Origin of the sequence: Fluoribacter dumoffii NY 23 (assembly GCF_000236165.1) — a bacterium.
Lineage (GTDB): Bacteria > Pseudomonadota > Gammaproteobacteria > Legionellales > Legionellaceae > Legionella > Legionella dumoffii.
The window spans coordinates 3,018,712-3,076,382 of record NZ_CM001373.1 but is presented as its reverse complement, the minus strand read 5'-3'; the positions used below and the strand labels follow the sequence as shown (position 1 = coordinate 3,076,382).

The following is a 57,671-nucleotide window of genomic DNA, read 5'->3' as shown; positions in this document are numbered from 1 at the left end:
ATTGGCTCCAATTTTCAGGAGTCGTTACAAAAAGCAATTCGTGGTTTGGAGATCGGGCGCTGTGGCTTGCATTCTTTATTCAAAAAAGGTGATCTTGCGCGGTTAAGAGGGCATTTACGCGAACCAACTCCCGATCGATTGTGGTATATCGCCGATGCCTTTAGAAACAATATGTCTCTTGAAGAAATTCATCAAGAAAGCCGAGTTGATCCCTGGTTTTTGGCTCAAATCGAAGAATTGGTAGCCCTGGAGCGTTCCATATCCGATAAAAAATTGTCTGATGTCGATGCGACTACCTTGCGCTTGCTAAAAAAACGGGGTTTTGCTGATGCTTATTTGGCTAAAATCTGGTTGTGCACTGAGGAGCAAGTACGTTCGCGTCGTAAAGAATTGGGAATCCTTCCTGTTTATAAGCGGATAGACTCCTGTGCCGGTGAATTCCCCAGTGATACTGCCTATATGTATTCGTGTTACGAAACACGTTGCGAAGCACGTCCCGATACCGACAAGAAAAAAATAATGATTCTTGGCGGCGGCCCTAATCGTATCGGCCAGGGGATTGAGTTCGATTATTGCTGTGTGCATGCGGCTATGGCTCTTAAAGAAGCCGGCTGCCAGACCATCATGGTTAATTGTAATCCTGAAACAGTGTCTACTGATTTTGATACCTCCGATCGCCTGTATTTTGAACCCGTGACTCTGGAGGATGTTTTGGGCATTGTCGACGTTGAGAAACCCGAGGGGGTCATTGTCCATTATGGCGGACAAACTCCTTTAAAATTAGCACGTGCCCTGGAAGCAAATGGAGTTAAAATCATTGGAACCTCGCCTGATGCCATCGATAGGGCCGAAGACAGGGACCGATTCCAAAAATTAGTGGCCGAACTGAATTTACACCAGCCTGATAATGGAACAGTGCGTAGTGAGGCCGAGGCCGTCGCTTTAGCAAATAATATTGGTTATCCATTAGTTGTTAGACCTTCCTATGTTCTCGGAGGCCGGGCAATGGAAGTCGTCTACCAGGAAGAGGACTTGCGCCATTATCTTTCGCATGCAGTGGCGGTTTCTAATGATTCGCCCGTATTGCTGGATAAATTTTTAAATGATGCCATTGAAGTAGATATCGATGCTGTTTGTGATGGAAAGGAAGTATTTATTGGTGCGGTGATGGAGCATATTGAGCAGGCTGGGATTCATTCAGGGGATTCCGCATGTACCTTACCCCCATTTAGCCTCAGTGTCGTGGTGCAACAAGATTTAATGGAACAGATGCGCCAGATGGCGTTAAAGTTAGGGGTGGTGGGCTTGATTAATGCACAGTTTGCGATTCAAGCAGATGATATTTATGTTTTAGAGGTCAATCCGCGAGCTTCGAGGACAGTTCCTTTTGTTTCCAAAGCTACAGGATATCCTTTGGCTAAAATTGCTGCGTTATGCAAGTTGGGTGTTAGTCTGAAAGAGCAAGGTTTAAGCCAGAATCACCATATGCCCTCGTTTTATTCCATTAAACTTCCCGTGTTTCCCTTTATTAAATTTTCAGGGGTTGATTCTATTCTTGGCCCAGAAATGAAATCAACTGGTGAAGTCATGGGTATTGCCAGACGTTTTGGGCAAGCTTATGCTAAAGCCCAATTGGGCGCTGGTTGCAATATACCCAAGCGTCGGCGGGCTTTTGTTTCTGTCCGCGATGCAGATAAAACCCGGGTGGGAGAAATTGCAAAGCGCTTGATTGAATTGGGTTTTGAAATTATTGCTACCCGTGGTACTGCTTTGGCTTTACAAGCAGCTGGCGTTGATTGCCGTAGGGTATTTAAAGTAAATGAAGGTAGGCCACACGTTCTTGACTTTATAAAAAACAATGAAATTGATTTTATTGTAAATACCACAGAAGGCAAGCAAGCAATTGCTGACTCTTTTGCAATGAGGCGCAATGCTTTACAACACAAGGTTAGTTATACTACAACCTTGTCAGGTGCCGAAGCAGCTTGTTTGGCTATGAAATATGAGGACAGAGAGACTGTAACGCGCTTACAGGATTTACATTAATAAAAATGTAACAGGTTATCGTCAGTCGCGGCCTAGGCCGCGCTGTAACGGGATACATTTTTTTAGCTAACGCGATAAGCTTTTTTTCTTGTTGTTTTGGAGAAAAGGCAGAATTACCAGGGAATTTTTTATTAGAGGTAGATATGAGTAAACATCCCATGACAGTTGAAGGTGCAGAAGCACTGAAAGAAGAATTACAACGTTTAAAATTTGTTGACAGACCTCGCATTGTCGAAGCGATTGCTACGGCAAGAGCTCATGGTGATTTGAAAGAAAATGCCGAATATCATGCTGCTCGAGAACAACAAAGCTTTAATGAGGGTCGCATTCAGGAATTGGAAGCGAAATTATCTCATGCCCAAATTATTGATATCAGTAAATTGCCTAATAATGGCAAGGTGGTTTTTGGTTCAACGGTCACTGTTTGTCATATAGCAACCGATGCCAAGGTAACTTATAAAATAGTTGGTGAAGATGAAGCCGACATTAAACACAATAAAATCTCCTACAGTTCTCCAATGGGTCGGGCCTTAATCGGTAAAGAACTGGATGATACTGTAACTGTCAATACACCTGGCGGTATAGTGGAATACGAAATTATTGAGGTGGAGTACGTATAGAGATTTTTTTGTTTCATCCATTCATATTAGCGCAGTAGGGCTTGAGTGAAGGCAGTTGGAACCCCGGAGTTTGCAGCTATTCCCTATCCTTTGTCCTCAGTTTTTTACTGCGCTCGCTTTGCCTACCCCAACATTTTTAATTCAGATCGCCTCATGCGGTGTAAAAGAAATCTGAATTTAAAAAGTAAAGGTCTATACTTATAAAAAGGATGTTGGAAACGAGGTATACCCTTTAATTAACTCGCTGTTTACTATTACAGGACGTGATAATGAGCACTTTTTCTGAGTGGTTTCAAACAACGTCAATACCGGCTGAGAGAGTAACAGGTTATTATGACTTGAAGCTCGTGATCTTATCTTATCTAATCGCAGTTTTTGCATCGTATGTCGCATTAAATCTGGTTGGCAGACTTCGGGCTACCAAAAATAAACAGGATCGGATTTATTGGCTTGCGGGCGGCGCTTTTGCCATGGGAGCAGGGATATGGTCAATGCATTTTGTTGGCATGTTAGCTTTCATCATGCCTATGCCCATGGAATATGAATACAGTTGGACTGCTGCTTCATTATTTATTGCCATATTGGCCTCCGCCTCAGCGTTATTCATATTACAAAAAAAGGATTACTCCACGCTGCAATTTGTATTAGGTGGGATGATTGTGGGCCTTGCTATATCTCTAATGCATTACATGGGGATGGAAGGAATGAAAGTGCATGTCACTATTCATTATTTACCGGGATTGTTTTTTCTCTCTATTGCCATTGGTATTGCTGCCGCAGAAATTGCAATTTGGTTAGCATTAAAAAGCAATCAAGGTTCCAGTAAAAGACAATTTAATTTAAAAATAATTAGCTCTTTAATCATGGGGTTCGCTATTTGCGGAATGCATTATACAGGGATGTCCGCTGCAGTTTTTACCCCTAATTTATCTCATATGATGCTCGGTGAAAAGGCAGCGATTCAAACCAATTTTTTGGCTTTTTTTATTGCAGGAATCAGCGGGCTGATTTTTGCCATTGCCCTTACTGCATCGGGGTATTACAAAAAAATGCTGACGGCAATCGCGAATGAGAAAAAATTCCTCAATGCCATGCTCGATAATTTGGAGGATGGGATTATTGCATGTAATGCAGAGGGAAAAATTACCGTTTTGAACCATACGATTCAAAAATACATTGATTCTGACAAATCCAATAAAACCATTCATAATATTGGAGATTTTTTTAAACTGTTCACTCTCAATAACAAGCCCATTAAACAAGGAGCTTTCCCCCTGAATCGTGCTTTAGATGGCGAGCGCATACGCGGTGTGGAATTTATAATGCATGCCAAAAGTGAAGTGCGCAATGTCGTCATTGATGGTCAGAAAATTATTAACTCTAATGGCGACAACCTTGGCGCAGTTATTGTAATTCATGATATCACGGAGCGGAAACAAACTGAGAAACTAAAAAATGAATTCGTTTCCATAGTGAGTCATGAATTAAGGACCCCACTTACATCGATTCGAGGTTCATTAGGCATCTTGTTAAGCGAAATCATGGGTAAATTTCCCCCAAAAGTAAAAAAATTTCTTGAAATAGCAAATAACAACTGCGAGCGTTTGTTGTTGTTAATTAATGATATTTTAGATATTGAAAAAATCGAAGCCGGAAAAATGGATTTTGAGTTGAAGGTATCTGATTTAAACAAAATTGTTCATGAAGCCATTGAAAATAATAAAATGTATGCGCAAAAGTTTGGCGTAAACATTGAGTTAATAAACCACAATAATGAGCAATATCAGGTGAGGGTCGATGCCGAGCGTTTAATGCAAGTTTTAGCTAATCTGATTTCAAATGCATGCAAATTTTCTTATGAACATGAAAAAGTTATTGTGAGAATTGAGCAAATTAATTCATCAGTCCGTGTCTCGATTACCAACAAAGGTGATGGGATCTCCCCGGAATTTCAAACGCGTATTTTTCAAAAATTTTCCCAGGGAGACGCCTCAACTACTCGGGGAAAAGGAGGCACTGGCTTAGGATTAAACATTAGTAAAACCATTATGGAGAAGATGAATGGGCTACTCAGTTTTGAAAGTAAACCCCATGATGTCACTACCTTTTATTTTGAGTTACCCCTAGCCCAGCAATTGCCGGTTATTCAGGAAAAAAATGAAAGAAGACTTCAGGAAGCAAAAAAAAGGTTACTGATTTGTGAGGATGATAGCGAACAAGCAAATTACATCAAATTGCTTCTGGAGTCAGCAGGTTTTATCGTGGAAACAGCTCAAACGGCTAATGAGGCACGCAAATTGTTGGCAAATAGTGAATTTCATGCCCTTTTGCTGGATTTGATTTTGCCTGACCAAGATGGAGTTTCATTTATCAGAGAATTACGTAAAAATAAAAAAACAAAGAACTTACCCATTATCGTCCTTTCAGTTATTGCTGAAACGGGAAAAGAACTATCAAATGGCGATGCGGTTTCAATTGTGGATTGGTTAGATAAGCCCATCGATTTTAATAAGCTCCTGTTCAGTATCAATAAAATCCAAAAAGATAATTCCAAACCGCATATCTTGCATATTGAAGACAATAAAGACACCCAGGAAATCATAAGAACTCTTTTGGAGAAATATGCGCGGGTTTCAACCGCGAATAATTTAAATGAAGCGCAGGAGATGCTTAAAAAAGACAAATATAATTTAATTATTCTGGATCTATTTTTACCGGATGGGAATGGTGCAGATATTTTACCTTTGATATCGAAATATCATGCTCCGGTTTTGGTATTTTCTGATACAAAAATAAATGAAGATTGTTCCAAGTATGTGAGTCAGGCTTTGCTGAAGTCGAACTCTTCCAATGAAATTTTAGTAAATACTATTCAAAACCTTCTCTAAAAGGAGGAAAAAATATGTCTCATAAAGAACTTAAAACAATTTTGTATGCCGAAGACGAAGAAGACATAAGGATGATTGCCGAAGTTGCCCTGGAAAATATAGGCGGATTTTCGGTTAAATATTGTTCTAACGGCAAGAAAGCTCTTGAAGCAGCCAAAGAGTACGTTCCTGATTTGCTTTTACTGGATGTCATGATGCCTGAAATGGATGGGCCGACGGCTTTAAAAGAATTGCGTAAAAATCCTGATTTTATAAAAGTTCCCGCGATATTTATGACGGCCAAGATACAGAATAATGAAATAGAGGATTACAAATCAATTGGAGCAATTGATGTAATTAAAAAGCCTTTTGATCCTTTGACCCTTGCCGAGTCAATAAAAAATGCATGGATGAAATATAATGGATGAGAATATTCAGAAAAAATTACATGATCTTTTTGTGCACTACAGTAAGCATCTGCCCGAAAAGATTCATAATATAGAGATGCAATGGCATGCTCAGCTTAAGCATTGGGATTTAACCGGGTTTCAGAATTTTCATCGGGATGTGCACAGTTTATGTGGTTCAGCTGGAACTTATGGTTATATTGAATTAAGTCAGACGGCGCGCCAAATGGAAATATTATTAAAAGAGATTCTCGCTAAAGGTACATTAACTGAAAATGATAAAGAGAAAATTAATAATTTTTTCTCCCAATTAAAAAGCGTATTGACTCACGAAGCTCCAAAAAAGCCATTAATTTTTGCAGATGAAACGAAACAGACAGATAACAAATTAGTCTATCTCCTGGAACAGGATTCGCATTTGGCGAGAGAGCTTGGTGAAAGCCTGAAACAAGCAGGTTATCACGCCCATATTATAAAAAATATGAGCTCTTTATTAAATTCCATCGAGAAAGAACATCCTATTGCAATAATAATTGATACGGATTTTTTCAAGAAGCCTGCTTTGGAACAATTTGTTGCTATCCAAAAACAACAAAAAACACCCATTCATTTATTTTGTATTGTCCCTAATAATGAATTAATTCCACGCCTTACGGCAATACGTGCTGGTTGTGTAGCATATTTCCAAAAACCCCTTGATGTATCCTATCTGGTCCAGGAATTGAATATTAATTGCAGTTCATCGGTGAATGAGGCCTATCGAATTTTAATCCTGGATGACTCCAAATCATTAGCCGAGTATTACTCTTTAATTTTAAAACAGGCAGACATGATTACCCGTACCATTACCAATCCCTTAGATTTATTAAAAGAGCTTGAATCATTTCAACCTGATTTGCTGTTAATGGATGTTTATATGCCTGAGTGCTCGGGTCTGGAACTCGCTGCTTTATTGCGTAAGGATAGAAGATATACCAAGATTCCTATTATTTTCCTCTCCACCGAGGATGATAAAAATAAAAAATTAACGGCAATAAGTCTGGGAGGCGATGATTTTCTTACCAAACCGATTTCGCCAAATGATTTAGTTTCTGCTGTACGCTCCCGGTCAAATCGTGCAAGTATTCTAAACTATTACATGACAACAGACAGCCTTACAGGTTTATTAAATCATTCGAGTATTTTGAACCGCTTAAATATCGAAGTTGCGCGCGCCAAACAACAGGAGTCCCCCTTGTCTTTTATCATGATTGATATTGATCATTTTAAACTGATTAATGACACCTACGGGCATCCATTTGGCGATCTTGTTATTAAAAAGCTGGCATCTTTATTTATGCTCAGTTTACGCAATCGAGATATCATTGGACGATACGGGGGGGAAGAATTTGCGCTCATACTGCCTGGTGCAGATCTGCAAAGCAGCGCAAAGATTTGTAATGATCTACGCCTTCAATTTGCGCAAAATTATTTTACTGTGAATGAACAAAAGGTGCATGTGACGATTAGCGTTGGAATCTCGGCATATAAAGGAAATAACGACATCAACAGCATTGTGATTCAGGCAGATCAAGCGTTGTATAAAGCAAAAGAAAATGGACGAAATCAAGTTGTTGTGTTTGATGATTCTCTTATTGTGAATTAATTGCGGGGGGATGTTTCTAGTAGAAATTAAAAGAAACCCGGGGTGTTTCTGCCCCCGGGCTCTATTCATGGATTAAGGTTGAAACACTTCTTGCTGAATTCCACCAACAACCCATTGGGAACTGTTTGGGAACTGACGAAAATGCCAGATTTCGTCCAGTTGGGTAATAGGCTCATCGTTTTCTTTAATCGATCCGGTAAATCGAACGCTGGCGATTAAGGAGTTGGATTGTCTTGAAACATCAAGTAGTTCAGCATGTAACGTGATTACCTCAGTTTTATTGGAAGCATCCCCACCCTCATCTAATTGCATTTTGATTTCTGCGAATACCTCGGGTGCGGTGAATTCACCCAAATCCTGAAGATTTTTTTGATCATAGGCTGCTTGCAATCGATTAAATGTGACCTTTGCTTCCCGAATAAATGCCTCGGGTGCAAAACCTGCAGGATATTCAGAAACATTCGCTGTAGAACTACCGCCCATACTGCTATTGAATGATTGGGTAAAATTATTGAAACTGCTTTGGTTAAAGGAGCTGGATTGTCCAGGTCCAGTTTGATATCCCGGTTGCATTCTTTTACGGAAAAAGCCCACAAGAAAGAAGATGATTGCTCCCATAATCAGCCAGGACAGGATACCGCTGGCAAAACCATGCCCCATAAATAAGCTGGTAAGTAAGCCGCCAATTAACAAACCACTGAGTACTCCTCCCCACCGGCTGGGGTTTTTAGCGCTTTGTCCCATAACTCCGGATTTCTGTACTTTATTTTGCGAAAAAAGGGCGCTTTGTGAACGTTGTATGCCAAAGCTTCTGCCCGCACCAAAACGTTTTGCAGAGGCTTCATTAATCAACAGTCCAAAGCTTAATAATGCAATGAGTAAATAGGAAATAAACGTACGCATAGTATCGACCTTTCTTTTTCAATAGAGATAAAGATTATATATGAATTTGGGTGAATCTGCCTCATTGGTGTTAAAAATTTAACTATAATAAGAAAATTGGATGCATTTAAAATCAATCCATTTAAATACGGTTGGTCAAACTCATTAATGGCTACAATATTATCTATAGGGATTATAGGGGACTTATTATGGCGGAGCATCATAAAACGGAATTTGATGTTACTTTCTTTACCTCTTCAAAAAACCTGCAAAAAAATAATCCGGAAGCAGAAAAAATAGAGGTTCAACTTCAGGATTTGATAAAACGTATTGAAGATGAAATAACCTGTTGTCAGAAGCAAAAGGAAGAGCATCCAAGGCTTCAACACTATTCTGATTTGCTACCCGTATTAAATGCTACCCGAAACTATCTTTGCGGGAATATAGGGCTAAATATTTTGGAGGAGTATATGCAGGTTTATTCTAAATGGAATAAACCCCTGGGCTTCACGAATACCGAAGCACTTATTAGCGAAGCAATCGCTTTTAAAGATTGTTCAGACCAATCCTCTTCGTTAAAACTGAAATGAGGTCTTTAATTAAACTACAGATTCGCGCAATGTGAATCCATTTAAAATTCCAGGAGTGAACGGGTTGACCTGATTATTGGTTTTTAATAAATAGCGTCCTGAATTACTGTTGATTTCAAAGAGAATTTGTAAACTGGAGCTGTCTTGCTCATCAACCAAAACATTGACTTTTTCAAGCAGCTTAAACAAAGCCCAAATCCCTTGTTCGGCCAATTCATAATGGTTTCCTTCAATGGAGTTCAGGGCGAGTTTGGCATTAGGTTGAGGCCAGGTAAAACGAATTACCGAGTCGCTTCCCTGGTTATCATTTAATTTGGTTCCGCCGATATCAAGTTCCAGATTGGCAACTACAGGATCCAGACTGATTTTTTGCAAACTGAAATCAATTTTGCTTTCTTCTCCATGATCAGGGAAAAACATGTTGGTAATAATATTGGCTCGGATCAGTGCATCCAAAGTTTCTGAGGCAATGGGTAATACAGAATCATTAACCGCTTTCGGTTTCCACTCGGCACTGGAAATATCCAGGAAAGGTTTTACAAAGTTTTCAATAAAATTGTTCAATGCCCCATGAGTAGCAAAGAAGTGATTAAAATCATTTATGGCTATTTCTTCTTGTTGGGATGCATCAAAAGGATAGCGTTTGGCAATAGTCGTTTGAAATTCCTTGAAAACGGTTTGCTGCCATTGCTGATTAATATACTGACGGCTGTCTTTTATGAGGATACTCCAGGTATCGCTGGCGAGCTGTTTTACCCAGGTGCCCAAGGGTTCGGGTAACTGCCGCCCCTGATTGAAAAGCAAACTTACCGGGTCAGAGGCCATTTCACTGGCAAAACGTGTTTTGGTAATATTAAAAGCAGTTTTTCCACCATCATTGATCATGGATAATGTGGAAATAAAACGTTCCAGGTCAATAATTTTCAAACTAAGTTCTTTGGTAGTGGTATGACTCATCAAATTTAAATCAGTAAATTGATTGGCAATTGCTTGATTAAACGGAGATGAGTTATCGGTGAGATCCGCTTTTGTCTCTTGTTGAATCAACCCAACCATTTTACTCAGTGCATGAGATTGTTCCAGGTTTTTAACTACTTGCCGCCCGGCTTGGTAATCCTGATAATGCAGGGGTTGAGATTTACGCATGAACATTTGCCACCAGGTAACATAATCAAAACAGTAGGCTTGAGTTATCATTTCCTGTAACTGGACTAAATCATTGCGAGCCAAAACCCAGCTTTCTTTTTGCAGGTTCTGGGTAATCTCTGGAATTTTTTGCATGATTTCATTAAAACCTGCCCGGGTAAAATACACGGGGAGTTCGTTGGTAGCCAACACAAAACCATTAATTTCAATTTTTTGCTTTGCAGTGGGGAAAAGCTCTTTAGCAATGGAGTAATAAAGATAACTTGACGGTAACGCATTTAAATAGTTTCTGGCATCGCTAATTATTTGTGGTTTCACCACAATATTTTTAGGTGGTTTGCTTAACAGGAGTTTGAGTAACGCCAATTGTTTCTTAACTGCAGTTGCAGGCTGATTTTTCCATTGAGCCGCGAACCAATCATGTATTTTCTGGGTTGAAAAATGTTCAGGTTGCGCGAACATTAAGTAAATTTTTAAGGCATTGTAGCGAACAAGAGGCGTATTGCCGGAATTGCTGATTACTTCTTCTAATTCATTGATTAAGGAGAATAAAAACTCACCGTGGAGACGATTTTCGGCATTATGGTGCAAATTCAATTTTAATTGATGTACTGTAGGAAGCGACAAAGAATTACTGGAAATACTTCCCATTGTTTTTGCAGCATTGGACAGATGATAAAGAGCCTGCTTTTCCTTATTTTTTTGACTGTTCAGAATATCGTAAGCGAGTAATTCTTTGCTTGCTTCGTCTAACAGATGCGCTGCTTTGTAATGGTTATAGCTTAATAGCAGCAAACTCAGGCCTGCAATACCTGCAGTAAGTGCAATTATGGGTTTTTGGGAAAATCTTCGCATCTGGGGTACTTGACTGCAATGTTCCTGAATCGTTCTTAAGGCGCCTTCAATAAAATAGGCTCTGAAATTGGTTGCCTGGGGAAAGGTATCTTGTACAATTAATGCATACTCATGCTGAATCTTCTTGTTCAAACGGTCAATGCTTACCCCGCCTTGCTCCGCACTCGTAAAATATATGGAATGTAAATTAAAGAGTTTGGGGGAAATCCCATGAATTAGCGCCTGAATAGGAGAACGTAGGCTGGCTACTTGTAATGGAAATTCGCGGATTAAACTGCGGCGCATCGTCGAACGGGCCGGATGCATTTTATTAATGACCTGTTGACCAATTTGTTCTGTGAGCTGATTAAATTGTAACGAATAGGCTTCTATTTTTTTCTTTAATTCATTCCTGCAATCCAGTGAAAATCCCAGGGGCTTCGACAGATCAGTTGCATGATCAGCCTGGTAAAATTCAGTGAAACCAGCAAGCGTATCCATTTTGGTAAATATCAGCGCAAGATTAACAGAATAACCCAGATTGGCTCCAAAACGCTCCAATAATTGCACGTGTGCTTTCTTATGTTCGGCAAATTGCGCGGGATCGGCAATGAGTAATTCATTTACATCAACGCATAAAACAAGGCCGGTAATTTTTAGATAAGCATTACACCGATTTAATTGCTTTAAAGTAGCTTGCAACAATGTTTTGCTGTGAGTTAGCCAACTTTCACCCAGCTCAATGATGATCCCTTTCTGATTAAAATAAATTTTGGCGTGTTGTTCGCTAAAGACAGGGATTTCTTCCATATTGCCCTGCTTTAAAAGAGCCGATTTCCCTTGGGCATTTCTTCCCGTAATCACTATGAAAGACAGTGGATTGCTTTGGGGTTTTAATTGAGAAAGTATTTTTTTTATCGCATCACATAACGCGCGTAAAGAATTGTCCATTAGCTATCCAGAAGAGCAAGTTGGGTGTGTCCAAACAAAACAGTTTTTGCTTTATTTTCCAATAAATATTGGCTTGTAAAAAAAGCCAGGGCTACTATCGTAACCGCAGAAATCACCGAGATGATGACTGCTTTATAATTTTTTTTGACAGTCGCCGGTATGGGGTTTTCATTGAATAAACGACGGGGTTGATTAAACCGGTTTTGCTGGATGATTTGATACAGATCTTCAATGTAATTATCCAGGACCTGCCGTCCCTCGGCCTTGAGATGGTAATGACCTTCAAAGCCAACAATTAAAAGAAAATAAACCAGCTCAATAAGATCAAGATATTGAGTGGGACGCTCCTTGATGTAATTCAAAATTTCAAAAAAACGATATTGCGGCTGCGCATCATCACTGGTCAGCGGTGTAAATGCTTTAAATTCGGCATTAATTTGATAAACACGCATGTAGTTTTTGCCAATTAATTCATCTATGGTGGCTGACATTAAATAATGAGCAATGGCAGCAAAGTCTGCCGGGTATTTGGAGGCATCCATTTTGCTCTGGAAAGCAAGCAATTCATGATCAATGTTGTCTCTGATATTTTCAATGGGGGGGAGGGAAGGGCTAAGACAGAGACGTTCCAATAAGGACAAAAGAGGACCTGCTGCTGCGACTAGAGCATTGGTAGAAAAAGGAGCAATAAATAATTTTGAGCGATAATAACCTTGTGGAACAAGCATAGTTCCCGACTTATTCAGATGACTACTGACCAGAGAGGCAGGATAATGCGCAACTGTCATGGCCTTGCTCCTAATGGATATCGATTCAAGCATGTAACCGTAGTGCAAACGCTCTAATGTTTAAAAAGAAGATGATACGTTATATAACGCGCATTGTTCAAGTGAGTCAAGCTTTCTGATTGGGGTTTGTGTTATAATAACGGAGGTGAGGCCTGACAGGATACGGAAAATCAAGGTTTTCCCTAATCCCTGGGCGCTGCTTCCTGAGCCCGGAGGGGCATCCAATTTATTGAATATTTTATTTGCATCATTACTTAACAATAAGGTACTATTCGTGTTTACCAGATATAGAACTATTTTGGTACTATATTTATAGTGTAAACAAATTTTATTTAAACCGGGTTTTTGTCTCTAATTAAGACTTATTTAGTACTAGATTATTCGCTTTTGAGGTGTTATGCTGCGCATCAGCAAGTTGGCCGATTATGGAACAGTTGTGATGGTTTATCTCGCCAGACACGCGCACGTTTTATGTAATGCTCGTGATATTGCATTACATACTCATCTGACTGTACCTACGGTAAGTAAAATTTTAAAACGTTTGACTAGTGCGGGTTTGTTAACTTCGGTGCGTGGAGTAACTGGAGGATACCGGTTGAGGCGACCTGCAACTGAAATTTCAGTGTCGCAAATAATTTTTGCATTGGAAGAACATCGTGGGTTCACAGAGTGCAGTTTGCAGCCTAATGATTGTTCATTACAAGGTGTTTGTACTATTCAGGGTAATTGGCGCCTGATTAGCCAGGCAATTGAAACAGCCCTGGATAGTGTCAGTTTAGCCACTTTGGCGAAACCCACCTTGCAAGCACATGATGTGGAACGAGTTCGACAATTGGCAAGTGGAGTTAATCGTGGCTAAAAGCAGTGAGCAAATTAATTCTCTGCTCGATAGAGAATATCAACATGGGTTTACAACCGACATTGAAGTGGATACTTTCGAGCCTGGGCTGAACGAAGACGTTATTCGTCGTTTATCAGCGATTAAAGGTGAGCCGGAGTTTTTGCTTGAGTGGCGTTTAAAAGCCTACAGGCATTGGCTAACGATGTCGCCTCCTTTATGGTCCAGTGTGCATTACCCTCCCGTGGATTATCAGGCTATTTCTTATTATTCAGCGCCTAAAAAGAAAAAAGACGCTCCTAAAAGCCTGGATGAAGTTGACCCGGAATTATTAAGAACCTATGAAAAACTGGGCATTCCTTTAAGGGAGCAGGAAATGTTGGCGGGCGTGGCTGTAGATGCCGTTTTTGACAGCGTTTCCGTAGCAACTACCTTTAAAGCAAAACTCGCTGAAAAAGGGGTCATTTTTTGCCCTGTTTCTGAAGCAGTACACACTCATCCCGAGTTACTGATGCAATATTTGGGATCAGTAGTGCCTTATCGGGACAATTTTTATGCGGCTTTAAATTCGGCTGTTTTTAGTGACGGTTCTTTTGTCTACATACCCAAAGGCGTACGGTGCCCCATGGAACTATCCACTTATTTCCGGATTAATGCGGCGTCTACCGGACAATTTGAGCGTACCTTAATTATCGCCGATGTGGACAGTTATGTTTCTTATCTTGAGGGCTGTACAGCACCCATGCGCGATGAAAACCAACTGCATGCGGCAGTAGTAGAACTAGTAGCCCTGGATGGAGCACAAATTAAATATTCCACTGTGCAAAACTGGTATCCTGGTGATAAGGATGGTAAAGGGGGTATTTATAATTTTGTGACCAAACGTGGAGCATGCCGCGGGAAACGTTCCAAAATTTCCTGGACCCAAATCGAAACAGGTTCTGCAATTACCTGGAAATATCCAAGTGTGATTTTACAAGGGGATGACTCTGTTGGAGAGTTTTATTCCGTTGCTTTAACCAATAATTATCAACAAGCCGATACAGGCACTAAAATGATTCATATTGGAAAAAACACCCGCTCTACTATTATTTCCAAAGGAATTAGTGCAGGACGTGCACATAATGCATATCGTGGTTTGGTTCGTATTGCACCAACCGCGACCAATGCACGCAATTATACTCAATGTGACTCCATGCTTATGGGCTCTGAATGCTCTGCTCATACTTTTCCCTATATAGAGGTCAAGAATCCTACAGCACAAGTAGAGCATGAAGCAACGACTTCAAAAATCAGTGAAGAGCAATTGTTTTATTGTCAGCAGCGAGGAATTGATACAGAGGATGCTGTTTCAATGATTGTAAATGGTTTTTGTAAACAGGTACTAAAAGAATTACCTATGGAATTTGCGGTGGAAGCGACTAAATTGCTAGGTCTGAGTTTAGAAGGGGCAGTAGGCTAATATGTTAGAAATAAAAGACTTAAATGTTGAAGTAAATGATCAAGCCATTTTAAAAGGGATTAATCTTCAGGTAAATCCTGGAGAAGTACATGCCATTATGGGACCTAATGGTTCGGGCAAAAGTACTCTGTCCAAAGTATTGGCGGGCCATCCTTCTTATCATATGACTGACGGGGAAATAAACTATCTGGGTATGGACTTGGCGCCTTTATCTCCAGAAGAAAGAGCACGTGCCGGAATTTTTTTATCTTTCCAGTATCCTGTGGAAATACCTGGTGTTACAAACGTTAATTTTCTCAAAGCTTCAGTTAATGCAGTACGAAAGGGCCAGGGAAAAAACACCCTTGATGCAATTGAATTTTTGTCTTTTATCCGGGAAAAATGCCAATTACTGGAAATGGATGAAAGTTTTTTATACCGCAGCATTAATGAGGGCTTTTCTGGTGGTGAAAAAAAACGCAATGAAATTTTGCAAATGGCAGCCCTAGAGCCTAAGCTTGCGATTCTCGACGAGACTGATTCGGGTCTGGATATTGACGCCTTGCGTATTATTTCTCATGGGGTTAATGCGATGCGTTCACCTGAGCGCTCTATTATTTTAGTAACGCATTATCAACGCTTGCTTGATTATATTGAGCCAGATTTTATCCATGTGTTGGTGAATGGCCGTATTATTATGTCCGGCGATAAATCACTGGCGCTTGAATTAGAGAAAAAAGGATACAGCTGGCTTGAGGAAACGGTGTAGTGATGAGCGAGATTTTGGATTTTTACCAACAACAGGCAAAAGCGATTTGTTCTGCATTGCCCTGGCTTGCCCAAATGCAAACCAAAGCATTAATGGATTTGCACCAGCATGGTTTTCCCACACACCATGATGAAAACTGGAAATATACTCGTGTTGATGCTTTGTTCAAGCAAACTTTTAAGCCTTCTGTAGAGGCTGAGAGTTCTAAAGAAAGCGCATCCACAAGAGCTGATGAAAAATCATATGCTGATTTGCCAGTTAAACATAAGGTGTTGATTCAGAATGGGACCATTTTGGGAGTGGAGCAACTCGCCAAAGCGCTGCCGGAGGGAGTATTAATCCTTCCTTTGTCAGTAGCGTTAATCCGGCACCCTGAATTGTTAAAACCTTATTTGGGAACTATCCTCAAACAAGAGCATGGCTTTCATTATTTAAATACTGCCATGATCCACTGTGGGGTTTTTATTTACATCCCAGCAGGAACCCTAATTGAGGAACCTATTGCTTTATCCCACGTGCAAAACCAAATGCAGCAAGCAGTATATCTGCGGCACCTGATTATTGCTGAGGCAAACAGCCAGGCTACCATTATTGAGGATTATCAAGGTTCGGCAGATTGTTGCTATTTGACCAACAAAGTAACAGAGGTGATGGTTGGAACCGGTGCGAAATTAACCCATTGCACCATTCAAAGAGAGAGTAAAGCCGCTTTTCACCTGGGGCATTTGTCTGTGAAGCAATTGGCGCACAGCGAGTTTGCGAATCATTCTTTAAGTTTAGGTGGACATTTGGTGCGCTCTGATATCAGCTTGTATTTACAAGAGGAAAAAGCGCATTCTTTAATGAACGGGATTTATGCTCCTGCAGAAGGACAGCATGTGGACCATCATACTACAGTGCACCATATGGTAGCTGATTGCAGCAGTGAACAGGATTATAAAGGAGTTCTTACTGGACGTTCACGTGCAGTATTTAATGGCAAGGTGATTGTTGCTAAAGACGCGCAACATACCAATGCAAAGCAACAAAATAAAAATTTATTACTTTCAGCAAATGCAGAAGTGGACACCAAACCGCAACTGGAAATTTTTGCTGATGATGTTTTGTGTTCTCATGGCGCCACGGTTGGACAATTGGATGAGGAAGCATTATTTTATTTAGCTACCCGTGGAATTGGTCGGCTTGAAGCATCACACTATTTAATCCATGCTTTTGCCAGTGACAATCTGCGGCTCATTCCCCACAGGGAATTGGCCGAGTACATGGGGCATTTATTAACACAACAGTTAGGGTAAGTGAAATGGACACTTTGGATATTCATGCGATTCGTAAAGAGTTCCCTGTACTTAATCAAAAAATAAACGATTTTGATTTAATTTACTTTGATAATGCAGCAACGACGCACAAGCCTAAAGCAGTCATTGAGGCCATTTCCCATTACTACGAGCATGATAACTCTAATATTCATCGCGGTGTACATACCCTAAGCGTCAGGGCAACGGAACATTTTGAAGCAGCCCGCTCCAAAGTAAAGCGTTTTATTAATGCCAACTCCCCTAATGAGTGTATTTTTGTCCGGGGCACAACGGAAGCTATTAATCTGGTAGCGCAAAGTTTGGTTGCACCCCGTATCCTACCTGATGAAGAAATTTTAATTACCCATATGGAACATCATTCCAATATTGTTCCTTGGCAGATGGTGTGTAAAAAAACAGGCGCAAAACTGCAAGTTGCCCCTATTTCTCTGGATGGAGAGATTTTATTGGAAGAGTTTGCCAGTAAACTGAATAAAAACACCAAATTCGTGGCAATTACCCATGCATCCAATGCATTAGGAACCATTAATCCAGTAAAAGAAATGATAAAAATGGCCCATGAGTATGGAGCTGAAGTCCTCCTGGATGGAGCACAAGCCTCTCCGCATTTGCCTGTAGATGTACAAGATTTGGGATGCGATTTTTATGCATTCTCCGGTCATAAATTATATGGTCCTACAGGTATTGGTATCTTATGGGGTAAGGAAGAGCTTTTAAACGCCATGTCTCCTTATCAGGGAGGTGGCGAAATGATTAATTATGTGACTTTGGAGTCAGCAGAATACGCTCCGCTTCCGCATAAATTTGAAGCGGGCACACCGAATATTGCAGGTGTAATTGGTCTGGGTGTCGCTATCGATTATTTGGAATCCCTGGATAGGGAGGCAGTAATTCACTATGAGACAGAATTACTCGAATATGCAACTGCGGGGATTCGCTCTGTAGGTGGATTTAATATTATAGGTACCGCCAAAAACAAAGTACCGGTTGTTTCTTTTGTACATGGGACCATTCATGCCCATGATATTGGTACTATTTTGGATAGTGAAGGAATTGCTATTCGCAGCGGTCATCATTGCGCCATGCCGTTGATGGATTTTTATAATGTTGCGGCAACGTCACGGATTTCACTGTCATTTTATAATACCAAAGAAGAAATCGACTTGTGTATTAAGGCGTTACATCGCGTTAAAGAGGTATTTGCATGAGTGCTGAACTGCGTGAGCTTTATCAGGAAATCATTATCGATCATAACCGCAATCCCCGTCATCATTATGAGATGAATGATGCTACGGTTCAGGCGAATGGTTTCAATCCTTTATGTGGCGATAAATTAACGGTTTATGCCAAAATTGAAGGAGATTTGATTACTGAATTAAGCTTTTTAGGATGCGGTTGTGCCATATCCCAAGCTTCAGCTTCCTTGATGACGGATTCCATAAAAGGCAAAACGATAGAAGAAGCACATGAAATGTTTCATCGTTTTCATCATATGCTGACTCAAAATGAGGAAGGCCAGTTGCGGTATATGGACAAGTTGACAGTACTTGCAGGAGTAAAGGCTTATCCAGCCCGGGTAAAATGTGCTACTTTGGCATGGCATACATTGGAAGCCGCATTAAATAAAGACAGCAATGTGGTAAAAACAGAATAGGGTCCTTTTCCATCTATAGTCTGGACAAACTGTTCTGATTTTCTGTTACCGATGCGCACATACTGGATGTATGCAGCACTTCGGGAACTCTAAAATCAGAGTCATTTTGGCCTGAAGCTGGTGAAATGGAAAAGACCCGAGAAAAGGTACGTTTATGTTTGGTTTTAAGAAAAAACAGGATGCGGAACTATTAAAAGAAGCCATTGTTAATGCGCTCAGGGAAATTTATGATCCCGAAATTCCTGTTAATATTTATGACTTGGGATTGATTTATGATATATCCATTGATGATGAATCCCATGTGACCATCCAAATGACCTTAACTACCCCAGGTTGCCCGGTGGCCCAAACTTTTCCGGGAACTGTAGAACAAGCAGTCAACAAAGTGGAAGGGGTTTGTGATTGTACTGTGGAGCTAGTCTGGGAGCCGCCCTGGTCTCAGGAAAGAATGACTGAAGCAGCACGCCTTGAATTGGGAATGTTTTATTAAAATGTGGCAACCTTCAGCATCTATTGAATTTTTGCGCTATCGTGCGGAATTATTAGCAACAATTAGGCAATTCTTCCTGGAACGGGGTTATTTGGAAGTAGAAACTCCAATTATGGCCCGTTATGGCACAACTGATGTCTATCTCAGTAATATCAGAGCAACTTTTCGTAATGGAACCTACTGTCTGCAAACCTCGCCAGAATATCACATGAAGCGTTTACTCGCTGCAGGAAGTGGTCCTATTTTTCAGATGGCACGGGTATTTCGCGATGATGAATTAGGCCGTTGGCATAACCCGGAATTCACCTTATTGGAATGGTATCAATTAGATATCGATCATCATGGGTTAATGGATGAGATGGATCTTTTTTTGCAAAAGGTGTTGCAATCTAACCCTATGATCCGGAAAACCTATCAACAGGTTTTCCTTGAAGCTTGTGAAATTGATCCTTTATCAGCAACAATTCCGCAACTTCGCAAAGTTTTGGAACATTTTGAATTAGATTATGTTTTACCCTCTCAGGAGAATGATAGGGATCAGTTTCTCTTCCTGCTAATGAGCCATGTTGTAGAGCCATTTTTGGCGAATGAAAAAGAACCGGTGGCTGTGTATCATTTTCCGGCATCTCAAGCCTCTTTAGCAAAAACCAGGAATGGGGTAGCAGAACGTTTTGAGGTTTATTATCAAGGAGTGGAGTTAGCTAACGGCTTTCACGAATTGACTGACGCGGATGCCCAGGCAAAACGTTTCGCCCAGGATCAGCAATTAAGAAGAGAAAAAGGCCTTCCATCCATGGAGGCAGACCAATATCTGTTACATGCTTTAGAGCATGGACTGCCTGCATGCAGCGGCGTGGCTTTAGGAATTGACCGTTTACTGGCTTTAGCCTTAAAGCAATCAGAAATTGCCAAGATTATTGCTTTTGATTTTGCCAGAGCTTAACCATTAGCCCCCATCGCTCATCTAAGATTTAAATCCATCCGACTTTCTGGAAAATACTTGCTGGCTTTTTTGTTGGCACATTTCTCTCTGACGAGAAGCATTGCTTTTAAAATCAGTGTATGGCCGAGAAAAATCACCGTTCAATTAATGGTCTATTATTAATCATATAGTGTTGTTTTTGGTGGTGGCTCATGATTCGGAGCGAAGATGTCTTTAAGTCAGATTTTAAAGGCCCCATAGTATTGCATATGATTGATCAAGAAGGCTATGGTGATGTGTCCCTGGCAATGAAAGTTGCTAAATTTCTTATGAAAAAATATCCAGAGGCTCCTGTTTATGTTCTTGGTGTACCCAGCGCAATCCAAAAAGTTCATGACATCGAACCAGGGTTACAAGAGCAGTATCCCAAAATTCACATGGTAAATACAAAGTCTGAACTGGAAAAAGTAGAACAACTCTGTAAAAGCGCCAAACTTGCAGTAGAAACTGCAATTTTTGATAGCTCATTGAAATCACAGTATTACCAGGGAAATGATTGTCCTAAAATTTTTATAGGGGAATATGGACTTTACAATCAAAAGGAATATGATCCCCCCATAGTGTGTTTAAGCGGAAATGTAGGCGTAGGTGAGAATTTTCCCGGTATTTTAATTGAACCCGATTTGAAAAATTTTTCCCGTTTGCCTCCTGAGAAGAAACTTGAAGCACGGGCACATATCCTCAGTGAACTTGATCCGCTTTTAAAAAAACAGGTTGTAGGTGAGGCAGCTCAAGATCCTTCCTTTGTCAGAAAGAATGGTTTTGCCTTTTCTTACTACAATTTTCCCAAATCCTACAAAAGAGCTGCTGCAGTATTTGCTGCGAGTAATGGCCTAGAAAAGCATGCCAATTTTTTCGTGAGTGCTTCAACCAAGAATGACAAAGACAAAACAGTTTTATCCATGCTTACAGAACAAGATTTTCAGGAAAAGTTAAAAGGATTGGGGTATAGCAAGCTTGTACTTTTTACCGGAGATTCAGAAAACCCGTATAAAGAGATCATTTTGGATAAGTCAAATCCCAATGCCAGAGAATTCAGGGTGATCCAAAGATCTCGATTTACCCATGATACAACCCTTGATTTGATGCGCTTGTCAGATGTATGTGGTGTGGCTGGAGATCAATCCTTAACCGAGGCCCATTCATTGGGAGCAGTACCCATCCCGGAAGAATGGTATTGCCAGCTTAAAATAGTAGAGCAGATTGCTACTACTTATTACAATCAAACGGTTATGGGCTCTGTTTTTAACAATACCTGGGGGCATGAAACTACCCTTGATAAGTGGGTCCAGGCGGGGGAGCAATTACGCTCTAATCGCTCAAACGTAGCAACGGTGCTTACCAAATTTCAAGAAGAAGCCAATCTGTACAATGCACTAGACCATAGGCTGAATTTAGCACTTGATAAGCCGCATCAAATGAAAATTTCCGAATACAATAAAGGATTTATCGAGGCTTTGGAAAAACACCAAAAAGATCTGAAAAAAGATAAAGCCCAGGCGTTTCACATAGCTACTGAAATTGCCCGTTACTATGCACAATGGCAACCAGCAGAGCCGCTAACCATGAATAAAATACTTGAGACGATGCGTGCCTATGAAGGGAAAAGAATCACTCATATGGATAAAATCGATTTTTATGTCATTCAAAAGAAAGATCTTGAATTGGTCAGCAGTGAGCGCAGTGGCAGTTTAATAAAACGATTTATTACTCATAAGCCTTCACATAATGAGCAATTATTTACTCATCTTCGATCGTTGCATGCATCGCATTTTCTTCCAGTGGCTGAAAGGAGCTTGCAAGCAAAAAGTAATGCAATAAAAGAGAGGCTGTCGTGTATATGCCATCCTGAGCAAGCGCTCACAGAGGAAGATTTGCATCGGGCAATAACCTATTTGACCAACCTTGATAAAAAAACACTGGCCAAGGAAATTGACTTTAGTGGCCAACATCCGGGAAAGATGCTCAATGAATCCTATAATGTGGTTGAGCAAATAAATCTGACGGAACAAGAAAAGCCAATAAATGAAAATAAGCAGTTTACCATTTGCCTGGAAACTCATTATGCCTCGGACCCACCCTATGTCATTACCCTATCTAAAGAACAAGTACGAGAATTTTCAGAAAAACAAAAAGAATACCAGGAGGGTCAAACCTTCAGCTGCTGAAACGCATTTACTCCTCCATGTGTTTCGAAATTAAAGCACAGATATTTTCTCAGAGAAATGGTGCTTTTCGTTTTGAAACTGGATGTAATTCTGTTTTTCCTTTTCTGTGAAAGAGCGAAATTCAGAAATTTTCGCGGTGATTCTTCCTTTAAGAATTTGTTTATATTCTGGATAATCCGCAACAGAGGCCACATAATCTTTGGGGTTATTATAAATATAACGAATTTCGTTTAATTGCTCCTGGATTGGTGCAGGTAGGTTAATTTTGGGGCAAAAAAAACTTTTAACAAGTAAGATTAAATCAGAGGTAATAATATTTTGTAACTCTTGGGCAACTAAATTAAATTGCTCAGCTTGGTTTACGGGAATGCTATCCAATTCTTCATTAATCAACTGAACATAATCTGCTTTTAATTTGGAAGAAAAGCTCATGGTAGAACTCATAGATGGTATTAATTGCCCGCATTATATAAAATTTGCCCATCAGATATCAATAGAATGATTTTTTGATAAAAATCAGTCCACTTGTGCCTTATCAGGGCTTGAAATTAATTTCCAAATACTCAGGATCTGCATGGATATACTGATTCTTCTCAGCAGTTAATTTTATGATTAAATTTTTACACTCCTGTTCCGAGATACAAAGTTTCAAGTGTAAAGAACATAAACCAGGTTTTAGTTCATCAGCAGGTAGGACGCTGCAAAAGCCGCCCCGGGTTTTTATTACATCAGGATTTTTAACTGAAAATAAGGGCGTATAATTTTGGCAATCGGTGCTTGTTTCTACGCTGGAAGAATAAAGGGCAGTTTTATGGGTGTGAATTTTGATTACAGAAATTATGTCCCCTTGTTTTGCATACAAACTGTCTAAAGCCTGTTGGCAATAGTCGGTTTCAGTAGAAACTGCAGTGACTGCAAATGAAAAGAGTACGATAAAAATAAGTTTGAACATTTAGTATTTCCGATTCAATGAGTATTTTTGATTATAGGACCGATCAATAAATTTTTGGTATTTTAACGGTTCCCCTTGAGATGAGTTATTCATTCGTGGCATATGGATTTGTTTTCACCCAGGATGGAATAAACTTCATTGTCGCCAATAACGATATGATCAAGCAAACGGGCATCAACGAGCTCCAGTGCTTCACGAATGCGCTCGGTTACAACGACATCTTGATAGCTGGCATCGGATAATCCTGATGGATGATTATGGGCAAGAATAAGTGCTGCGGCATTGAGTTGAAGAACACGTTGTATGATGGGTCTTGGATGAATCGTTGCCGTATTTATTGTACCCGAGAAGAGTTCTTCGTAAGCGATTATCCGATGTTGATTATCGAGAAACAAAGCAGCGAAGGTTTCATTTTTGTAGTCGCGCAAACGTTTTTTTAAATAAGCGTAGGTCTGTTTACTGTTTGTGATTTGGATTTCTTTTTGCAACTGGATGAAGTCACTTCGTCGACACATTTCCTTGACTGCTTGCAACTGAGCATAACGGACTTCACCTAAGCCTTTTATTTTTTTGAAGCTTTGCTTATCCGCGTTAAGGATGGCTCGTAAATCACCTAAATGTTTCAGGAGATCGAATGCTAATTGCACACAAGATTTTTTACTGGTGCCCGAGCTGATAAAAATAGCAAGTAATTCGGTATCTGAAAGATTTTGCGCACCAAAAGTGAGCAGTTTTTCGCGCAGATCTAACTGCCTTGTTGATTCGACAACCGTCATTTTCCTATTCCTTTATTGCGAAGTTTATGCTTTGATCGGAGCTATTCTTATCAAAAAAGACCTATCATGCAAGATTTCGTTGGGAAAAAAATACTTCTTGGCGTTTGTGGGGGTGTTGCTGCATATAAATCAGCTTACCTGATTCGGGAATTAACTCGTGCTGGGGCTGAGGTAAATGTCGTGATGACGCAATCCGCCAAGGAATTTGTCAGTCCATTGCTAATGCAAGCTTTATCAGGCAACAGTACTCGTACCGACCTGTTTGATGCCCAGGCAGAGCGTGCGATGGGGCACATTGAGTTGGCGCGATGGGCGGATTATCTGGTTATTGCGCCTGCTTCTGCAAACATCCTTGCCAAAATGGCTCAAGGTATTGCCGATGATTTACTTTCTACTTTATACCTCGTTGCCGAAGTTCCCGTAATGGTTTGTCCCGCGATGAATCGCAGTATGTGGGCACATCCTGCAACCCAGGCCAATTGCAAGCTCTTGCGGGATAGAGGGGTAATTTTTGTCGGCCCGGAAGAAGGTTCCCAAGCTTGCGGGGAGCAAGGTTTGGGGCGAGTGAGTGAAGCAGAACAAATCCTAAGTGCATTAAGATTGCACGATGTGCACCAGATATTGCAGGATAAAAAAGTTCTCGTCACGGCCGGGCCTACGCGGGAACCTTTAGATCCAGTCCGGTATATCAGCAATTACAGTTCCGGAAAAATGGGGTACGCTATGGCAGAAGCTGCTGCTATGGCTGGGGCGCAGGTTACCCTAGTAAGCGGGCCGACTTCGTTACAAACCTTATCCGGAATTAAGCGGATTCAGGTTGAGTCAGCACAAGAGATGCTTGCTGCAGTAATGCAGGAAATGCCTGAGGGTGGTATATTTATAGGAACAGCCGCTGTTGCAGATTATCGGGTTGAATCAGTGGCGTCTGAGAAAATGAAGAAAAAAAATCTAGAAGAAATGACGCTTAAGCTGGTTAAAAATCCCGATATCTTAAGCCGTGTAGTTCAGTCAGGTCGAGCTTCTTGTGTGGTTGGATTTGCTGCCGAAACTACGGATGTTGTGCACTATGCCACGGAAAAATTACAACACAAGCAATTGGATATGATTGTGGCTAATACTGTAGGCAAAGGACTAGGATTTGATAGTGACATGAATCAGGTCACTGTCATTACAAAAAACAAGCAAATCGAATTGCCCTTTAACCATAAGACCCGGTTAGCAGGACAAATTATTGCAATCATTGCGGCAACTCTGCAAAATGTTGTGCCTTGAGATGAATAGGAAAAATTATGACCCAAGCGATTCAGTTAAAAATTCTAGATTCACGAATAGGAGATACAATCCCCTTACCCACTTATGCCACTCATGGCGCAGCCGGATTAGACTTGCGGGTGTGTATTGATGAGCCAATGCAAATTGCCCCCCAAGAAACGGTTTTATTGCCTACCGGACTATCCATTTATATCGCAGATCCTCAATTGGCTGCAGTGATTCTGCCTCGTTCAGGTTTGGGACATAAGCACGGTATTGTTTTGGGTAATTTAGTGGGGCTTATCGATTCTGATTATCAAGGCGAGCTGAAGATTTCTTGCTGGAATAGAGGTGTTGAGCATTTCACAGTGAATCCTGGAGAGCGCATTGCGCAATTGGTTTTTATCCCAGTGGTGCAAGCTGCTTTTGAAATAGTTGATTCATTTACCGAGACCTCCAGAGGTGAAGGTGGTTTTGGAAGTTCAGGGAGACATTAATGAAATATCAACAAAAACAAGTATCTCGCTCAGTATTTCGCGCCTATGATATTCGAGGCATCATTGGCAAAGAATTGGATGAAAATGCTTTTTACAGTATTGGTCTTGCCCTTGCTTGCCATTTAAGCGATTTAAAACGACAGCAAATTTTTTTGGCGCGTGACGGTCGTCTTACCAGCTTTGCAATGGCTGCTGCTTTAAAGCAAGGACTTTTGGACAGTGGCATTGATGTATTGGATCTCGGTGCCGTCCCTACACCGGTTATGTATTATGCAATTCATACACAGGGCCTTGATTGCGGATTGATGGTTACAGGAAGCCATAACCCCGCAAACTACAACGGCATCAAGATGGTATTAATGGGAAAAACCTTGATGCAAGAAGATATAGATATCTTATATAACCTGGTCCTTGAAGGAAAGCGGCTCTTTGGTCAAGGTAAAGAAGAACAATGTGATGTATTACCCAGTTACAAACAGCGCATTCTCAGTGACATAAAAATAAAACGCCCGCTAAAAGTAGTGGTCGACTGTGGAAATGGAATCGCTGGACCGATTATACCTGAAGTACTTCATGAATTAGGTTGTGAGGTTATCCCCTTGTTTTGCGAGGTAGATGGCCACTTCCCCAATCATCATCCAGACCCAACCATCGAAGCTAATTTAGCGGATTTAAAAGCCGCCGTAGCCCGGCATCAAGCGGACTTGGGGTTGGCTTTTGATGGAGATGCGGATCGGTTGGGTTTAATTACCAATAAAGGGGAGATGATTTGGCCTGATCGGTTAATGATTCTTTATGTTCGTGAATTATTAACCCGTCTTCCCGGAGCTACCATTGTATTTGATGTGAAATGCTCCAGTCATCTGGAGTCGGTTATTCTGGAAGCCGGCGGATTACCTAAAATGTGTCCCACAGGTCATTCCATAGTCAAGCACGTGATGAAAAAAGAAGGGGCGGCTCTTGCCGGTGAAATGAGCGGGCATTTGTTTTTCAAAGATCGTTGGTATGGATTTGATGATGCCCTGTACAGTGCTTGTCGTTTACTTGAAATCGTCAGTGCATCGAATTTAACCGTAAGTGAACAATTTGAAGCGATCCCAAATAGTGTTAATACTCCTGAATTAAAAATTGCCATAGCTGATGAAGAGAAATTCCAATTCATGAAGCGCTTTAATGAAATGGCAAAATTTCCGCAGGCCCGAGTTATTACTATTGATGGTTTACGCGTAGAGTTTGATAAGGGTTGGGGCCTATTGCGTGCTTCCAATACAACCCCTTGCCTCGTTGCCCGTTTTGAAGCAGAAGATTCGGATAATTTAGAGCAAATCCAGCAATTGTTTAAGAAACAATTACGTTTAGTAAATGATAAATTGGAGTTGCCGTTCTAATAAAACATATCCTCGGTTAAGACGCAGTCTTGACCCAGGATTACAGGGGCTGTAAATAAAAATTTAGTTATTGAAAAGTCTAATAAAAGAGAACACACTAAGTCAGCTCGTAATGATTTTTACTTGATAAATGGAGTTTGCGCTTGGAACATCTTAATTCGTTCACTATCCCCCAAGCATTCAGTGCTGAAGATGTGAGTAAAACAGATTTACCTGTTATAACCATCGGGCATGGTTGCCAATTAACTATTGCATCTTCCCAGGCATTGGCACGCTATTCTTCCCCGGTCGCCTTACCGCTGCAGGCGATGGAGGCAGTTGAAGCCTCCTACCAATTTCTGAAAATTCATGTTGATTCGCGAGTCCCTATTTATGGGGTAAATACAAATTTTGGCGATCAAGTCCGCTATATCGATGCTGCCCTCAAGGAGACTAATACCTTTGAGTACTATGATGCCATTAAAGAGCGGCAAGAAAATATCATCCGTTCCCTTTCCTGCGGGCTAGGCGAACTGGTTGCACCGCAAACGGTCCGTCTGACAATGATGCTGCGTGCTCATTGCCTGGCTCAAGGATATTCAGGCGTGCATCCGGAATTGATTAATTCACTTTTAGATTTTATCAATGCCGGAATTACTCCTGTGGTTCGCTGCTATGGTTCTATTGGCGCCAGCGGTGATCTTATTCCACTGTCAATGATTGCTGCAGCACTCATTGGCGAGCCAGTCGCTGTGACTTATCAAGGAAAAATGATGTTGGCGCCCGAAGCAATTCACCTGGCAGGCCTTAAAGCTTATAAACCGGTAATGCGTGATGGACTTGCCTTGATTAATGGCACCTCATTTATGACGGCAATTTCCAGTTTGGCCGTATATGATTTGCACCACTTATTTAAATACATGTTGGCAGCTGTGGCGATGTCCCTGGAGGCTTTACTGGTAATTAACAGCGCCTATCATCCAATGGTACATCAACTCAAAAATCAAAAAGGTGAAATGGAAATCAACCAATTTTTTCTTGATTTTTGGGAAGGCAGTCAACTATTGACTGATTTAGATGAATTAAGAATAAAAGATTATGCCTATAAGCCGGTGCAGGATTATTACTCGATTCGTTCCGTGCCTCAAGGTTTTGGCCCATTCCAGGAGAATTTGACACGGGCTATCCAGTGGATAGAAAATGAAATGAATTCGGTTAATGATAATCCTGTCATTGATGCCGCCGCAAATAACATCCATCACAGTGCCAATTTTATGGGCTATTATATAACCGATGCATGTGATCTTTTAAAAATGAATATCGCCCAGGCTTCAACCTGGATCCATGCATTGCTCGCAAATTTGGTTCACCCGCGTAAAAATCATAATTTACCAGTGAATTTGGTACCTAATCCGGAAAAACATAACGGTTTTCGTTCCATGCAGCTGCTTTCTGCGGCACTTGCAGTACAAAATCGCAAGTTGGCCCAGTCGCATCAATCGTTTACCTTGCCCACTGAAGGCGATAATCAGGATGTAAACAGCTTGGGGACCCACGCTGCTTTTGATTTGCAAGAGTCAGTTGCCAATTTGGAACGTTTAACAACCATTTTACTGCTTGCCGCAACCCAGGCCCTGGAATTTCGCGGTATAGAAAAGGCCAGTAAAAAAGCTCAATCTTTTTATCACTCGGTGCGGCAATATTCTCCAAAAATAGAAAATTGCAGGCCTATGTCAGAGGAGATTGAGATGATGATTCACTTGATAAAGGATGGCAAAATATAAAGGAGCAAAACGTGCGTCAATTGTCTCATTTACCCTTAGCAATTTCTGCATTCTGGCTTGCTTCACCAGTTTCGGCAGCATCTGACTTTAGTTTACCTTTCGTAAATACAGCCGGATTGGGAGTGGCTTATGCCGATTGGGCATCAGCTGCCAGTGATGCAAGTACGGCCTATACGAATCCTGCAGGTTTAGTTAAGCTTCCCCATCAACAAATTGTAGGTAATGCTTTAGGTATCGCCGGCACTGCCCGGTTTAGAGGCACGGCAGTTACTCCCCCCTTCCCCTTTCCTTTCACCGTAGTGCAATCAGGAGAGACCCATAGCCAAATTAAAGCATTTCTGCCGTCATTCTACTATTCAGCTCCGCTTAACAAGCGGGTTGCGGTTGGTCTTGGTTTAACGACTCCTTTTGGGTTAGGTACAAACTATGGTTCTTCACCCTCATCCCTTGCACGCTATGTCTCTACCCGTTCCCAGGTCGTGGGAATTGACGTAGGTCCAAGTTTGGGCGTAAAGATAACCGATCGTTTTTCCGTGGGGGCTGGGTTTGATGCCCTGCATTTGGCATTTACTCTCAATAGCATGTATGGACCCCCCGTTTCTTTTCCTTTCGATTCAAGACTTGAAAATCATTTAAGCGGCTGGGGTTATGGTTGGCATGGAGGCGTGTTGTTTGACTTTTCTCCTGAAACGCGAATTGGTTTGAGTTACAATTCGAAAATTTCGATTACTACAACCGGACATAGTACTGTTCATGTCCCTTTAGTAGGGATCTTCAGAACCAATCAGCAGGAAACGAAAGCTGCATTGCCTGCCCGCGCCCAATTAAGCGTGCAGCATGATTTCACGCAACGATGGACGGGCATGGCCACTGTGTTTTATACCCATTGGAGTACCTTTAAGCAAATAACTATGGAGCATACTGAAACCCCTGCGGGAATCACAATACCTGTAACGATTCCTTTTAATTACCGCAATTGCTTTGATTATGCAGTGGGGGCCTCGTTTAAGGCTACGCCAAAAATGCATTTGCGAGGCGGTATTCAATTCATGAGCACTCCTTCCAACGATAAGGACCGTGGTATTGCCGACCCGGTAGGCAGTGCAACGATTGTAGCTGTCGGTGCGCATTTTCAACCCGCTGAAAATTTAGGCTATGATGTAGGGGTTGGCCATTCTTTTTTCAATCAAATGCCGGTGAACCTGGTTACTCCTCTATCTTCACTTAAGGGACATACCAATACCCAAACTACAGCAATAGGCGGGCAAATTACCTGGAGCTTTGCATAATTTTTAAGATACTTGGAGAACTCATTCTTCATGATGTAAAGCCATTAGGAATGGATTTCTAATTTTGCCTTAATTTTTGCTTGTTACAATGACACCCTATATTTTTACTTCCTGGAACATCACTATGATTGAAGCATTAAAAAAAGCTCTTTTGGAAAACGAGGAAAAATTCAGGCAAGAAATTAAGTCAAGTAATGTGAATTTCAATGAAGTGGATGAGCAAGGGAATACGCTTTTGCATTTTGCGGCAGATAAGGGTTTTTTAAATAGCGTTAAATTTTTGCTTGCTCAGGGTGCTGACCTTGCTGTGCAAAACAAGGACGGTAACAGTGCGTTACATCTCGCAGTGCAACAGGGCTATATCAATATTGCGGAGGAAATGCTTGGTATATCGGATACGGCCAAAATCAGGAAAAAAAAGGCAGAACGCACAGACAAAGACCGGAGTACCAAATTAGCGGTATTGGAGGCTTCCCAAAAGAAAGCAGTTCATCTGCTTATTGTTCCCAACAATAAAGGAGAAATACCCCTTATTCTCGCAGCTGGCTTGCAGGATGATTCTCTTTATAAAACTTTGTTGCTTAAATTCCAACCTGGGTATGCAAAAAATCATATTGATGCCGCTTTAAACTTAAGGCAAAAACATATAGGAAGTTTGAAAAATAAAAGCTTTTGGTCCGCTTTGTTTGAAACATTTTGCCCTTCTGCTTCAATTCCTGAATTAACAGAATCCTTTGCATATACCGGGTTATTTGCCGGGGCTAGTGCTGCAGTAGCGTTAGGCATAAATATTGCGTTTGCTGTTGTCTCTATTCTGGGTTTTACCCTCATTATGTTTGCTAATTATAAGAAAAATCAAAGCGAAAAAAATGCAGTTTTTGAGCTGGAGGAACTGCAAGCAGAGCTTGCTTTTTTGCAGAGCATCAGAAAAAGGATGAAACAACTTTCATCACAAGCAAAATTATCTCCTCAAGAAAAAAATGAACTCCATTTGATGCAGGAAGAGTTAAAGAAAAGCTTCCAAAAACCGGTGTTTATAAAAGGAAATGAAAAAAGTGCTGCCGATTATATTACTGGAAAAGAAAAAATGCTGGTGGCATTAAGTTCAGCGGGCAGTTTTTTATGCAGTTATTCGGGGGCACTGGGTCTTATTGGTTTGGGTTTGGCTGTAACTGCTGGAATCATGGGGACCAGCTTAACCGCGCTCATCATTTCTGCGGGCCCAATTGGTATAGGTGTTGCTATGGGAGTAGGGTTATTACTAGCAGGAGCGCTTGCTTTTTATCATTATAATGTCAGAAAACAAAATTATATGATTTTTGGGGAATCCAGGTTATCTATCAATAATTTGAAATATCGTATTTACAATACCCAAAAAGATTTGCTCTATGCCCGGGATAAAATACCTAATCAAATTGACAGATTGTCGCAAGGGTTGCCCGATAAAGAGCACGCCGTTGAAGCCGATGTTATACCCGAGACAAGCTCCCCAACTTTAGCTGATAGATACAACCATGGGCACAAACCCGGCGAAATGTGCTCCCAAGAAAAGAAACAACTGAGCAGCAATGGGTTCATGGGACAATCGCACAGTGTAGCGAATACGCCAACACGTATTGATTGGAACCTGAATGATTCCCAGCAACACACGTTCAACTAAGACGGCTTTGAGAAGGTGCACGGGAGCTCATCCTCCCACGCACTCTTCGATTTCTGCGCTACTTAAATGGAGAAGGTTCTCTGTAATTTTTTTTATTATTTGTGTTCTTGTTTCTTTTTCCCTAACAAAAAGATGTCCGCCGTCAAACTGTTGAAATTCACAGGATTTTGAAAAATGATCGGCCCAACCCCAATGATCTTCTGGAGAAACCCAAGCATCGTATTTGCCCAAAAATACAGTTGCGTTTTGTGCTAAAGGCAATTCATCATGATAGGTATAGCTCTTAACGATGTTCATATCGCCGATAAAAATCGGTAACAGTACTTTGATAATGCTCTTATTCATGCGTTCATCGCTGTAATCCACAATTCCATTTTCCTGAAACACAAGAGATAAGGCCGTTAATTGCTCATCATTTAAATCACCGAGGCGTTCGGAGCTTAAATCAAATAAATTAATTTTCATTTGCTGCAGTTTTGCCAGCAGGTTATGCAAACTTTTGGAAGGCACACGCGGGTCAGGATATGCAGAAACAAAAAGATGGGCAGGGGTTGGCAAATGGTGCCGACGTAAGAACCGGCTCAACTCAAATCCAATCAGGGAGCCAAAACTATGGCCAAAAAAGGCAAAGGGTAAATCAAATTGGGGTTTGAGTTGATACGCTAATAAAGAGACTAAAGCATCAAGTTGCTCCAAAGGTTGTTCTTCCATCCGATTTTCCCTGCCAGGTAACTGTACCGGACATACCTCAATAAAATCGGGAAATTCCTGCTGCCATTCACGATATATGGAAGCGCCCCCGCCCCCATAGGGAAAGCAAAATAAACGAACTTGTGCATTCTCCTGAATTTTTCGATTAGCAATCCAGACAGTCTCCAACGGGGACTTTGATGCAGGAGGATTGGGTTTGGGTCCCACCCATTGGCTCGATAATACATACTCGGCGATCTCATTAATTGAAGGACCTTGCATCATCAAAGGCAAAGAATAAGTAACATGCAGATTTGTTTCGATGATCCGGATTACAGCTAAAGCCATTAGGGAGTCCATACCTAAATCATGCAAGGATTTAAACGGATTGATATCATCTTGGGGCATTGAGAAAATCATCCCCAGTTGTTCTGACAAATAATGGATCAATTTATTTTTACAGGTCTCATAAGGCAAAGATAAATCAAGCTGAAACTGGGACTGAATCGCCATAATCTGATTAATTTGTAGCGTGTCATTAAGCAAAGTCAGCCGCAAACCATGACATTGGGCGATCAAATTATAGTTTTTATCCAGCAGGTACCAATCGCCAATAATGTGCTTTCCTTCGGGATGGAGTTCTTTTAATACCGCATAGATATACCTTTGTTCCTCCGCTGAGCCATAAAACTCAAGGGTATCTATGTGGGAGGCGATATAAGGTTTGGAAAAATGTTCCGGTAGTAATAAAAAGAAGGTTTGAATGCAGGCATCAATGATTCCCGGATGCATTTGAGTTACAAACTGTTTTCCCCGTTCTGAGGCTTTGGGTGCACGTAGTTCACAAAACAATTCATTGCTATTGGTCCAATAATGATTTGCCCAGCGAATGGTATCTCCCGCAGGCATGCCCATGGCGGTGATCCGTTTATAAAATGTTTCCATGGTGCCTGATACAGGAAGTCGTCCCCTCAATGTATTTTGTGCATCAATGCGACTGCAGAGGTAAGTACTCAGGCCTAAAATTCCAGTTGCATGTTCTATCCACTTGCCATTTCCATCATTGCTGAAAAATCGAAACGCCAAACTATTTTGTGCCTTTTTTTCGATGATTAAGTGCGTTAAGACAGAATTTCCCTCCAGAACCAATATTGGGGATAAAAAGTTAAGCTCCAGCACACGAAACGCAGTGGAAGGGTGTAATTGTTTTGTGGCATACGCCAACATTTCCAGATAAAAACCCGCATGCAACACATTGAATGTATCCTGGACTTCGGGCAGGGTTTTGGTATCGAAACGAAACTCGAATTGTTGTGTTGCTAAAGGCGAGGAAAGAAGTTTACCCCGCATGGGATAGCCGATGGAGGCCGCTTCCTGGGTTTCATGACCGAAGGTTGGCCAGTAGGCTTTGTGTTGCCAGGGATAAAAAGGCATATCCATGTGCTTATAGATTCGGTTTGCTTCAACTCTTTTCCAGTCGATAGTGGCATGGTGTACGTATTTTTGTGCCAGCAACAACAAATCCCCCATTTCCTCCTCGGATACTTGCGGAGGTTTGCCTGTTTTAGGTATTTCATGATTGAGGAATATCCCTTCATTTTTAGCTTGAGGGTTTGTCTTTAGGGTTTCCAGTTTTTGATAAAGATCGGCAACTGAGTCGGTAATAATAGCTAAGCGATGGAGATAATGAGAGCGTCGGCTATGGAGGTTATAGCAGAGTTGAGCCAGGTTGGTGTCCGGATTGTTTTTTAAAAAGTCACTCCATCGACCAATCAAAGCGGATAAAGCTGAAGTATCTTTGGCTGAAATGGTAAATAATTCTTTATCCTGAGGTGGGTTATTCGCTGCAGCAGGGAATTGCTCGTTTGAAGAAATTTCCCGTAGTATGAGATGGGCATTGGCCCCGCCAAAACCAAAACCACTCACCCCTGCAATGCACCTATCGCCATACCGGGGTAATTGCTCCACTTGCTGGGGAATGCGCAAAGAATAGCGTTCCAAGGCAAGATGGGGATTAGCCTGGGAAAAATTCAGATGGGGGGGAAGGCAACCATTTTTTAAAGCTAATGCTACCTTGATTACACTCATGATACCTGCAGCAGGCTCCAGGTGTCCTATATTGGTTTTTACGGAGCTAATCCAGCAGGGTTTATCGGCATCGCGGTTTTTACCAATAACCTCCCCCAGAGCCTGAATCTCTATAGGATCACCCAGAAAAGTTCCTGTACCATGGCATTCGATATAGGAAACAAGAGCCGGATTTATTTTTGCTGTCCGATAAGCAGAGCGCAATAACTGTTCTTGTTGCAGGCCATTAGGCGCGGTCAAACCATTTGTTTTACCATCTTGATTTATTGCCCCGCCCATTATCACTGCGTAGATTTTGTCGTGATCCTTTAAGGCCTTGGAAAGGGGTTTCAAAATAATTGAGCCTGCGCCTTCCCCCTGCACGTAACCATCTGCTTTCGCATCAAAAGTATGGCATTGTCCGGTAGGAGAGAGCATTGTTGCCTTGGCCAATACAGAATGAATGGAAGGCAATAAATTGAGGTTCACCGCACTGACGAGGGCGGTATCGCATAATTGGGCTTGCAGGTTGAGACAAGCTAACTGGATGGCTATCAATGAAGAGGAGCAAGCAGTATCCAAAACCAAACTGGGCCCCCGTAAATCAAATAAATAGGACAACCGATTTGCTGCAATACTGATGGCGCTTCCTGTAGGAATAAACAACGCATCCATCTCGGAGTCCAGAGTTTGCAAATGGCTGAACTGACTTGCATACAAGCTTGCGAAAACGCCCATTTGGGATCCCGCTAACGCCTCCACTGTCAAACCCGCATCCTCAATAGACTCATAAGCTACTTCCAATAAGAGTCGTTGTTGGGGATCCATGCGCATGGCTTCACGTGGGCTGATGCCAAAAAAATAGGCATCAAATGCGGCAATTTCCGATAAGTAACCTCCCCAATAAGGCAAACGGGTATCCCGTTGTCCTGGTTCGCGCGTTCCTTTTAATAATTCCCACCGTTCTTCAGGCATGGAAGAAATAATATTTTTCCCTTTGCATAATAATTCCCAAAATTCCTTAGGATTATCTGCATCAGGTATGCGGCAACTCATCCCAATAATGGCCACCGGATCAAATATTTTTTCATTGTGTTCTTGTAAACGCTTTTTCAGCTTTTGAATCATTAACAATGATTTTTTTAAGGTCGTGGTATCATTCATAAGCCAGCTCTAACTCTTTTAATTCCAATTCCAGCAGTTCATTGAGTTGGGCTTCGGTTAATTGGTCCAAATCAATATCTTCTGCGCTTAAAAGTGGGGAGGACGTGGGTCCACAGTTCACTTGTACTCGTTGCATGATGTACTCAGTCAGTTGCTTTAGGGTGGGATAGCGGTATAAATCCATCGGGGCGACCACGTCAGGAAAGTGTTTCCCTAATTCTTCCGCATAATCAATGCCACTAATAGAATCCATACCGTATTGTTGGAAGGGTATTTCCCTGTCAATTTCGGCTTCTTCCAATCCTAATACCGAGGCGAATAGCTTCAGCACTAATGGGACAATTTCTTCCGGAGTTAACAAAGAAACGACTGTTGTTGGGGTGTTGGCAGCATATTCAGCAACAAAATAATCAAAGAAATCGAGCTGTTTGGCGGTAGGATTCACCTGTAAAAACTTGTTCCATTGGATATTACACACCGTAATTTCAGCAGGATTGAGGCTTAAAAGAGCATGAAATAGTGCAATTCCTTTTTTAATGCTGACAGAGGCCATACCCACTGCATCTAAAAATGCATCATGGTTATGTCTGTGGCTCATGCCTTTTTCCGACCAGGCAACCCAGTTAATACTGGATGCAGGTAACTGCTGGCTGCGTCGGTATAAAGCAAGCCCATTCATGAACTCATTAGCTACGGCATAGGCACTAAGTCCCGCCATCCCAAAATGGGGTACGGCTGCAATTGATGAAAACAAAACGAAACGCGACAATGGAGTATGTAAAAAGAGCTCATGCAATACCAGCGAGCCCTGGATTTTTACGCGTAACACTTCATCCCATAATGCTTCACTCATATCGGCAAGGGGCACATTATCCGTAGTTATCCCCGCTAAATGGAAAACTCCATCAATGCATTGTTGCCACTCTTTTTCCACCTTCAGGATGACCTGTTGCATTTGCTCTTTATCCGCCACATCGACTGCTGCGTAGTGCACTTGTGCCCCTTGAGTTTCTAACTGCTTGAGCCAGGTATTTTTCTCCAAAGTATGCACCGAAAGTTGTGTCGTTCCAGTGAGTAAAATAAAGCGGGTCCCCTGGGCTATCAGAAACTCTGCCAGTTCATAACCTAATGCCCCCAGGCCACCGGTAATTAATGCTGCCACCGGAGCAGTGGGAGAGGGGTGTGGCTTATGATGTTCCGGCAACGGATAAGGCATAAATCGAACGGTATAACGTTCAGTTCCCCGGTAAGCAATATGATTTTGTCCAGGCTGGTATCGCGCCAGCTCTTTGGCTAAAATTTTACCCTGCTGCGTGCGCGTTCCATGCACATCCAAATCAAGCAGCAACACTTGGTATCTTGCCTGTTCGGCAGCAAAAATACGGGTCATAGACCAAAGATGGTGTTGCCACATGTTTACCGTATCAGTGGAATTCACTTGTTGGGCGGATTGGGAGGCCAGACAAAAGAGTAATTGCTGGTTCCAGGTATACCCTATGATGGATTGAAACAGGTATAGTAAGGTCCGCGCGGGATCTTCCTGATTTTCTACAGCTAGATTTTCCGAGCATAAATAGATAACGCCCGTTAAATATTCTTGATGTGCAGCATGGATCGCCGCAAATAATCGTTCATAATCTGTTTTTTGAGAAGGATTGATGGAATATTCATCCTTATGGATGCAAGAAAATTGCTCGTCTGCAAAACAAAAAATAGCACTTTTTATACCCAACTCTTGCTTTAGGGCAGCTACAGAATCCTGGTCACAGAAAATAAGCCATTTACCTTCATTGTTTATCAATGCAGATTGAGTTCCATGAGGTTTTTTCTCCCAGTGGGTCATGTAAAGCCATTCCTGGACCTCCATTGCTTGCAAAGGGGACACAGTTGCAGGGGGATTCAGCGGTTGCCCCTGGGGTAATGGCTGTGTGTCCATTTCCTTGACAGGGATCCAGCAACGGCGTTTTGCAAACGGGTAATTAGGTAAAGAAATGATATCAGGAAGAGGCCGTTGGTATAATTGTTCCCAATCTACTTTTGCTCCGTTTACCCAATGATGGATTAATTCTTCATAATGTCCATTACTCATTAATTCAGCTAAATGAGAGGGGGGCTGGATAGCGTTTGGTACCTGATACTGGACCCAAAGTTTAGGCTTTGTACCGTGAGGATAATTCGCAAGAGCGGCCAGCAATTCTTTTTTGTTGGTCACCATCACTGCCAATCGTGCAGGCATATGCTCACGCCCGGTTTGTAAAGTAAAGCAGGCATTCCTGAGCCATTCTTTGTTTTCGGTATGAGGGGATTGTTGCAAATAACGGTGCATTTGATGCACTTGTGCTGCCAGACGCTCCTCATTTAATGCAGATAATAAGAAGATGTAAGGGCCGTGTGCTGCAGGTTGTTGTTTTTTCTTAGGTAGGTATTCTTCAATGAGCATATGCACATTGGCACCACCAGCCCCGAAAGAGCTTATTCCTGCTCGACGTGGCGCATTAGGGGCAGGTTGCCAGTCGGTAAGTTCTTGCTGAACGTAAAAAGGTGAGTTTTTAAAGTCAATAAAAGGATTCAGTTGGGTACTATGCAAGGTAGGTACTAATTTTTGATGGTGCATCTGCAAGAGCACCTTGGCCAGTTGCGATATCCCTGCTGCGGATTCCAAATGGCCAATGTTGGATTTGACTGAGCCAATCGCACAAAATTGCCTGTCTTCCGTATACTGTTCAAAAGCATCTTGCAAACCGCGGATTTCGATGGGGTCTCCCAAGGCTGTTCCTGTCCCATGAGCTTCGATGTAGGAAACCGTGCGGGCATCAATATTTGCCTTTTTCAGAGTCTGGAGAATGACTGCAGCCTGGGCATTGGGATTAGGGACAGTATAGCCGCTGGTTTTCCCGCCATGGTTCATACTGCTTCCCTTAATTACCCCGTAAATCCTGTCATTATCAGCAATGGCCGCAGCCAAAGGTTTTAAAAGTACAGAGCCGACGCCTTCAGAGGGCACATAACCTGTTCCACCTTCTGCAAAACTGGCGCAACGTCCCTGCGTGGACATAAAATTGAAGCTGCCCAGGAAATGGTATTTGCTCGGGTGTAGGGACAGATTAACCCCTCCTGCTATTGCCATTTTGCAATCACCTCGCAAAATGCTGTCGCATGCCAGATGTATCGCTGCCAGGGAGGATGAGCAGGCTGTATCGACAACAAAACTTGGTCCATGCACATCCAGGAAGTAGGAAATCCGGTTTGCTACTGAAAACGATTGGATGTCCAGCGGAACGCGATTGCCTTTTTGCCACTCCTCAGCGATAAATAAAGGATAGAAGTTATAGGTTACCCCGGCAAATACGCCGACTGAGTTGTCTGTTTTGCGTTTTAATTTGTCGCGTGTATAACCTGCGTCTTCCAAAGTAGACCACACAGATTGCATGAATAAACGTTCTTGCGGATCCATGAGTCCCGCATCGCGGGGCGAAATATTGAAAAATAAGGGATCGAATTTATCGACGTCGGGAATAAAGCCCCCATGGGGGAAATAATGTTCTTCGTTGCCGACCACTACAGGATAGTCTTTATAATTCCACCGCTCTGCAGGTACCTCAGTGACACAGTCACGTCCTGAGCTTAGATTAAGCCAAAATTCATCCAGGGAGTTTGCCTGTGGAAAGGTGCCGTTCAAGCCAATAATTGCAATATCACAGGAGGGCTGAACCTCGGGTTTCACTTCAGAGGTTACAGGTTTAATCTCTTCCCTCTCCAGAGGTGCTGCTGTGGGGACGACCTGGAATGGAGAAATTAAGGGGGGTAATTTTTCATGATGATTTTTGATAAAGTAGTTGGCCAAATCCTTCAAACGATTGCGTTCATAAAGCAGGGTTTTAGGCAAGGTGCCGAAATCTTTCTCCAAGCGATTGGTAATTTCCAAACCAATTAAGGAGTCCACCCCATATACTTCATAGGTTTCCTCTACTTGAATGCTTTCGGGTACAGTGCGTAACTTTTCTGCGAATACCTGCTGTAAATAGGTTAACACCTGACCTGACAGATTGGTTGCAATCGGCAGAACTTGGTGAACCGCTGTGCCTTGCGCATCGGATCCATGGATGGCCTCAGCTTCAAGGTCATACCAATAGCGTTGTTTCATAAAAGGATAAGCAGGTACACTACCAAGCTTGGTTATTCTTTCTCCCCCATACAAATCATTCCAGTTAATGGAATAATGCTTTGTATACAAATCAGCCAGAATATACAACTTGTGGCGGTAGTGTTCTGGATTTTCCGGCAAGTACAGTGCTTTGATTGCTGCTTGATATACCTCATCAAATGCCGGCCCCTGAATCGTCCAGGATTGCCCCTCATTGAGCATGCAAAATTCGGGGATTTCATTGTGAATCAGCAACTCCAATGCATGGCATAATCCCTCAATGGAATCCACTACCAGCGCGCAACGGTACACAAAATGGGCGCGGCCTGCATTTAACGTATAACTCAGTGAAGGCAGGGAAACAGTTTCTTTATTGTTATTGAGCCATTGGTACAAATCGTCCAGTTTTTGTTGCAAACTTTGCTGGTGTTTGCCAGAAAGGGCGATTAAATAATAGGGTTTCACTTGAGGAGTTTTCACGTTTTGATAGGGGCGGCCTTCCTCAAGAACAACATGGGCATTGGTCCCCCCAAATCCAAAAGAACTTACTCCAGCACGCAAGGGAATCTCATTACCGTTTTCATCTTTAAGGCGTTGCCAGGTTTGAGTCTCTTTGGCGATGTAAAAAGGGGTGTCGGTTAAATTAATATAGGGGTTTATTTCGTTTAAATGCAGAATACCTGGGATGGTTTCATGATGCATAGCCAGAAGCAACTTGATGACCCCAGCGATTCCTGATGCAGGTTCCAGGTGGCCGATGTTGGTTTTTACCGACCCCAGGGCAATTGAGTTGAGCTTTACTTCAGAATTAATTAAAACATTAAATGCCTGCTTCAATCCTTCTATCTCTACAGGATCTCCTAAAGCGGTTCCCGTGCCGTGGGTTTCAATGAAAGTCACGGTGTCGGGACTGAAATTGGCTTGGCTATAGGCACGCATCAATAATTCACTTTGAGCGGCAGCATTGGGGGCAGTCAATGATTGTGCTTTACCTCCATGGTTTACTGCGGAGGCTTTAATGACCCCATAGATGTAATCCCCATCTGCTTGCGCCTGTTTTAAGGGTTTCAATAAAATAGCTGCCACGCCTTCCCCCTTCACATAGCCGTTTGCAGTTTTATCAAAAGTTTTGCAGCGCCCATCTGCAGACAAAGCACCTAATTGGCTGGTGACTATCAAGGTATCTGGACTTAAAATGAGACTTACACCTCCGGCAATTGCTAAATTGCACTCCCCATGGCGAATGGCCTGTACGGCACGGTGAATGGCAACGAGGGAGCTGGAACATGCCGTATCTATGGACTCGCTTGGACCTTGAAAATTGAAAAAATAGGAGACGCGATTCGCAATCATGCTATGGGAATTTCCGGTAGCAACAAATCCATGATGTTCCTTTTGGTGTTTGGCAATTAAGGTTTGGTATTCGCTAAACTCAACGCCTGCAAAAACTCCGATGTTCTGTGAGGATAAGGCAAAAGGATCGTACCCGGCATCTTCAATGGTTTTCCAGGCGATTTCCAAAAAGAGCCGTTGTTGCGGATCCATAAGATTCGCTTCACGGGCAGAAATATTAAAAAAGCCTGCATCGAATTGATCGAAGCTATTGATAAAAGCACCCCATCTGGAGCTGCTTTGATTTGCTTCTTTACCGTAATGCATTCGCCAATCCCAGCGCTCCGAGGGAATTTCAGTCACCAAATCATGGCCTTCGACTAAATGGTGCCAAAATGCATCCAGGTCTTCTGAAAGAGGAAAAATTCCATGCATTCCAATAATAGCCACCGCATCAACCTCAGCAGGGACACTATGCTTGGGGATTACCGGACGAGCTGCAACGGGCAGCGGGGTCGTTTGCTGGTGCTTTTGCGCCACCGCATCCTCAAATTGATTTATCAGGTAATGACTAATTGATAAAATGCTGCTGTGGGTAAAAAATAGGGCCGGGGTAAATTCTACCCCATATTGTTCTGTAATTGTTTTCGCCAACTCAATAAAATGAACCGAATCCATCCCATATTCACCCAGATTTTTTTCCAGTGCAAGTCGGTGGGGTGTCATGTTCAATATTTGGCTTACTTGCCGAACCAGAACCGAGCTTACCTTGTCGATCAGGGAATTTTGCGGGGATGCCCCCTTGTTTGGCTCCGGGGAAAAGGTGGGTTGTTCCGCATCAGAATACCAATAATGTTCTTTGGCAAAAGGATAAGTAGGCAAAGAGATTTTTTTCCTGGATTCACCCCTATGGATTTGCTCCCAATCCAGATCCTGGCCTTCTACATAAATTTTTGCCAGGGCCAGCAAAGTCTCTTTGTATTGAGAGGGCTGGGATAACTGGTGCATGAGCAGCGGCAATAGGGTGGAGTTAAGCACACTGTTTTCACTTTTACTCGCTGCACTGTGCTGAATGAAAAGATGTGCGGAAGATTGTTGTGCTTTAAATTGTTGGATTAAATGTACCACTTGAGCAAGCGAGCTTGCTACCAGGGAACAACGCCATTCAAAATGAGTTCTGCCAGCATTTAAGGTATAACTCACCTGCTCCAGCGGTACTGACGGATTTTTTTCTAGCCAAACCAATAAATCATCCAGGCGTTGGTTTAACGCCACTTCTGTTTTCGCAGATAAAGTAAGCAAATAATGGGTTTTATTTGCGGTTAGGCGGGTGGATACCTTTGGTGCTTCCGCAAGAATCAAATGCGCATTGGAGCCTCCAGCACCGAAAGAACTGATTCCGGCCATACGCGCTATATAAGGGGCAGGGGGAAGCCAGTCACTAACGCTTTGCTGCACGCGAAAAGGAGTGGATGACCAGTCGATATTAGGATTCAAGTCTGCAGAATGCAGCGAAGGAACCAGGGTGTGATGCTTTAATTGCAAGACCACTTTGGTCACGGCAGCAATTCCTGCAGCTGATTCACAATGCCCTATATTGGATTTTACAGAACCAATAGGACAACGGTGTGGTAAATGTTTGCCAAACACTTTATTCAATGCGGCAATTTCAATGGGATCGCCAAGAGAAGTTCCAGTTCCGTGTGCTTCGATATAACTGACATGTGCGGGGTCGACATTGGCTTTTTGATAGGTTTCTGCAAGTAACTCCGCCTGGGCATTGGGATTGGGGACTGTGTAACCATTGGTTTTTCCACCATGGTTAAGATGGCTGCCTTTGATTACTGCATAAATGAGATCACCATCTTCCACGGCTTTCTCCAAACGCTTCAACAATACCGCACCGACGCCTTCACCTGGCACATAACCATCACCTCCCTCACCAAAACTGCGGCAATGTCCATCGCTTGCCAAAAACTTCCCATGGCTTAGTAACAGATATTTATTGGGATGCAGGGTCAGATTGACTCCTCCGGCAAGTGCCAGGTCGCATTCACCCTCCCTGATGCTTTGGCAGGCTAAATGAATTGCCGTAAGCGAAGACGAACACATGGTATCCAGGGCCATGCTTGGTCCATGAAAGTCAAAAAAATACGATACCCGATTGGCAATAGAGGCGAATACTGAATTGGTGGGGACAAATTGCCGGGAATCCGCTTGCTGATCAAACAATTGATAATGGCCATACATCACCCCTATATAAACGCCAACCTTGCTTCCTGCTAAGGTCTCGCGTGCATAGCCGGCATCTTCTATGGTTTTCCAGGCTGTTTCTAAAAATAAGCGTTCCTGTGGGTCCATTAAGGCCGCTTCGCGCGGTGAAATATTAAAAAAGAGGGGATCAAAGCGATCGACATCTGCTAAAAATCCACCCCATTTACTGTACATTTTCCCCAGATGATCCTGAGTGGCTTCATAATAATCCGGAAAAGCCCACCTTTCTTGGGGAATTTCTGTAATGCTGTCTTTCCCTGCAGATAAATTGTGCCAAAACTCGGTTAAATCGTTAGCTTGGGGATAACGGCCGCTAATGCCGATAATCGCAATATCTTCTGATTTTGCGGTTTTTTTGCTGACCCCAAGGGAGCGCGGCGCTGCAATTAAATTTGCAAACGGGGTTATTCCCGAACGAGCGGGATTCCACTGTGGAACTTGCATTGGAGACAATGGCGCAGCATGAGATAAAAGGGGTACCAATTCATTGGAAAAATGTTCGGTGAAGTACTGGGTTAAAGCAGCCAGGTTCTGGCATTCAAAAAATAATGTTTTCGGTAATGCAGTGAACTCCCTGGCCAATCGTTGATTGAGCTGAATAATCATCAGAGAGTCAATGCCATAATTTTCAAAGGGTAAATCCCTTTTTATTTTTTCGGGCGCACACTTTAATGTTTCAGCAAGTATTTTTCTCAAAAAATCTTCGGTTTCTCTCTGCAAATTGGTGTTTCCCTCTTTGCTAAAAGAAATGGCTGGATTCAATAGAGCATTTTTTTGTAATGCAATTACCAGTTTTTGCTGATAGCCTGGAAGCACAACGTATTGCGGCAGCTTATGCTGTAATGCCTGCATGAATTCGATGAATCCTTGGTGGGTAGATAAACTGATGATCCCTAAATTGTTCTCAAGCTCTTGCTGATACGAGGAAGCAATTTGCAGACCCCCTTCTTCCCAAAGGGGCCAATTAATGGATAAGGTATGGCCAAAACACTGTCCCTGGACTCGTTGTTGTTCCCGTTCGCAGGCAAATTCGTCGAGGAAGCAATTTGCATAGGCATAATCACTTTGTCCCACATTTCCAAAAACTGCGGCTACGGATGAAAACAGAATGAAGAAATCCAAAGGTTCTTTAAGCGTTGCTGCATGTAAATTGCAGGCACCATAAATTTTGGGTGCTATTACAGTCTCAATTTCACTTTGGGTTTTATGTACAATTAATTTATCCTGAGTGAGTCCTGCTGCATGAATAATGCCGTTAAGGGTGCCAAAACGTTCTTTAGTATCATGAATAAGGGTTTGGACTTGCTCATAGGAGGAAACATCCGCCATCAGGTAAGCTACTGAACCTCCTTTCCTTTCAAGTTCTGCTATTTTTTCCTGATATGATGCAGACAATGGCGAACGGCCCGTTAAAACGATTTTAGCCTGGTAATGTTCTGCCAAATAAGATGCAAATAAATACCCCAGTCCGCCCATACCTCCAGTAATTAAATAAGTACCTGATTTTTTTATGGTTTGGGTTATGTCTTTTAAGGGAGGTAAGGGTTTATAGTGTTTGATGTAACGCTGATTGCGTTCATTATAGCGTACATAAATTTCCTCTTGCGTTAATTCATCGGCAAGCAGGTGCAAATCATCTAATTCAATAATACGGTAGGAAATAGTGGATTGTTCCTGGTGAAGACATTTTATATATCCTTCCAGGGCGCGAGAAAAAATGGAGTGCTTTGGCGCAAGACTAATTAATTGTACCGGATGTTTGGGTTTTAGTTTGTTTATTTGTGTTACTAGATTGTGCACCCCATAATAGGTGTGGTGCAGATTTTTTTGAATTTCTGCAGGCGAGAGGAAGTCGACTTGCAATGCTCCCAAAGCAATAATAATCCATTCGTCATGCAGTGCAGCAAAGGTTTCCTTGGTATGAGAAGCATGGTCTAAAAGCTGATAGGAAACAGTGCAGCCTTCAAGCTGCGCCCCTACTGCCTGCATGTATTGTTCATTATTACCTAAAATGAGAAAGGAGCCTGGATGTTTTCTTATTGATGCACGCACCGCGAGAGGAACCCACGTGGGCGTATAAGAAGCAACAGTGGGTTCAGAGGGGGCAATCTGAGCCACAGCACAAAGAGTAAATCCGGTGATGACCAATAACAGCGCTCCTGCAGCATCGGTTACCTGAATATTAAATGCCGGCATATCCAGATTATCCTCTGAGGAAGCCAGGCTTGCATAGACATAGCATTTATTTGTCAAAGGATGGTAAATGTCTAATTGCGCTATAGAAAAAGGCAGGTAGAGTCCTTCGCGCTTTTTAAGCAATACATGCGTGGTGTGCAAGATCCCATCCAACAAACAGGGATGCAACACAAAATCAGCATGCTGATTGGCTCGTTCTGCAGGTAAAGCAATTTCAGCCATCAGATTATCCGCATCATAGTAGAGGGCTTGAATCACTTGAAAACTGGGGCCATAGGTTATTCCTGCCTCCTTAAAACGAGTATAAATATCCTTGGGATCCTGGGCATAAGGCAAGGCATTTTTTAATTCCGGTATGCTAATTGCCTTATGCGGGACATCAGAAACGTTGTTATCACTATAATGAATCAATCCTTGTACATAGGAAGTTTCTTCATTTTGTGGGGTTATTGAAAAGGAGACAGCATCCGTTTCAGGTAATAAGCGGATGCATAATGGGTTGGCCAAGTCCTTATTTTTGATTGGTTTTTTCCAAATGACATGACTTAGAGAGGTTACTTGCTGATTATTGGAAGCTGTATGGGCGGCAACGCGAACCATCTCCAAACACAATGCCCCGGGTAAAACCTGTTCGTTATTAACCAGATGCTCGCGCAAATAAAATTCGTTTCCAGTAAATTGTTTCTGGAAAGCAGATCCGGAAAATGTAGAACTATTCCCATCAATTAATGCATGCATGCTGCCGGGGGTTTTTTTGCTCTCCACCCAATGGGATTCCTGGGCAAAGGGATAGCCAGGAAGCGATATTCTTTCCTGAAAATTGCCATAGATTGTCTGCCAGTCAAGCGTTTTTCCCTGTAGATAATTTTGCGCAAGCTGCTTTAAATCTAAGGAGGCGTCGAGTGTTACCAATTCTGCGGCAAACAGTTGCTGCTCTCTTTCATTAGAGGCTAGTGCAACTCTTAGCTGTGTTTTTAATTCAGCAACAGTAGGCACAAGGACGCAAATCCGCTTACTGAAATGTTGGCGTCCTGCGTTTAAAGTGTAGCTAAGTGCAGCCAGGCTTGGGGAGGTATTTTGTTTCTCCAGCCAGTGAAGCAAATCAGTAACCCGTTGGTGCAAAGCCGAAGAGGTCATGGCTGAAATGCAAATAAGATAGGAAGATTGGTTGGGGAAGGGGATGGAGGTTTGCTCAGGAGGCTCTTCAAGAATAATATGGGCGTTTGCACCACCAAAACCAAATGAACTTACCCCAGCTCTTCGGGGGTTGCCTGAAACTTTTGGCCAGGTAGTGGGTTTATCCACCAGATAAAAAGGACTATTTTCGAGCTCAATATAAGGGTTTAATTCGTTTAAATGTAAATTAGCAGGTATTAGTTCATGGTGCATGGATAACAGGGTTTTGATGATTCCTGCAATTCCGGCTGCCGATTCCAGATGCCCAATCTGGGTTTTAACTGCACCTAATCCACAATAGTGGTTGGGTAAGGATTGCAGGTGTTGTGCTGAAGCCAAATGGTAAAAGGCTTTTTTCAAGCCATTGATTTCAATAGGATCTCCAAGCGGGGTGCCGGTTCCATGCGTTTCAATGTATTGAAGGGTGTCGATGGGAATACGGGCGCGTTGGCATGCTGAAATGATTACTTCTGCTTGGGCATTGGGATTTGGAGCTGTTAAAGTATTAACATGTCCTCCATGATTCACTGCACTTCCTTTAATTACACCATAGATATGGTCGCCATCGTGTAATGCCTGGGATAATTTTTTCAATAAAATGGCGCCTGCACCCTCCCCACGAACATAACCATTAGCGTTTTTATCAAAAGTTTTGCAGCGTCCATCCTCACTTAACATTCCCGCTTGATAAGCCGTGATAAATGAGGTTGGGGTAATTAATGCATTTACTCCACCTGCAAGTGCCATATCGCAATCACCGTGCAAAATGGCATGAACTGCCTGGTGAATGGCTACTAAAGAACTCGAACATGCGGTATCAATTGCTTCACTGGGTCCCCGCAAGTTTAAAATGTAGGAAATACGATTGGCGATCATGCTGTTCATGGTACCGGTCGTGAGGTAGGCATCCATAACCTCATTTTGTTGCAACAATTCAGCATAATCATGATTAAAAACTCCCACAAACAAGCCGGTTTTCAATGCAGCAAGTTGAGAGGGGGTATATCCGGCATCTTCAATCGTTTTCCAGGCTGTTTGTAGGAATAAACGTTGTTGCGGGTCAATAAGTTCTGCTTCATGGGGGGAAATATTAAAAAAACCTGCATCAAACTGATCCACATGATCAATAAAACCACCCCAGCGTACAGTTAAATTACGCCAGTTCCAACGGTTTAAGGGCACCTCACTGATGCAATCCTTGTGCTGAGATAAATTTTCCCAAAAGGTATCGACATCAGGTGCCTGGGGGAAAATGCCGCTCATGCCGATGATGGCAATGTCATTGGCTTCAGTGGAAGAAAGCCCTTTGTCTGTAGGTACTCTCTCAACAGGGTCTTTCTCTAGCAAATCCCTACAAAACTCTGCAAGGGTTGCGTATTCATACAAAGTAGCAGGAGACAAGCTGAGACCGTAGGCATCATTGAGTAGATTGGTGAGCTGAATAATAGTGATCGAATCAAACGAATAACGGCTTAAAGGCGCATGCAAATCAATTTCTTTCTCCTCAATTTGCAACACTTTTGCGACCAGTTTTGTAAGCTGAGTGCTGATGGTGTTTTTATTGTTATCTGCTGTGGTAATGGATAAATCGAGGTTTAGTGTTTCAAGCCTTTGTTGATGAAATAATAATTGAGCTTTTTTGCGTTGTAATTTGCCACTGCCTGTTTTGGGTATTGCCCCTTTAGGACTCAAAACGACTTCGTAAACATCTACTCCATGATGTTTGGTAATGGCATGACGGATGGTGCCCTTGAGTTCGGTACATAATAGCGGGGGTGTTTCTGCGGCTAATTCCTGAATAACGATAATTTTTTCTTTACCGGCAATCTCGGTGGAAAAAACTACTTGCGGTAATTTAACCTGGTAGGCGGACACTGCCTTGGCGACCGTGATTTCCAGGTCCAGAGGATAATACTTTTTGCCATAAATAACGATGACCTCTTTTAATCTACCGGTTAAATAAATTTCATTATCCAGGATAAATCCAAGGTCTCCGCTTTTGAAATAGTGAAGAGTGCTGCCGGGCACTGTCGCTTGAAATACCTCCCGGTTTTCATCAGGGCGCTGCCAGTAACCATGGGCCAGTGATTTTCCTGATAACCAGATTTCACCAATTTCTCCCGAGCTAACAGGATGTCCTGTTGCAGGATCCACAGCAATTGCCGCAAGTCCTCCCAGTAATTTGCCACTGCTGACCAATTGACGTTGCGTTCCTTGCAGGCGCTGCGAGCGTGGCTCACGGCCGTAGGGGGTTACTGCAATGGCTCCGGTTAATTCGGACATTCCGTAGGCAGAACAAAATTGTTTCAACTCAAAGCCACACGCTTTAAATTTATTGGTAAAATTGATAAGTGTTTGCAGTTGAACAATATCCCCGCCGTTAATCGCTACTTTCCAATGTTTTAAATCAAGTGCAGCCAATTCGTGCTCTTCGATATCGCGCACGCACATATCGTAACCAAAATTAGGACAACCGCTATGGGTAACACGATATCGGGAAATGGCGGATAACCAGGTAACAGGTTTATTAATAAAGCGTGCAGGGGGCATGATAATTGCCAAAGAGCCATGATACAGCGGGACCAGAATACCGCAAACCAGCCCGTATACATGGGTATGGGGAGCCCAGTTTAATGTGACGCTTTTTTTAGTGTAATGCCATGCTTTAAGGGTTTCTTGCAAACTGTGCTGTAAATTGCCATGCGTGATTATTGCGGCTTTGGGCGTTGAGGTTGAACCTGAGGTATATTGTAAATAGGCGATGCAATCCCCGGTAAGAGCAACGGGTTGATAATTTTCACAAGCTGTATTTTTAAGCGCATCAAGGGCAAATATGGGAACTTTTTTTAAAATTGCTTCGACACCTACGCGGTAGTGAGTCAGGCAGAGGACTGCTGCAATATCGGCATCTTCTGCAATGGTATTGAGGAGTTCTTTATGCTGGGGAAATTCATCAATTTTGGGGCAGGGTATTGGCACGGCAACCACACCTGCATACCAGCATCCGATTAAACTCGTTACAAACTCTATTCCCGCAGGATAAAGAAGCACGACACGGTCGCCTTTCTTTAGGTGGGATTGTAAAGCGGAGGCAATAATTTTGGCCTGCTGATCGAGTTCATAAAAACTCAGGTTTGCTGTAGGATTTATCCCATCATCTAAGTAGAGAATGGCTTTGGATTCAGGGTGTTTTTGGGCGCGGTTTTTTATAACATGGACAATATCTTGCATAGCCAACTTCCCTTTGCTAAATCAGTCATTTGAACTTGCATCATGCTATCAATACTCTTTGATAAAGTCATCTTTATTGGGATATAGGGATAATCTTTAGGGGCTATATGGAAAGCTGGATAAAGTAAAAAATCCCGAGGTCATGCTTTATTCCTACCAATTGGCCAACGCTTCGTAGTTATTTTGGGAGTGCGTTTTTAAAAATTCGGTAAACGCTTTCGCGTCTATGGGTTTACTAAAATAATAACCTTGCATGATGAAACATCCATTTTCTTTTAAAAATTTTATTTGTTCCAGTGTTTCCACACCTTCTGCCAGACAATCAATATTCATTCGATGAGCCAAGGCAATGGTGTTGCATACGATATTTCTACTATCAATGCTGACATCTACATCTTGAATGAATGTTTTATCAATTTTTATTTTATTTACTTTGAACAATTTAAGATTTCCGAATTCCGAATAGCCGGTGCCAAAATCATCAATGGCCAGTGAGATACCCATTTCGGTAAATTTATTAATAATGGGAATGGCTTCATTTTGAAAAGCATTGGACTCCGTTAATTCCAGCTCAAGGAATTTGGGGGAGAGATTCAGTTTTTTTAAAATTTCATCGATACGCTCAACGAGATCAGGTTGTACCAACTGCTTTGCTGACAAGTTAACGGACAAAACTAATTTAAATCCGCTGTTATGCCATTTCTTCAATTGTTGGCAAGCTGTACTGATTACCCACTCACCAATAGGAAGAATCATGCCGTTTGTTTCTGCCAAAGGAATAAACTCCAAGGGGGAAAGCATTCCGAGCATTGGGTTATTCCAACGGATTAAGGCTTCTGCCCCAGAAATGGTTCCAGTCCTTAAATCAATAAATGGTTGATAATTCAAAATAAATTCGTTGTTATCAATCGCTCGATAAAGTTGGTTTTCGATATTAAGCTGCCTGGCGGCATCGGCAGTAATCACTGTATTGTAAATGCGCACACTATTGCCCCCGCGCTCTGTCGCCAGAGTACGTGCTGCCTCAGCATTGGTTATCAGGGTATCTACATCCCTTCCATCATTCGGAAATACACTGATGCCAATACTTGCAGTTAAATTCAATTCTTGTTGGGCTACATAAACAGGATTTTCCAAAACCATGAATAAATCCTCGGTGCATTCTTCAATTTCTCGCGTGTCAATGATGGGATCCATTAAAATCACAAATACATCTTTGCGTAATAAAGAGATGAAATATTTTGAATTTTTTTCGGCGAGTTGGGCAAAACGTTGCGCCATCCGATGAATAATAGTGGCAGAGGCTTGATGACCAATACTGTCATTTATTTTCATCATATTATTTATTGAAAAACATGCAATGGCAAATTTGTGGTGGTCTTTCACCGCTTTTTCAGCCAGATTATTTATGTGATCATAAAGAAAACGCTCATTAGGCAGGTCGGTCAATAAATCATGCGTTGCTTGATAGGTCACTAACTGGAGTGATTTCTCCAGGGCTTCAGTACGTTCCTTGACGCGTTGTTCCAATGAAGCATTCATATTCTCCAGCTTTTGGTTTAGCAAAGCATTTTCATAACCTAAACGAAATAATTTTAAAATAATCCGGTTCCCTACAAAGCAGGCGATGAGCATAAATATACCAAGCACCATAAAAGAGCCCGCAATTGACATACTGATTCGGCTTGCTGATGAATGAAACAGGCTAATGATTAAATAAGAATGGTATAAGATGGTGGGGCTAAGCAAACAGACAATACTGACAATTCCCATGGTTAAATCAATTGCTGTGGAAAAGGAAAAACAAATCAGGACAGCGGATAAAAAGATGATGGTAGTCATCTGTTGATGGATCCCATCGCTCATAAATAAAATCCCAATGCTGCTCCAGATTAAGCATATTAAAATGACAAGAAAGAGAAAACCTTTTCGACACCTGAGGATTTTTTCCCGGCTAATATGTTTGTATTCAAAACGCAGGGCCCATAGCACATTGAGCAAGTTGGCAAGGACCAAAATCACATACCAGGATATAAGGATTAGAGGGCGGGTTGTATTGTAAATGGCAAGTACATAAAGAAGAGCACCAAAAATATTGGCAAAAGCACCAAGTTTAACCATGCTGTGAAATGATTTTGCAGTTTCAAACTCAATTTTTCGAGCAATTTCTTTTTGTTCGCCAGAAGTCAGTTGCAGTGCTTCGGCAAATACATGTGCGGTGGGCTTCGACATATATAAGCTCCTTGCCTCTCTATTAGAATAGAGTTTCATTCCCATCCTTATATATAGTATATGCCTATTTTGCTTTATTTTTTACTCAAACTGCTAAAATATAAAGCATAACCTCCAAAACCCGATTCTCCTGAATGCGGGCAGGAATTTTTTCCTGTTTGATAAGTTGGAACTGATTTTGTTCTGCTAATTTCTTGATGTAATCAGGATGATGGCTGAAACGGGCACTTGTTTCAAGTGACCAGGGGTTTTCCAGGCTGATTTCGGCGGTAAAAATAAAATAACCTTTGGATTTCACGTGATGACGGATGGTATGAAATAAATCATCGAGTTCACCAAAATAAGGGAGGACATCTGCGGCAACGACAAGATCGTAGGTCGCTTTGTTTTGCTGCAGAAATTGATTGAGTTCAGCCTCTACCAGATTATCATAAATGTCTTTAGCCTTCGCCTGAGCTAACATTTTTGCAGAAATATCAACTCCAGTCAGATGTTTGCTGAGTTCCCGAAGAACGATGCCGGTTAAACCCGTCCCACAGCCCAGATCCAGGGTATGAGCATTGTTTGGTAATTCCATTTGATGGATTACACGAGCTATATGTTGCGGGATGGTATAGTTTAATGTGCTTTTCATATGGTGATCATAATAAAGCGCGTAGTTGTTAAATAAATTTTGGGCATATTCCGGCGTTGTTGATGCATGTTCATTGCCAGTAATAGCATGGAGCATATGGGCGCTTATGGTATCATCAGGATTAATCGCCAGGGCACGCTCCAGGTATTCCCTTGCTTTGCTTTTTTGATCCAGTTTCAGATAAATGGCGGCTAAATTATTGAGGGAGGAGGCATGCTCATGCTCAATTTCAAGAATGTGATCAAAAAGAATAGTAGCTTCATTTAAATGACCTAAAGCCATTTGTGCCACCCCAGAATTGTATAAATATTCAATGTTATCCGGTTCTTTTTGCAATAACACATCATAATGCATCAGTGCGTTTTCAAAACGATCATGGTGCATGAATGTTGCAGCCAGATTGTTGCGTGCCTCGATATTTTCATTATCCAGGGCCAGTGCCTTACTGAAATAATCGATTGCCAACTGGTTTTGGTGTCTTTTTAAAGCGATCACCCCCAGGTTGGAAAGAGCTTCTATTTGTCTGCTGTCCTGCTCCAAAACATTTTGGAAGGCTTTTTCCGCTTCGCCCAGGGCATTTTTTTCCAGATGTAACACCCCAAGATAAAACAGGGCTTCCGTATGAAATGGATTTAGGGAGACCACATTGTTAAATTGCGTTTTGGCGGCTTCTAATTGATTGTTTTGTAACAGTAACAACCCTAAATTAAAATGGGCTGTACTGAAATCAGGTTCGGCATGCACCGCCCGGGTATAATGGAGCAGGGCTTGGGCATAATTATTTTGCGATGCATAAACGGTAGCCAAATTGTTAAGGGCCTGGGCATAATCCGGTTTGATTTTAATTGCTTGCTGATAATACTCAATGGCTTTATCAAAGTTATGTAATTTTTTGTAAGCATTTGCCAGATTATTAAGCAAGCTGGCATTTTCAGGGCTTAAGGAAAGCGCTTGCAACAAATAAAGAATTGCATTGTCCATATCGCCTAACTGAGCATAAGTGAGCCCTAAAAAATGCAATGTATTTAGATGCTTGGGCTCTTGTAACAATATTTGCTCATAAAGACGAATGGCTTGTGGCAAGTGACCTTCATATTGGAATTTATATGCTTGCGCAAAAAGTGAGTCAATGTCCATCATCATTCTTAACTAAAACGCGCAATTGCTTTAATGCCTGTGCACGGTGACTGATATTATTTTTAATTTTAGCAGGTAATTGCGCTACCGTGCATTGAAAATCAGGAAGATAGAATATCGGGTCGTAGCCAAAACCACCTTCACCCACTGGATGTGGGTGGATTATTCCTTTACATATTCCTGTTGCAATAATTGGAACAGGATCTTTTGCATGCTCTACCAGGGCAATAGCACAATAAAACCATGCATTTCGTTGGTGTATTGGGATATGCTCCATTTTTTTCAATAATAATTGAATATTCCCTGCATCAGTTGCCTCCTTGCCAGCATATCGTGCTGAATAGATACCTGGTTCGCCATGTAAGGCAGGTACGACTAATCCGGAATCATCGGCTAAAGCAGGTTTGCCTGTATGCAAACTGGCATGGCGCGCTTTGATTAGTGCATTTTCTATAAAACTTAATCCGTTTTCCAAGGCATCTGTAATGCCCAAATCAGTTTGCGGAATACATTTTATGGGCGCGAGCAGCTCACTTAATTCTTTAATTTTACCAGGATTGCTGGTAGCAAGAATAATTTCTTTCATCATTTAAGCCATAAAAAATAAATACGTTATGTTTTTATTGAAGGAAATCCAGTTTAACGTGAAGAATTAAAAATAGAAATTAAATTTATTATGCTTCCTGTGTTCACAATTGCTTTTATGGAAGCAGGATTTACTTTTCTTGAACGCTTTGCTGATCAAAAAATAAACTAATTAAATGGCATTATTACAGGCTTTAAGCTAGACTATGATTTTTTATGGAGCACTTAGTGATGCCTGTTACACATCTTTTACTCGCTCTTTTAGTTGTGTTGATTTGGGGCATAAATTTTCTTTTCGTGTCCTTTGGACTGGAAGAAATTTCGCCTCTGTTACTCTGCGCCCTGCGTTTTTTATTTGCTAGTGTACCGGCTGTATTTTTTGTGCGAATCCCCCAAACCTCGTTCAAAATCGTCGTGTTATATGGGTTTATCATGTTTGCCTTGCAGTTTGCATTTCTATTTATCGGAATGGCTATTGGAATGCCCCCGGGAATGGCCTCTTTACTCATGCAAACGCAAGTATTTTTCAGTATGTTTTTTGCGGTTATATTTTTGGGCGAACAGCCTAATCTGGGGCAGATTATTGGCGCGCTTGTCGCTTTTACCGGGATTGGATTGGTTGCGATGCATTTTGACAGTGACATCTCATTACCGGGTTTTATCTTTATTCTTGCGGCGGCTGCAACATGGGGGTTTGGAAATCTGATTACCAAGAAAATTAAAGGCAGCAACACCAACATGATGGCACTTATTGTCTGGGGGAGTTTTGTGGCCTGCATTCCCATGTTCCTTCTTTCCTTACTCTTTGAAGGCTCTGCAAATTGGGTTTATACCTATGAACATATAAGTTGGCGGGGAGCCATATCCCTGTTTTACATTGTTTTTGCTTCGACCTGGGTAGGCTATGGGGTGTGGAATTGGCTTATTGCCCGTTATCCTGTAGGCGTGGTTGCCCCGTTTACTTTATTGGTTCCTATTGTGGCAATGGTGAGTTCCGTTATCGTTTTGGGGGAACCTTTCCAACGCTGGAAGCTTGCTGCAGGACTGTTGGTCATTGGTGGCTTGTGTATCAATGTATTGGGAGCGCGTTTGTTCCCTGTAAAAACGCAATCCCAAGCAGCTTAAAGAGAAACAGGAGTGCACTCCAGTTTGATCTACGGGCTCTTGACCCAGAAAGGATTGTATTTTGCTGGGCCGCCCGTTCATTACCTGCTACATTTTTAGAGTAAAAATGCGATATCATATGCTATTTTAAATAGTGGCATACGACAGTGATTGACTCAAAAACCGTGGAATTATGTGCAGATGATTTTGGTTTGCATTCAGGAGTGTCGAAAGGGATATTAACCTTGGCGCATAAAGGACGTTTGTCGGCGGTAAGCTGTATGGTGAATATGTCGGGTTTTAAGCCCTATGCGCAAGAACTAAGTGCTTTAAGAAAACAAATCAAGATAGGCTTGCATTTTAATTTAACTGAAGGTTATTTAGTTTCTCAACCCGAAAAACTGTGTTTTTCCCTCCATGAGTTGTTAATCAAGACCCATATGCGCTCACTAAAAACATCGCTAATTGCCAAAGAATTTTTGGCGCAATTGGAGCAATTTACCACGATTATGGGGCAACCGCCTGATTTCATTGATGGCCACCAGCATGTCCACCAGTTTCCTGGGGTACGACAGGTTATTTTAAATCTCTATGCGCAAAAACTGAAAAGTTATGGGACCTCCATTCGTTCCACATGGCCTTCGATTAATGTATCCCAGAGCCAATTTAAAGCAAAAGTATTGGCCTTCACCGGGGGTAAGGCCTTACTGAAGCATCTTATCCGCTCAGGTATTCCCCATAACCGTTACTTTTCAGGCGTTTATGATTTTGCACCTGATGCAAATTATAGGAAATTATTCAGGGAATGGCTGCGTTCAACTAAAGACAATACCCTGATTATGTGCCATCCAGCAGCGCAGACGGAGGATGCAGATCCGATTGCCAGGGCCCGGTTAAACGAGTTTAATTATTTTGCAAGTGATGAATTTTTAAAGGATTGTGAAGAATTTCATGTTGAGTTAGCTCGGCCTGAATACTCATTATAAGATTTGGGTTAAATTTACGCCTTTGTTTTTTTTATGTATTATTCCGTTAAGAAATAATGAGTGGTGTGAATAAAAAAGGAAGGACGCCTTGAATGATTTTTTCTGGATTTCCTGTGGGGCAGTTATTGGCGCGAATTTGCGTTATCTGGTGAACCGTTTTTCCGTCAAATATTTATCCGCGGATATTCCTTATGGCACCTTCATTGTTAATCTTACCGGAAGCTTTATCCTGGGATTTTTTCTTGCCTGGACCTTGGAGCGGGTAGAGGTGGATCCCCGCTGGCGTTCCTTTGCGGCAGTTGGTTTCTGTGGTGCGTTTACAACTTTTTCCAGCTTCAGTTATGAAACCTATATGCTCATGGAGCAAAGCGATTATGCACTTGCCGCACTAAATTTTATTTGCAATAATCTTTTTTCATTACTGGCAGTTGTTGCGGGCATAGCGCTCGCTCGGGCAATCTGATGAATCACGTAAAAGTTTCCATCTATATTAATGAAGCCGATAAATGGCAGCATCGCCCCTTGCACCTCGAGCTCTTGAGTATGCTTGATAAAAATGAAATTGCAGGTGGGACTGTGTTGCGTGCCATTGCTGGGTTTACGATGAAAAGCCCGGTTGTCTGTACATCCTTGGTAGATGTTGGCAGCAATCTTCCATTAGTGGTGCAATTTATCGACTCAGTGGAAAAAGTGGATGCGGTGTTGCCTA

The 57,671-nt window shown here is 42.0% G+C and carries 36 protein-coding genes (1 of these 36 running past the window's edge); 25 read left to right on the top strand and 11 right to left on the bottom strand.

Annotated features, from left to right (window positions below):
- From carB to KYQ_RS13935, 5 genes are all read left to right on the top strand, one after another.
- Positions 1-2,046, top strand: the 3' portion of a protein-coding gene (gene carB, locus KYQ_RS13955) for a carbamoyl-phosphate synthase large subunit (protein ID WP_010652524.1). 1,158 nt of this gene lie to the left of the window's left edge; only the last 2,046 of its 3,204 coding nucleotides appear in the window; its start codon lies beyond the left edge, outside the window; the stop codon is at positions 2,044-2,046.
- Positions 2,047-2,189: 143 nt separating this feature from the next.
- A complete protein-coding gene (greA, locus tag KYQ_RS13950) occupies positions 2,190-2,666 on the top strand; it encodes a transcription elongation factor GreA (protein ID WP_010652525.1) in 477 nt (158 codons plus the stop codon).
- Between the two features lie 269 nt (positions 2,667-2,935).
- Positions 2,936-5,554 (top strand): MHYT domain-containing protein, encoded by a 2,619-nt coding sequence (locus KYQ_RS13945; RefSeq protein WP_010652526.1) that lies wholly within the window; start codon positions 2,936-2,938, stop codon positions 5,552-5,554.
- 14 nt (positions 5,555-5,568) lie between these two features.
- Complete coding sequence (locus tag KYQ_RS13940) at positions 5,569-5,961, top strand: response regulator (RefSeq protein WP_010652527.1); 393 nt, start codon at positions 5,569-5,571, stop codon at positions 5,959-5,961.
- Positions 5,954-7,585, top strand: a complete 1,632-nt coding sequence (locus KYQ_RS13935) for a diguanylate cyclase (protein WP_010652528.1) — start codon at positions 5,954-5,956, stop codon at positions 7,583-7,585. Before KYQ_RS13940 ends, KYQ_RS13935 begins: the two co-directional genes overlap by 8 nt.
- 72 nt (positions 7,586-7,657) lie before the next feature.
- On the opposite strand, the gene KYQ_RS13930 is transcribed toward KYQ_RS13935, so the two are convergent.
- Positions 7,658-8,488: a Tim44 domain-containing protein gene (locus tag KYQ_RS13930; RefSeq protein ID WP_010652529.1), complete on the bottom strand. Its 831-nt coding sequence runs from the start codon at positions 8,486-8,488 to the stop codon at positions 7,658-7,660.
- Between the two features lie 188 nt (positions 8,489-8,676).
- Here KYQ_RS13930 and KYQ_RS13925 point away from each other — a divergent pair, with 188 nt between their 5' ends.
- Entirely contained in the window at positions 8,677-9,057 is a 381-nt protein-coding gene (locus KYQ_RS13925; RefSeq protein ID WP_010652530.1) for a hypothetical protein, read from the top strand.
- 9 nt (positions 9,058-9,066) lie between these two features.
- Here the strand turns inward: KYQ_RS13925 and icmF are convergent, their stop codons facing one another.
- Positions 9,067-11,988, bottom strand: coding sequence for a type IVB secretion system protein IcmF (gene icmF / locus KYQ_RS13920; RefSeq protein ID WP_010652531.1), 2,922 nt, complete (start codon positions 11,986-11,988; stop codon positions 9,067-9,069).
- Complete coding sequence (gene icmH, locus KYQ_RS13915; RefSeq protein WP_010652532.1) at positions 11,988-12,776, bottom strand: type IVB secretion system protein IcmH/DotU; 789 nt, start codon at positions 12,774-12,776, stop codon at positions 11,988-11,990. Before icmH ends, icmF begins: the two co-directional genes overlap by 1 nt.
- Before the next feature lie 397 nt (positions 12,777-13,173).
- On the opposite strand from icmH, the gene KYQ_RS13910 reads away from it, so the two are divergent.
- The 9 genes from KYQ_RS13910 to KYQ_RS13870 all read left to right on the top strand — a co-directional run bounded on the left by KYQ_RS13910 (position 13,174) and on the right by KYQ_RS13870 (position 22,434).
- A complete protein-coding gene (locus tag KYQ_RS13910) occupies positions 13,174-13,635 on the top strand; it encodes an SUF system Fe-S cluster assembly regulator (RefSeq protein ID WP_010652533.1) in 462 nt (153 codons plus the stop codon).
- Positions 13,628-15,076, top strand: a complete 1,449-nt coding sequence (gene sufB, locus KYQ_RS13905) for a Fe-S cluster assembly protein SufB (RefSeq protein WP_019350190.1) — start codon at positions 13,628-13,630, stop codon at positions 15,074-15,076. The genes KYQ_RS13910 and sufB overlap by 8 nt, the downstream gene beginning before the upstream one ends.
- A 1-nt stretch (position 15,077) precedes the next feature.
- Complete coding sequence (gene sufC / locus KYQ_RS13900; protein WP_010652535.1) at positions 15,078-15,824, top strand: Fe-S cluster assembly ATPase SufC; 747 nt, start codon at positions 15,078-15,080, stop codon at positions 15,822-15,824.
- Between the two features lie 2 nt (positions 15,825-15,826).
- Entirely contained in the window at positions 15,827-17,119 is a 1,293-nt protein-coding gene (gene sufD / locus KYQ_RS13895) for a Fe-S cluster assembly protein SufD (protein ID WP_010652536.1), read from the top strand.
- A 5-nt stretch (positions 17,120-17,124) separates the two neighbouring features.
- Positions 17,125-18,348, top strand: coding sequence for a cysteine desulfurase (locus KYQ_RS13890; RefSeq protein ID WP_010652537.1), 1,224 nt, complete (start codon positions 17,125-17,127; stop codon positions 18,346-18,348).
- A complete protein-coding gene (sufU, locus tag KYQ_RS13885) occupies positions 18,345-18,794 on the top strand; it encodes a Fe-S cluster assembly sulfur transfer protein SufU (RefSeq protein WP_010652538.1) in 450 nt (149 codons plus the stop codon). The genes KYQ_RS13890 and sufU overlap by 4 nt, the downstream gene beginning before the upstream one ends.
- Before the next feature lie 154 nt (positions 18,795-18,948).
- A complete protein-coding gene (locus tag KYQ_RS13880) occupies positions 18,949-19,284 on the top strand; it encodes an SUF system Fe-S cluster assembly protein (RefSeq protein ID WP_010652539.1) in 336 nt (111 codons plus the stop codon).
- Position 19,285: 1 nt separating this feature from the next.
- A complete protein-coding gene (gene epmA, locus KYQ_RS13875) occupies positions 19,286-20,227 on the top strand; it encodes an elongation factor P--(R)-beta-lysine ligase (RefSeq protein ID WP_010652540.1) in 942 nt (313 codons plus the stop codon).
- A 191-nt stretch (positions 20,228-20,418) separates the two neighbouring features.
- Complete coding sequence (locus KYQ_RS13870) at positions 20,419-22,434, top strand: hypothetical protein (protein ID WP_010652541.1); 2,016 nt, start codon at positions 20,419-20,421, stop codon at positions 22,432-22,434.
- A gap of 30 nt (positions 22,435-22,464) precedes the next feature.
- On the opposite strand, the gene KYQ_RS13865 is transcribed toward KYQ_RS13870, so the two are convergent.
- The 3 genes from KYQ_RS13865 to radC all read right to left on the bottom strand — a co-directional run bounded on the left by KYQ_RS13865 (position 22,465) and on the right by radC (position 24,162).
- Complete coding sequence (locus KYQ_RS13865) at positions 22,465-22,866, bottom strand: hypothetical protein (protein ID WP_010652542.1); 402 nt, start codon at positions 22,864-22,866, stop codon at positions 22,465-22,467.
- Positions 22,867-22,969: 103 nt separating this feature from the next.
- On the bottom strand, positions 22,970-23,386 hold the full coding sequence (locus tag KYQ_RS13860) for a hypothetical protein (protein WP_010652543.1): 417 nt from the start codon (positions 23,384-23,386) through the stop codon (positions 22,970-22,972).
- An 89-nt stretch (positions 23,387-23,475) separates the two neighbouring features.
- Positions 23,476-24,162 carry a RadC family protein gene (gene radC / locus KYQ_RS13855; RefSeq protein ID WP_010652544.1) on the bottom strand — a complete coding sequence of 229 codons (687 nt, stop codon included), beginning with the start codon at positions 24,160-24,162 and terminating at the stop codon, positions 23,476-23,478.
- A gap of 66 nt (positions 24,163-24,228) precedes the next feature.
- On the opposite strand from radC, the gene coaBC reads away from it, so the two are divergent.
- From coaBC to KYQ_RS13825, 6 genes are all read left to right on the top strand, one after another.
- On the top strand, positions 24,229-25,434 hold the full coding sequence (gene coaBC / locus KYQ_RS13850; RefSeq protein WP_010652545.1) for a bifunctional phosphopantothenoylcysteine decarboxylase/phosphopantothenate--cysteine ligase CoaBC: 1,206 nt from the start codon (positions 24,229-24,231) through the stop codon (positions 25,432-25,434).
- Positions 25,435-25,451: 17 nt separating this feature from the next.
- Positions 25,452-25,910, top strand: a complete 459-nt coding sequence (dut, locus tag KYQ_RS13845) for a dUTP diphosphatase (protein WP_010652546.1) — start codon at positions 25,452-25,454, stop codon at positions 25,908-25,910.
- On the top strand, positions 25,910-27,298 hold the full coding sequence (locus KYQ_RS13840; protein ID WP_010652547.1) for a phosphomannomutase/phosphoglucomutase: 1,389 nt from the start codon (positions 25,910-25,912) through the stop codon (positions 27,296-27,298). Before dut ends, KYQ_RS13840 begins: the two co-directional genes overlap by 1 nt.
- Positions 27,299-27,441: 143 nt before the next feature.
- Positions 27,442-29,061, top strand: coding sequence for an HAL/PAL/TAL family ammonia-lyase (locus KYQ_RS13835; RefSeq protein WP_010652548.1), 1,620 nt, complete (start codon positions 27,442-27,444; stop codon positions 29,059-29,061).
- 11 nt (positions 29,062-29,072) lie between these two features.
- Positions 29,073-30,350 (top strand): OmpP1/FadL family transporter, encoded by a 1,278-nt coding sequence (locus KYQ_RS13830; RefSeq protein WP_010652549.1) that lies wholly within the window; start codon positions 29,073-29,075, stop codon positions 30,348-30,350.
- Between the two features lie 124 nt (positions 30,351-30,474).
- On the top strand, positions 30,475-32,010 hold the full coding sequence (locus KYQ_RS13825; RefSeq protein WP_010652550.1) for an ankyrin repeat domain-containing protein: 1,536 nt from the start codon (positions 30,475-30,477) through the stop codon (positions 32,008-32,010).
- Positions 32,011-32,037: 27 nt separating this feature from the next.
- Here the strand turns inward: KYQ_RS13825 and KYQ_RS13820 are convergent, their stop codons facing one another.
- The 5 genes from KYQ_RS13820 to rdgB all read right to left on the bottom strand — a co-directional run bounded on the left by KYQ_RS13820 (position 32,038) and on the right by rdgB (position 54,873).
- Entirely contained in the window at positions 32,038-35,931 is a 3,894-nt protein-coding gene (locus KYQ_RS13820) for a beta-ketoacyl synthase N-terminal-like domain-containing protein (protein ID WP_010652551.1), read from the bottom strand.
- On the bottom strand, positions 35,924-50,284 hold the full coding sequence (locus KYQ_RS13815; protein WP_019350188.1) for an SDR family NAD(P)-dependent oxidoreductase: 14,361 nt from the start codon (positions 50,282-50,284) through the stop codon (positions 35,924-35,926). Before KYQ_RS13815 ends, KYQ_RS13820 begins: the two co-directional genes overlap by 8 nt.
- A 153-nt stretch (positions 50,285-50,437) precedes the next feature.
- Positions 50,438-52,516, bottom strand: a complete 2,079-nt coding sequence (locus KYQ_RS13810) for a putative bifunctional diguanylate cyclase/phosphodiesterase (RefSeq protein WP_010652553.1) — start codon at positions 52,514-52,516, stop codon at positions 50,438-50,440.
- 85 nt (positions 52,517-52,601) lie between these two features.
- Entirely contained in the window at positions 52,602-54,293 is a 1,692-nt protein-coding gene (locus KYQ_RS13805; protein WP_029489063.1) for a tetratricopeptide repeat protein, read from the bottom strand.
- Positions 54,277-54,873: an RdgB/HAM1 family non-canonical purine NTP pyrophosphatase gene (rdgB, locus tag KYQ_RS13800; RefSeq protein WP_010652555.1), complete on the bottom strand. Its 597-nt coding sequence runs from the start codon at positions 54,871-54,873 to the stop codon at positions 54,277-54,279. Before rdgB ends, KYQ_RS13805 begins: the two co-directional genes overlap by 17 nt.
- 230 nt (positions 54,874-55,103) lie before the next feature.
- Between rdgB and KYQ_RS13795 the strand changes: the two genes are divergently transcribed.
- The 4 genes from KYQ_RS13795 to KYQ_RS19165 all read left to right on the top strand — a co-directional run.
- Complete coding sequence (locus tag KYQ_RS13795) at positions 55,104-55,997, top strand: O-acetylserine/cysteine exporter (RefSeq protein ID WP_010652556.1); 894 nt, start codon at positions 55,104-55,106, stop codon at positions 55,995-55,997.
- A 146-nt stretch (positions 55,998-56,143) separates the two neighbouring features.
- A complete protein-coding gene (locus KYQ_RS13790) occupies positions 56,144-56,962 on the top strand; it encodes a ChbG/HpnK family deacetylase (protein ID WP_010652557.1) in 819 nt (272 codons plus the stop codon).
- Between the two features lie 88 nt (positions 56,963-57,050).
- A complete protein-coding gene (crcB, locus tag KYQ_RS13785) occupies positions 57,051-57,425 on the top strand; it encodes a fluoride efflux transporter CrcB (protein ID WP_010652558.1) in 375 nt (124 codons plus the stop codon).
- Positions 57,425-57,671: DUF190 domain-containing protein (locus tag KYQ_RS19165; protein ID WP_050799698.1), on the top strand; the 247-nt coding region annotated here is incomplete at its 3' end. The genes crcB and KYQ_RS19165, both read left to right, overlap by 1 nt.

What these genes read in the sequence shown, in the direction of transcription:
- dut (WP_010652546.1), top strand. Translation starts at nt 25,452, where the DNA reads ATGACCCAAGCGATTCAGTTAAAAATTCTAGATTCACGAATAGGAGAT.
- sufU (WP_010652538.1), top strand. Translation starts at nt 18,345, where the DNA reads ATGAGTGCTGAACTGCGTGAGCTTTATCAGGAAATCATTATCGATCAT.
- KYQ_RS13810 (WP_010652553.1), bottom strand. Translation starts at nt 52,516, where the DNA reads ATGTCGAAGCCCACCGCACATGTATTTGCCGAAGCACTGCAACTGACT.
- KYQ_RS13840 (WP_010652547.1), top strand. Translation starts at nt 25,910, where the DNA reads ATGAAATATCAACAAAAACAAGTATCTCGCTCAGTATTTCGCGCCTAT.
- KYQ_RS13935 (WP_010652528.1), top strand. Translation starts at nt 5,954, where the DNA reads ATGGATGAGAATATTCAGAAAAAATTACATGATCTTTTTGTGCACTAC.
- radC (WP_010652544.1), bottom strand. Translation starts at nt 24,162, where the DNA reads ATGACGGTTGTCGAATCAACAAGGCAGTTAGATCTGCGCGAAAAACTG.
- epmA (WP_010652540.1), top strand. Translation starts at nt 19,286, where the DNA reads ATGTGGCAACCTTCAGCATCTATTGAATTTTTGCGCTATCGTGCGGAA.
- coaBC (WP_010652545.1), top strand. Translation starts at nt 24,229, where the DNA reads ATGCAAGATTTCGTTGGGAAAAAAATACTTCTTGGCGTTTGTGGGGGT.
- sufD (WP_010652536.1), top strand. Translation starts at nt 15,827, where the DNA reads ATGAGCGAGATTTTGGATTTTTACCAACAACAGGCAAAAGCGATTTGT.
- KYQ_RS13940 (WP_010652527.1), top strand. Translation starts at nt 5,569, where the DNA reads ATGTCTCATAAAGAACTTAAAACAATTTTGTATGCCGAAGACGAAGAA.
- KYQ_RS13815 (WP_019350188.1), bottom strand. Translation starts at nt 50,284, where the DNA reads ATGCAAGATATTGTCCATGTTATAAAAAACCGCGCCCAAAAACACCCT.
- rdgB (WP_010652555.1), bottom strand. Translation starts at nt 54,873, where the DNA reads ATGAAAGAAATTATTCTTGCTACCAGCAATCCTGGTAAAATTAAAGAA.
- KYQ_RS13870 (WP_010652541.1), top strand. Translation starts at nt 20,419, where the DNA reads ATGATTCGGAGCGAAGATGTCTTTAAGTCAGATTTTAAAGGCCCCATA.
- KYQ_RS13930 (WP_010652529.1), bottom strand. Translation starts at nt 8,488, where the DNA reads ATGCGTACGTTTATTTCCTATTTACTCATTGCATTATTAAGCTTTGGA.
- sufC (WP_010652535.1), top strand. Translation starts at nt 15,078, where the DNA reads ATGTTAGAAATAAAAGACTTAAATGTTGAAGTAAATGATCAAGCCATT.
- KYQ_RS13880 (WP_010652539.1), top strand. Translation starts at nt 18,949, where the DNA reads ATGTTTGGTTTTAAGAAAAAACAGGATGCGGAACTATTAAAAGAAGCC.
- KYQ_RS13945 (WP_010652526.1), top strand. Translation starts at nt 2,936, where the DNA reads ATGAGCACTTTTTCTGAGTGGTTTCAAACAACGTCAATACCGGCTGAG.
- KYQ_RS13860 (WP_010652543.1), bottom strand. Translation starts at nt 23,386, where the DNA reads ATGTTCAAACTTATTTTTATCGTACTCTTTTCATTTGCAGTCACTGCA.
- greA (WP_010652525.1), top strand. Translation starts at nt 2,190, where the DNA reads ATGAGTAAACATCCCATGACAGTTGAAGGTGCAGAAGCACTGAAAGAA.
- KYQ_RS13820 (WP_010652551.1), bottom strand. Translation starts at nt 35,931, where the DNA reads ATGAATGATACCACGACCTTAAAAAAATCATTGTTAATGATTCAAAAG.
- KYQ_RS13825 (WP_010652550.1), top strand. Translation starts at nt 30,475, where the DNA reads ATGATTGAAGCATTAAAAAAAGCTCTTTTGGAAAACGAGGAAAAATTC.
- icmF (WP_010652531.1), bottom strand. Translation starts at nt 11,988, where the DNA reads ATGGACAATTCTTTACGCGCGTTATGTGATGCGATAAAAAAAATACTT.
- KYQ_RS13805 (WP_029489063.1), bottom strand. Translation starts at nt 54,293, where the DNA reads ATGATGATGGACATTGACTCACTTTTTGCGCAAGCATATAAATTCCAA.
- KYQ_RS13925 (WP_010652530.1), top strand. Translation starts at nt 8,677, where the DNA reads ATGGCGGAGCATCATAAAACGGAATTTGATGTTACTTTCTTTACCTCT.
- KYQ_RS13865 (WP_010652542.1), bottom strand. Translation starts at nt 22,866, where the DNA reads ATGAGCTTTTCTTCCAAATTAAAAGCAGATTATGTTCAGTTGATTAAT.
- KYQ_RS13910 (WP_010652533.1), top strand. Translation starts at nt 13,174, where the DNA reads ATGCTGCGCATCAGCAAGTTGGCCGATTATGGAACAGTTGTGATGGTT.
- KYQ_RS13795 (WP_010652556.1), top strand. Translation starts at nt 55,104, where the DNA reads ATGCCTGTTACACATCTTTTACTCGCTCTTTTAGTTGTGTTGATTTGG.
- icmH (WP_010652532.1), bottom strand. Translation starts at nt 12,776, where the DNA reads ATGACAGTTGCGCATTATCCTGCCTCTCTGGTCAGTAGTCATCTGAAT.
- KYQ_RS13890 (WP_010652537.1), top strand. Translation starts at nt 17,125, where the DNA reads ATGGACACTTTGGATATTCATGCGATTCGTAAAGAGTTCCCTGTACTT.